This window comes from Micromonospora sonneratiae, from assembly GCF_042679305.1.
Lineage (GTDB): Bacteria > Actinomycetota > Actinomycetes > Mycobacteriales > Micromonosporaceae > Micromonospora_H > Micromonospora_H sonneratiae.
The window spans coordinates 1-57,671 of the sequence record NZ_JBHTMP010000018.1; the positions used below are offsets into that span (position 1 = coordinate 1).

49 protein-coding genes, 1 tRNA gene and 2 pseudogenes (1 of these 52 running past the window's edge) are annotated in these 57,671 nt (G+C 69.0%); 33 read left to right on the forward strand and 19 right to left on the reverse strand.

Annotated elements, in window-relative coordinates:
• From ACFQ4H_RS13800 to ACFQ4H_RS13815, 4 genes and pseudogenes are all read right to left on the reverse strand, one after another.
• A pseudogene (locus ACFQ4H_RS13800) lies at positions 1-228 on the reverse strand (hypothetical protein); the annotation flags it as partial.
• Between the two features lie 454 nt (positions 229-682).
• Positions 683-1,534, reverse strand: a complete 852-nt coding sequence (locus tag ACFQ4H_RS13805; protein ID WP_377570775.1) for a hypothetical protein — start codon at positions 1,532-1,534, stop codon at positions 683-685.
• Positions 1,535-1,693: 159 nt separating this feature from the next.
• Positions 1,694-2,299 carry a GNAT family N-acetyltransferase gene (locus ACFQ4H_RS13810; protein WP_377570778.1) on the reverse strand — a complete coding sequence of 202 codons (606 nt, stop codon included), beginning with the start codon at positions 2,297-2,299 and terminating at the stop codon, positions 1,694-1,696.
• A gap of 71 nt (positions 2,300-2,370) precedes the next feature.
• The gene (locus tag ACFQ4H_RS13815) at positions 2,371-3,873 is read right to left on the reverse strand and encodes an APC family permease (RefSeq protein ID WP_377570781.1); all 1,503 of its coding nucleotides are present in this window, start codon (positions 3,871-3,873) and stop codon (positions 2,371-2,373) included.
• A 235-nt stretch (positions 3,874-4,108) separates the two neighbouring features.
• Here ACFQ4H_RS13815 and ACFQ4H_RS13820 point away from each other — a divergent pair, with 235 nt between their 5' ends.
• Positions 4,109-4,762: a GOLPH3/VPS74 family protein gene (locus ACFQ4H_RS13820; protein ID WP_377570783.1), complete on the forward strand. Its 654-nt coding sequence runs from the start codon at positions 4,109-4,111 to the stop codon at positions 4,760-4,762.
• Positions 4,763-5,114: 352 nt separating this feature from the next.
• On the opposite strand, the gene ACFQ4H_RS13825 is transcribed toward ACFQ4H_RS13820, so the two are convergent.
• On the reverse strand, positions 5,115-5,963 hold the full coding sequence (locus ACFQ4H_RS13825) for a GNAT family N-acetyltransferase (RefSeq protein ID WP_377570786.1): 849 nt from the start codon (positions 5,961-5,963) through the stop codon (positions 5,115-5,117).
• A 144-nt stretch (positions 5,964-6,107) separates the two neighbouring features.
• Here ACFQ4H_RS13825 and gltB point away from each other — a divergent pair, with 144 nt between their 5' ends.
• Positions 6,108-10,835, forward strand: a complete 4,728-nt coding sequence (gene gltB, locus ACFQ4H_RS13830) for a glutamate synthase large subunit (protein ID WP_377570788.1) — start codon at positions 6,108-6,110, stop codon at positions 10,833-10,835.
• Positions 10,828-12,336: a glutamate synthase subunit beta gene (locus ACFQ4H_RS13835; RefSeq protein WP_377570790.1), complete on the forward strand. Its 1,509-nt coding sequence runs from the start codon at positions 10,828-10,830 to the stop codon at positions 12,334-12,336. Before gltB ends, ACFQ4H_RS13835 begins: the two co-directional genes overlap by 8 nt.
• Positions 12,337-12,512: 176 nt before the next feature.
• Here the strand turns inward: ACFQ4H_RS13835 and ACFQ4H_RS13840 are convergent, their stop codons facing one another.
• Positions 12,513-13,409 carry an aminoglycoside phosphotransferase family protein gene (locus ACFQ4H_RS13840; RefSeq protein WP_377570792.1) on the reverse strand — a complete coding sequence of 299 codons (897 nt, stop codon included), beginning with the start codon at positions 13,407-13,409 and terminating at the stop codon, positions 12,513-12,515.
• Positions 13,410-13,411: 2 nt separating this feature from the next.
• On the reverse strand, positions 13,412-13,981 hold the full coding sequence (locus ACFQ4H_RS13845) for a TetR/AcrR family transcriptional regulator (protein WP_377570794.1): 570 nt from the start codon (positions 13,979-13,981) through the stop codon (positions 13,412-13,414).
• Between the two features lie 115 nt (positions 13,982-14,096).
• Here ACFQ4H_RS13845 and ACFQ4H_RS13850 point away from each other — a divergent pair, with 115 nt between their 5' ends.
• The gene (locus ACFQ4H_RS13850) at positions 14,097-15,536 is read left to right on the forward strand and encodes an FAD-dependent monooxygenase (RefSeq protein ID WP_377570797.1); all 1,440 of its coding nucleotides are present in this window, start codon (positions 14,097-14,099) and stop codon (positions 15,534-15,536) included.
• A 69-nt stretch (positions 15,537-15,605) separates the two neighbouring features.
• Here ACFQ4H_RS13850 and ACFQ4H_RS13855 read toward each other — a convergent pair whose 3' ends face one another.
• A complete protein-coding gene (locus ACFQ4H_RS13855) occupies positions 15,606-17,123 on the reverse strand; it encodes a M1 family metallopeptidase (RefSeq protein WP_377570798.1) in 1,518 nt (505 codons plus the stop codon).
• Between the two features lie 88 nt (positions 17,124-17,211).
• Between ACFQ4H_RS13855 and ACFQ4H_RS13860 the strand changes: the two genes are divergently transcribed.
• The 4 genes from ACFQ4H_RS13860 to ACFQ4H_RS13875 all read left to right on the forward strand — a co-directional run bounded on the left by ACFQ4H_RS13860 (position 17,212) and on the right by ACFQ4H_RS13875 (position 20,061).
• Complete coding sequence (locus ACFQ4H_RS13860) at positions 17,212-17,742, forward strand: GNAT family N-acetyltransferase (protein ID WP_377570800.1); 531 nt, start codon at positions 17,212-17,214, stop codon at positions 17,740-17,742.
• Positions 17,743-18,269: 527 nt separating this feature from the next.
• A complete protein-coding gene (locus ACFQ4H_RS13865) occupies positions 18,270-18,812 on the forward strand; it encodes a polymorphic toxin-type HINT domain-containing protein (RefSeq protein ID WP_377570801.1) in 543 nt (180 codons plus the stop codon).
• Entirely contained in the window at positions 18,813-19,397 is a 585-nt protein-coding gene (locus tag ACFQ4H_RS13870; RefSeq protein WP_377570803.1) for a hypothetical protein, read from the forward strand.
• A gap of 217 nt (positions 19,398-19,614) precedes the next feature.
• Positions 19,615-20,061 (forward strand): Imm1 family immunity protein, encoded by a 447-nt coding sequence (locus ACFQ4H_RS13875; protein WP_377570997.1) that lies wholly within the window; start codon positions 19,615-19,617, stop codon positions 20,059-20,061.
• Positions 20,062-20,365: 304 nt separating this feature from the next.
• Here ACFQ4H_RS13875 and ACFQ4H_RS13880 read toward each other — a convergent pair.
• Positions 20,366-20,524: pseudogene (locus ACFQ4H_RS13880) on the reverse strand (IS1380 family transposase); the annotation flags it as partial.
• A 156-nt stretch (positions 20,525-20,680) separates the two neighbouring features.
• Between ACFQ4H_RS13880 and ACFQ4H_RS13885 the strand changes: the two are divergent.
• The 3 genes from ACFQ4H_RS13885 (at position 20,681) to ACFQ4H_RS13895 (ending at position 24,743) form a co-directional block, all read left to right on the forward strand.
• Positions 20,681-23,296, forward strand: coding sequence for an FtsK/SpoIIIE domain-containing protein (locus tag ACFQ4H_RS13885; protein WP_377570805.1), 2,616 nt, complete (start codon positions 20,681-20,683; stop codon positions 23,294-23,296).
• Position 23,297: 1 nt separating this feature from the next.
• Positions 23,298-24,176 carry a hypothetical protein gene (locus ACFQ4H_RS13890; protein ID WP_377570807.1) on the forward strand — a complete coding sequence of 293 codons (879 nt, stop codon included), beginning with the start codon at positions 23,298-23,300 and terminating at the stop codon, positions 24,174-24,176.
• A gap of 84 nt (positions 24,177-24,260) precedes the next feature.
• On the forward strand, positions 24,261-24,743 hold the full coding sequence (locus tag ACFQ4H_RS13895; protein ID WP_377570810.1) for a GNAT family N-acetyltransferase: 483 nt from the start codon (positions 24,261-24,263) through the stop codon (positions 24,741-24,743).
• A 41-nt stretch (positions 24,744-24,784) separates the two neighbouring features.
• Here ACFQ4H_RS13895 and ACFQ4H_RS13900 read toward each other — a convergent pair whose 3' ends face one another.
• Positions 24,785-25,549, reverse strand: a complete 765-nt coding sequence (locus ACFQ4H_RS13900) for an NIPSNAP family protein (RefSeq protein ID WP_377570812.1) — start codon at positions 25,547-25,549, stop codon at positions 24,785-24,787.
• Positions 25,546-26,052, reverse strand: coding sequence for a hypothetical protein (locus ACFQ4H_RS13905; RefSeq protein WP_377570814.1), 507 nt, complete (start codon positions 26,050-26,052; stop codon positions 25,546-25,548). Before ACFQ4H_RS13905 ends, ACFQ4H_RS13900 begins: the two co-directional genes overlap by 4 nt.
• Before the next feature lie 113 nt (positions 26,053-26,165).
• Between ACFQ4H_RS13905 and ACFQ4H_RS13910 the strand changes: the two genes are divergently transcribed.
• Positions 26,166-27,140, forward strand: a complete 975-nt coding sequence (locus tag ACFQ4H_RS13910; RefSeq protein WP_377570816.1) for a helix-turn-helix transcriptional regulator — start codon at positions 26,166-26,168, stop codon at positions 27,138-27,140.
• 74 nt (positions 27,141-27,214) lie between these two features.
• Here ACFQ4H_RS13910 and ACFQ4H_RS13915 read toward each other — a convergent pair whose 3' ends face one another.
• Complete coding sequence (locus tag ACFQ4H_RS13915) at positions 27,215-27,712, reverse strand: hypothetical protein (RefSeq protein WP_377570819.1); 498 nt, start codon at positions 27,710-27,712, stop codon at positions 27,215-27,217.
• Positions 27,713-28,263: 551 nt separating this feature from the next.
• Here ACFQ4H_RS13915 and pyk point away from each other — a divergent pair.
• The 4 genes from pyk (at position 28,264) to ACFQ4H_RS13935 (ending at position 32,305) form a co-directional block, all read left to right on the forward strand.
• Positions 28,264-29,715: a pyruvate kinase gene (pyk, locus tag ACFQ4H_RS13920; RefSeq protein WP_377570820.1), complete on the forward strand. Its 1,452-nt coding sequence runs from the start codon at positions 28,264-28,266 to the stop codon at positions 29,713-29,715.
• The gene (locus ACFQ4H_RS13925) at positions 29,712-30,599 is read left to right on the forward strand and encodes an acyl-CoA thioesterase (RefSeq protein ID WP_377570823.1); all 888 of its coding nucleotides are present in this window, start codon (positions 29,712-29,714) and stop codon (positions 30,597-30,599) included. The genes pyk and ACFQ4H_RS13925 overlap by 4 nt, the downstream gene beginning before the upstream one ends.
• Positions 30,600-30,622: 23 nt before the next feature.
• Positions 30,623-31,108: an RrF2 family transcriptional regulator gene (locus tag ACFQ4H_RS13930; protein ID WP_377570826.1), complete on the forward strand. Its 486-nt coding sequence runs from the start codon at positions 30,623-30,625 to the stop codon at positions 31,106-31,108.
• 132 nt (positions 31,109-31,240) lie between these two features.
• Complete coding sequence (locus ACFQ4H_RS13935; protein WP_377570828.1) at positions 31,241-32,305, forward strand: sulfite exporter TauE/SafE family protein; 1,065 nt, start codon at positions 31,241-31,243, stop codon at positions 32,303-32,305.
• On the opposite strand, the gene ACFQ4H_RS13940 is transcribed toward ACFQ4H_RS13935, so the two are convergent.
• Positions 32,204-33,655, reverse strand: a complete 1,452-nt coding sequence (locus ACFQ4H_RS13940) for an aminotransferase class V-fold PLP-dependent enzyme (RefSeq protein WP_377570831.1) — start codon at positions 33,653-33,655, stop codon at positions 32,204-32,206. The genes ACFQ4H_RS13935 and ACFQ4H_RS13940 overlap by 102 nt on opposite strands.
• 157 nt (positions 33,656-33,812) lie before the next feature.
• On the opposite strand from ACFQ4H_RS13940, the gene ACFQ4H_RS13945 reads away from it, so the two are divergent.
• Positions 33,813-35,615 (forward strand): protein-arginine deiminase family protein, encoded by a 1,803-nt coding sequence (locus ACFQ4H_RS13945; protein WP_377570833.1) that lies wholly within the window; start codon positions 33,813-33,815, stop codon positions 35,613-35,615.
• Between the two features lie 124 nt (positions 35,616-35,739).
• Here ACFQ4H_RS13945 and ACFQ4H_RS13950 read toward each other — a convergent pair.
• Positions 35,740-35,823 (reverse strand) — tRNA-Leu (locus ACFQ4H_RS13950).
• A 97-nt stretch (positions 35,824-35,920) separates the two neighbouring features.
• Here ACFQ4H_RS13950 and ACFQ4H_RS13955 point away from each other — a divergent pair.
• The 14 genes from ACFQ4H_RS13955 (at position 35,921) to polA (ending at position 51,268) form a co-directional block, all read left to right on the forward strand.
• On the forward strand, positions 35,921-36,550 hold the full coding sequence (locus tag ACFQ4H_RS13955; protein ID WP_377570835.1) for an ANTAR domain-containing response regulator: 630 nt from the start codon (positions 35,921-35,923) through the stop codon (positions 36,548-36,550).
• Positions 36,551-36,601: 51 nt separating this feature from the next.
• Positions 36,602-37,762: a WD40/YVTN/BNR-like repeat-containing protein gene (locus ACFQ4H_RS13960; protein WP_377570837.1), complete on the forward strand. Its 1,161-nt coding sequence runs from the start codon at positions 36,602-36,604 to the stop codon at positions 37,760-37,762.
• Positions 37,763-38,120: 358 nt separating this feature from the next.
• Positions 38,121-39,275: a branched-chain amino acid ABC transporter substrate-binding protein gene (locus tag ACFQ4H_RS13965; protein WP_377570839.1), complete on the forward strand. Its 1,155-nt coding sequence runs from the start codon at positions 38,121-38,123 to the stop codon at positions 39,273-39,275.
• A gap of 132 nt (positions 39,276-39,407) precedes the next feature.
• Positions 39,408-40,358, forward strand: a complete 951-nt coding sequence (locus ACFQ4H_RS13970; RefSeq protein ID WP_377570841.1) for a branched-chain amino acid ABC transporter permease — start codon at positions 39,408-39,410, stop codon at positions 40,356-40,358.
• Positions 40,355-41,464: a branched-chain amino acid ABC transporter permease gene (locus ACFQ4H_RS13975; protein ID WP_377570844.1), complete on the forward strand. Its 1,110-nt coding sequence runs from the start codon at positions 40,355-40,357 to the stop codon at positions 41,462-41,464. The genes ACFQ4H_RS13970 and ACFQ4H_RS13975 overlap by 4 nt, the downstream gene beginning before the upstream one ends.
• A gap of 55 nt (positions 41,465-41,519) precedes the next feature.
• Positions 41,520-42,305 (forward strand): ABC transporter ATP-binding protein, encoded by a 786-nt coding sequence (locus ACFQ4H_RS13980; protein WP_377570999.1) that lies wholly within the window; start codon positions 41,520-41,522, stop codon positions 42,303-42,305.
• Positions 42,295-43,005: an ABC transporter ATP-binding protein gene (locus tag ACFQ4H_RS13985; RefSeq protein WP_377570847.1), complete on the forward strand. Its 711-nt coding sequence runs from the start codon at positions 42,295-42,297 to the stop codon at positions 43,003-43,005. The genes ACFQ4H_RS13980 and ACFQ4H_RS13985 overlap by 11 nt, the downstream gene beginning before the upstream one ends.
• A gap of 39 nt (positions 43,006-43,044) precedes the next feature.
• Entirely contained in the window at positions 43,045-43,947 is a 903-nt protein-coding gene (locus ACFQ4H_RS13990; protein WP_377571002.1) for an ABC transporter substrate-binding protein, read from the forward strand.
• A 10-nt stretch (positions 43,948-43,957) separates the two neighbouring features.
• Positions 43,958-44,980: an amino acid ABC transporter permease gene (locus ACFQ4H_RS13995; RefSeq protein ID WP_377570850.1), complete on the forward strand. Its 1,023-nt coding sequence runs from the start codon at positions 43,958-43,960 to the stop codon at positions 44,978-44,980.
• Positions 44,977-45,786, forward strand: coding sequence for an amino acid ABC transporter ATP-binding protein (locus ACFQ4H_RS14000; RefSeq protein WP_449289020.1), 810 nt, complete (start codon positions 44,977-44,979; stop codon positions 45,784-45,786). Before ACFQ4H_RS13995 ends, ACFQ4H_RS14000 begins: the two co-directional genes overlap by 4 nt.
• A gap of 156 nt (positions 45,787-45,942) precedes the next feature.
• Entirely contained in the window at positions 45,943-46,971 is a 1,029-nt protein-coding gene (locus ACFQ4H_RS14005) for an AraC-like ligand-binding domain-containing protein (protein WP_377570852.1), read from the forward strand.
• Between the two features lie 58 nt (positions 46,972-47,029).
• Positions 47,030-47,533: a peptidase inhibitor family I36 protein gene (locus tag ACFQ4H_RS14010; protein WP_377570854.1), complete on the forward strand. Its 504-nt coding sequence runs from the start codon at positions 47,030-47,032 to the stop codon at positions 47,531-47,533.
• The gene (locus tag ACFQ4H_RS14015) at positions 47,533-48,471 is read left to right on the forward strand and encodes a hypothetical protein (protein WP_377570856.1); all 939 of its coding nucleotides are present in this window, start codon (positions 47,533-47,535) and stop codon (positions 48,469-48,471) included. The genes ACFQ4H_RS14010 and ACFQ4H_RS14015 overlap by 1 nt, the downstream gene beginning before the upstream one ends.
• Before the next feature lie 64 nt (positions 48,472-48,535).
• On the forward strand, positions 48,536-51,268 hold the full coding sequence (gene polA, locus ACFQ4H_RS14020) for a DNA polymerase I (protein ID WP_377570859.1): 2,733 nt from the start codon (positions 48,536-48,538) through the stop codon (positions 51,266-51,268).
• Positions 51,269-51,377: 109 nt separating this feature from the next.
• On the opposite strand, the gene ACFQ4H_RS14025 is transcribed toward polA, so the two are convergent.
• From ACFQ4H_RS14025 to ACFQ4H_RS14040, 4 genes are all read right to left on the reverse strand, one after another.
• Positions 51,378-52,001 carry a GNAT family N-acetyltransferase gene (locus ACFQ4H_RS14025; RefSeq protein ID WP_377570862.1) on the reverse strand — a complete coding sequence of 208 codons (624 nt, stop codon included), beginning with the start codon at positions 51,999-52,001 and terminating at the stop codon, positions 51,378-51,380.
• Positions 52,002-52,580: 579 nt separating this feature from the next.
• Complete coding sequence (locus tag ACFQ4H_RS14030; protein WP_377570865.1) at positions 52,581-52,919, reverse strand: DUF3140 domain-containing protein; 339 nt, start codon at positions 52,917-52,919, stop codon at positions 52,581-52,583.
• Positions 52,906-53,124: a hypervirulence associated TUDOR domain-containing protein gene (locus tag ACFQ4H_RS14035; RefSeq protein ID WP_377570867.1), complete on the reverse strand. Its 219-nt coding sequence runs from the start codon at positions 53,122-53,124 to the stop codon at positions 52,906-52,908. Before ACFQ4H_RS14035 ends, ACFQ4H_RS14030 begins: the two co-directional genes overlap by 14 nt.
• Positions 53,125-53,234: 110 nt before the next feature.
• The gene (locus tag ACFQ4H_RS14040; protein ID WP_377570870.1) at positions 53,235-54,047 is read right to left on the reverse strand and encodes a class I SAM-dependent methyltransferase; all 813 of its coding nucleotides are present in this window, start codon (positions 54,045-54,047) and stop codon (positions 53,235-53,237) included.
• Positions 54,048-54,296: 249 nt separating this feature from the next.
• On the opposite strand from ACFQ4H_RS14040, the gene rpsA reads away from it, so the two are divergent.
• Both rpsA and coaE read left to right on the forward strand, forming a co-directional pair.
• Positions 54,297-55,895 (forward strand): 30S ribosomal protein S1, encoded by a 1,599-nt coding sequence (gene rpsA, locus ACFQ4H_RS14045; protein WP_377570872.1) that lies wholly within the window; start codon positions 54,297-54,299, stop codon positions 55,893-55,895.
• 227 nt (positions 55,896-56,122) lie between these two features.
• Entirely contained in the window at positions 56,123-57,121 is a 999-nt protein-coding gene (gene coaE, locus ACFQ4H_RS14050) for a dephospho-CoA kinase (RefSeq protein WP_377571007.1), read from the forward strand.
• 128 nt (positions 57,122-57,249) lie between these two features.
• On the opposite strand, the gene ACFQ4H_RS14055 is transcribed toward coaE, so the two are convergent.
• A protein-coding gene (locus tag ACFQ4H_RS14055) for a hypothetical protein (protein ID WP_377570874.1) crosses the window boundary here: on the reverse strand, positions 57,250-57,671 show its 3' end. 1,240 nt of this gene lie beyond the right edge of the window; only the last 422 of its 1,662 coding nucleotides appear in the window; its start codon lies off the right edge, out of view — the gene reads right to left on this strand; the stop codon is at positions 57,250-57,252.

Genomic DNA, 57,671 nt, shown 5'->3' on the forward strand with positions numbered 1-57,671 from the left:
GGCCCCGGCCCGGGGATCGTCACCCTGGGCCGGGTCCGAGCCCCGGCTGGCCAGCCAGATCGCCCCCGCGCCGAGCAGCAGAGTGTCCACCAGCGCCACCGGCACCAGCCGGCCTGTGGTCAGCCGCGAGGTGAGCGGCCCGGAGCCGTCGCCCGGCTTCTTCGGTGGTGCCGGTGCCGGTGCGGGCGCGGGTGCGGGTGTCGGCACCGGGTCCGGAGCCGGGGTCACCGCCGCTGGGGCTGGGGCTGGGGTATTGGCAGTGGACCGCACTGTCTTCCTGGTTGGCTCTGACGGAGGCGGGGGATCGTCCGGCGCCGGTGGGGTGACACTCTCGGTACCGGTCTGCGCACGGCGTCGGCCGCTGCTCTTCCTGCTGTGTTCCGCCCTGCCTGCGCTCCCGCTTGGGTTCCCGCTCGGGCTTGCGCTCCCACTCGGGTTCCCGCCTGCGCGCGTGTTCCCGCTCGCGGTCGCGGCTGGTGGGACCGCCAGCAGTGCCCCACAGAGCGGGTTCAGGCAATAGGCACCGCCGCCGTCATCCGGCTGGCCACACTCGACACACGTGACCGACATTCTGCTCTCCCCCGATAGCATTCCGGCTTTCGCCGCATTCTATTGCCGTACTTCGAGCATTGCCGATTCCGATCAACGCCGCACCTGACCGCCGTCCGGCGTACGGGTCGACTCAGCAGGGATTCGTGGCCGTGCCGGAGGCAGTCAGGGTCCGCCCGTCGGAGAGGGTCGCCCTAATGGACCAGGCAACCGACTCGCCGGAAAGTTCGTCCCGGTACGACGGTGGGATGATTCCGTCGATGGTGTTGCCGCTGACCGGGAGGCTGTATGAGGCGGGCCTGCTGCCGCCGTGCCACCCGGTCGCGCCCACGAGCGTGCCGTTGCTGACCTTTCCGTGCAGGTCCAGCACCCAGCTGCGATCGTCCGGCCAGACGCAGATGGCTATGGCTTCGGGGGACAGGCTGGCGGTTGCTGGTCGGCCGCCCGTCGTTGTCGGTGGCAGTCGGGTCGGAGACGGCGTCGCCGGTGTGCGGGGCGGGCTCGGGGTCGCTGACGGCGGAGTCGACCTGGTCGGCGAGGTGGGCGGGGCCCCGGTCGGGGTGACCACCTCGGTCGGGGGGACAGTGGGGGTGACGACGTCCGGACCGGGCAGGATGGAGACCGCAGCCTGTGGCGCGGCGTGATCCAGCCCCGGTGGCGGGACTGGATCACGCGTGATCAGCCAGACCGTGCCGGCGCCGAGCAGCAGGCCAGCCACGGTGGCTGCCGACACCAGTCGGATGGTGGCCCGCCGTGGCCTACCCGGTCCTGAAGCGCCGCCGGCGGCCTCCTGCCCGGTCGGGGCATCGCCTGCTCTTTCCGTACGGTGCCGACCACCCAGGGGGGCCGGATCCGGGTCGGCCAGGGTGGTCCGTGCTGGCGAACGCAGCAGCGCGCAGCAGAACGGGTTCATGCAATAGGCGCTTTCGGCCTTGTTCTGCTGTCCACACTCGTCACAGACGACCGACATACTGCCCACTTCCAACGGATCTCCGGCTCGGCTGCATCCTATTGGCGCGAACAGGTGTGTCGATACGGTGCGGATTCGCCTTTCGTCCTTCTCGGTACCTTGTGGACGACTATCGGGTAGGCGACGGGACCGAATCAGCCAGGGTCGCGCCGCATCAGCCGGGGTCGCGCCGCATCAGCTAGGGTCGCGCCACATCGGGTAGAGGCTGGGGCCGTCAGGTAGATCGAGGGTGAACGGCAGCCGGGAGAAGCCGAGGCGTTGGTAGAGTGCGGCGCTGCGCAGGCTGCTGGCCTCGAGATAGGCCGGAACGCCGGCCTCGTCGAGTCGTGCGAACCGGTGCCGCAGCAGCGCCGCGCCGATCCCGCCACCCTGCCGGTCCGGGTGTACCGCGATGAAGGGCAGATACTGGTGGTTGGCGTGGTGCGGGTGGTGCATCGTCATCAGCCCATCCAGGACCATGAACCGTTTGGTCGCCGCTCCGCCGATCAGGGTCTCGAGTCGTTGGGTGAGCTGGTCGTCCGGCTCCGTTGCCGCATCTGTCCGGACGTCGAGCCACAGCGCGACACCGGTGTGGTCGTCGGTGGTGTCGATCAGGCCGTCGGCCATCGCGAACTCGACGAACGGACGGAAGAAGGCCGGGTGCAGGCGGGCCCGCTCATCAGCCTCCGGAAAGATCCATTCGCTGACCGGGTCGGTCAGGAAGGCGGTGGCCAGTACGGCCGTCAGCTCGTCGAGGTCGGCTTCGGTGGCCTGGCGTACGGGAATCTGTTCGGTCGTCATCTGTTTCTCCAGTCATCGGGTCTGCGACGGTCGTTCCAGGGGCCGTCCGGACCCCTGGAACGACCGGTTCCTCAGTTGTGCCGGGCGCCGACGAGCTCGGATTCCGGCAGCAGCGTGGCCTGTGTCGCGTCGACCGTGGACCGGCCGATGGCGGCATAGACCTGCGGGCGGACCGCTTTGAGTACGACGCCCCAGACCAACCCGACGGCGGTGGCGAACCCGATCACGCTCGGCAGTAGCCAGGCCAGGTAGGCGGGATTGCTGGGAGCCAGTAGGGCATCGAAGTTGACGACCAGCACGACGAGGATGGACAGCAGCGCGGCCGTGGCGAGGGCGGGTGCGACGATCCGCTGCCAACTGCTCTCGCCCGTGTGCGGGTGGCGGTTGAAGTAGCCGACGACCGAGGCGGAGGTGAGGGTCATCAGCAGCACGACGCCCACGGCGGAGACGCCACTGAACCAGGTGAAGAGGTCGATGACCGGGTCGCGGCCGGTGCTGACGAAAGCGACGACGACGACCAGGGCCAGTACGGTCTGCATCAGTGAGCCGGCGACCGGTGCGCCGGTGCGTACGCCGACGCGACTGAGGAACTGGGGCAGCACGCGTTCCCGCCCGAGGGCGAACAGGTAACGGGCCACCCCGTTGTGGAAGGACAGCAACGCAGCGAGTACCGAGGTGATGAACAGGACGTTGGCGATGTCAGCGACCAACACCCCCGAGTATCGGGACAGGGTGTCGAAGATTGCGCCCGGTCCGGCCGCTGCCGAGGTGGCAGACACGTTCTCCGGGCCGGTGACGACGGTCAGCGCCCAGGCGGAGATGGCGTAGAACAGGCCGGTGAAGGCGACGGCGATGTAGGTGGCGCGGGCGACCGTACGTCGCGGGTCCCTGACCTCCTCGCTGTAGATGGCGCCGGACTCGAAGCCGGTGAAGGAGGCGATTCCCAGGGCCAGCACGGCACCGAGACCGGTGGTGAAGAGGTTGGCCGGATTGAGCCCGTCGAGGGTGATGGCACCACCGGCCGGATGTCCGAGGGCCGCGACGTCGAAGATGGCCACCGCCAGGCACTCGAGGATCAGCAGCACGGCCAGGACGGTGGCGTTGAGGTCCACCCGCAGCAGGCCGAGGAGTCCGACCGCCGCCCAGGCCAGCAGTGCCCAGAGCCACCAGTCGAGGCTGATGCCGAACTTGGCGGTCATGAAGTCCGCGACGATCGAGCCGTAGAGCCCGTACAGCCCGATCTGGATGGCGTTGTACGAGGCCAGGGCGATGAATGAGCCGACCACGCCGCCGCCTCGCCCGAGTCCGTTGGCGATGTACGAGTAGAAGGCACCCGCGTTGGACACGTGCCGGCTCATCGCCGCGTAGCCGACCGCGAAGATGCCGAGTACGGCCGCCAGGAGCAGGTAGGACACCGCGCCGCCGATGTTGCCACTGACCGCGTACATCGTGGTCACGCCGCCACCGAGAACGGTGAGCGGGGCCGATGCCGCGACGGTGAAGAAGACGAGATGGCCCGTTCCCAGTCGGCCTCTACGTAGACCGCCATCGAATGAGGAGAAGCCTGTAGACATAGAAGTTCCTCGGTTGTGGGGGGAGGTATACCGATCGAGGTGACTCGCACAGTAGGGCCGCGATGTTAATGCAGCAAATCCAAACTTATGGATGTCATCAGGGTGCGTTCGGATGTTGCTGATCTGAGATGTTGGTATCCCGTATTCGGGGTTGAATGTGTACTTGGTATCGCGTACGGTCCGGCTTCGATATGGCGGTTAATCAACGTGTCATGATGCCTCGTCGAGGATGGATATGGCTGACTACTCGCTCATTGGTGATCAACGGCTTGCTGATCAGCTCTTTCTCATCGCTCACGACAACCACACCGGTAAGCCGGTGGCTGGTCCGGACGCGCTCGACGCCGCGTTGGCCGGCGCGGTACTCGTCGAACTGACGCTCGATGGCCGCATCAGGTTCGTCGACGGAAAGGTCCAGGTGGCGGACCATCGACTGTGGCGGGAAGCGGTGACCGACGAGGTGCTGGGGGAGATCGTCCGTCGCGGCGACGGCCACCACCGGCAGGCCTGGCTGTCGCACCTCAAACCCTGGGTCCGGGAGCGGGTCGGGCGTCGCCTGGTGGACGCCGGCCTGGTCAGCCGACGGGAGACGCGGGGATTGAGCCTACGGGTGACCGTACGCTGGCCGGGCATGGACCCGGATGCCGTCGCCCGGCCGAGGGTACGGCTGGGTGCCGTATTGGCCCAGCACGACCGGCTCGACGTCAAGACCGCGGCGTTGGCGGCTCTGGTCCACGCCGGCGGAATGACCCGCGTGTTGAATCTCTTCGACCGCTCGGTGACGGATCGACTCGGGGTCGCCCAGCGGCTGCTTCCACCGGTCCTGGGTGACCTCGTCAAGGCGGTCGAGGAGGTGGTGGCAGCGGCGGCGTTAACAATTCGGCGGTGATTGTTACGACGCTGTCGTTGGTCGGCCCGTTGGGTACGGCCCCGGCATTCGTGACGGATGCGTCGGTTGCTGAATTGCCTTTATAAAATACATTGTCGAACGTCACCCGGCCGTCCACAGTCGTCCACAGTCGACACGAGCGATACCGTCCGAGGAGTACGTCGGCCGCTGGGTACATCGGCCGTCGCCTACATCGGCCGTGGCGTACGTCGGCCGCCGAAACCCGCCCGTCCATCCAGTGTGTAGGGACGCCCGGGCGGTCCACGTCGGAGAACCCCCGATACCGGCCGGGCGGTCCGGGCCACGGAAGTGGTCGACCGTGCCCCGGCCGGCAGGGAAGGGAACGGGCGACTCAGGGAGCCGGAACGGCGGCTGGCTCGGCGATGCAGGCGGTACCCACCCGGCGGAAGCCGGCCCGTAGATAGACCCGCGCGATGTCCTCGCTGCCGGCGGAGAGGAACACCAGGCTGACCCCGTCGGCCAGCAGCCGACGGGCGAGTGCGCAGGTGACCGCCGCACCGAGCCCCCGCCGACGGGCGGCCGGCAGGGTGGCCACTCCGGCGATCTCGGCGACGTCGTCCACCCGCATCGCTATACCGCCGGCCACCGCGCCGTGTGGTGCCAGCTCGGCCAGTGCGGTCAGCCGCTGACCCGCCTCCGCGCGGGACCGCTCCTCGGCGAGTGACTCCGGTGGCAGTTCGGCCAGCATCGTGTCCCGCTCGGCCGAGCCGACGTCGCCCCTGGCCGTACCCGGCATGCTGAAGCCGACCGACGCGACCGCCCGCTGGGTCGCGATGTCCATGGCGAAGCTCTCGGCGGCGGGGTCCGCAATCCGTACCGACACGCCGGGCAGGGCGGTGGCTGGTGGCAGCGCCTCGCGGTCCAGCACCATCAGCGGTGCCTCGAGTACCGACAGACCGGCCGACCGGGCGATCGCCAACAGGTCCCGGCTGTACTCGTGTACCCACTCGAAGGCCTCCGGCACACCGAGGTCACGCTGCCGCTGCCGTACGGCGAGGATGTCGGCGGCTGACGGTGGGCTGGACGCGTCGAGGCGGGGGCGAGCGTAGAACGGCCAACCATCACCGTTGCGGACGAAAAGGGTCAGCCCGCCGAACTCCTCTGATCGCGCCGCATCGCGCGGCACGGCGTCGTAAAAGTGCTCCAACCGAGTAAACAGCTCATCGTTTATGGTGGTCACCGCGCGAGATTACCGTTCCCAGATGGTGGACGTGTGATCAATCCGTACTGGTGGAACCCGGTGTTCCCTAACGTAGACTCAGTAAACGCGCAGGGCCGACGTCGTCCCGACCATGATCGAAATCTCGTGACGACAGGAGGCCCGGTGGCCCTTCCGTACCCTCAGGGACCGCACCTCTTCCCGCACCGTGACCGCCCGGACACGCAGGCCGCAGGCCTGTACGACCCGGCCCAGGAGCGTGATGCCTGCGGTGTGGCGTTCGTGGCGGATCTGCACGGCCGCCGGTCCCACGACGTTGTTGCCAAGGGGCTGTCCGCGTTGCGTCGGCTCGACCATCGGGGCGCCCGGGGTGCCGAGGAGAACACCGGCGATGGTGCCGGAATCATGATCCAGGTGCCGGACGGCTTCCTGCGGGAGGTCGTCGACTTTCCGCTGCCGCCGGTCGGGCAGTACGTCACCGGTCTGGTCTTCCTCCCCGCCGACCCGACCGATCAGACCCGCGCCCGGACCGTGCTGGAGAAGTACGCCCTGGTGGAGGGGGTGGAGATCCTCGGCTGGCGGGAGGTGCCGGTGGAGCCCGGGGACCTCGGGGCCACCGCACTGGCCGCCCGGCCCGCCATCCGGCAGATCTTCCTCGCCGCGCGTCGGCTCACCGACGGTCCGACGGGTCGGGCCGGCGAGGCGCTGACCGGCCTCGACCTTGACCGGGTCGCCTTCGCCGTACGGAAGCAGACCGAGCGGGAGACCGCCGAGCGGGGGATCGCCACGTACTTCCCGTCGCTGTCCTCCCGGACGATGGTCTACAAGGGAATGCTGACGCCCGACCAGCTGCCGGTGTTCTTCCCGGACCTGGCCGACGAGCGGATCAGCAGCGCGATCGCGCTGGTGCACTCCCGGTTCTCCACCAACACGTTCCCGTCCTGGCCGCTGGCGCACCCGTACCGGTTCATCGCGCACAACGGCGAGATCAACACCATCCGGGGCAACAAGAACTGGATGAACGCCCGGGAGGCGTTGCTGGCCAGCCCCGAAATCCCCGGGAACCTTCGCCGGCTCTTCCCGATCTGTACCCCGGACGCCTCCGACTCGGCCAACTTCGACGAGGTCCTGGAGCTGCTGCACCTGGCCGGCCGGAGCCTGCCGCACGCCGTACTGATGATGATCCCGGAGGCCTGGGAGAACGACCCGGACATGGATCCGGCCGAGCGGTCGTTCTACCGCTTCCACGCCAGCCTGATGGAACCGTGGGACGGTCCGGCCTCGGTCGCCTTCACCGACGGGTCGGTGGTCGGTGCGGTGCTGGACCGCAACGGACTGCGTCCCGGCCGCTGGTGGCAGACCTCGGACGGGCTGGTCGTGCTGGGCAGCGAGGCCGGTGTGCTCGACCTCGATCCGGCGACGGTGGTGGCCAAGGGGCGGTTGCAGCCGGGCCGGATGTTCCTGGTCGACACGGTGGCCGGTCGGATCGTGCACGACGACGAGATCAAGGCGGAACTGGCCGCCGCCGCGCCGTACGCCGACTGGCTGCACGCCGGACTGATCGAGCTGGGCGACCTGCCGCCCCGCGAGCACATCGTCTACACCCACGACTCGGTACGCCGCCGCCAGCAGACCTTCGGTTACACCGAGGAGGAGCTGAAGATCCTGCTCGGTCCGATGGCGCGTACCGGGGCGGAGCCGTTGGGTTCGATGGGCACGGACACCCCGATCGCACCGCTGTCCACCCGCCCCCGGCTGCTCTACGACTACTTCCACCAGCTCTTCGCCCAGGTGACGAACCCGCCGTTGGACGCGATCCGGGAGGAACTGGTCACCAGCCTCCAGTCCACCATCGGCCCCGAGGGCAACCTGCTCGACCCCGGTCCGGCGAGCTGTCGGCAGATCGTGCTGCCGTACCCAGTGATCGACAACGACGAGCTGGCCAAGATCCTCTCCATCGACGAGGACGGCGACCTGCCCGGCTTCAAGGCGGTACGGGTCTCCGGGCTGTACCGCATCCGGGACGGCGCGGCCGGCATCAAGGGACGGCTGACCGAGATCTGCCGGCACGTCTCCGAGGCGATCGAGGACGGGGTACGCATCCTGGTCCTCTCCGACCGGGACTCCAACGCCGACCTGGCCCCCATCCCCTCGCTGCTGCTCACCGCCGCCGTACACCAGCACCTGATCCGCGAGCAGACCCGGACCCGGGTGGCGCTGGTCGTCGAGTCCGGCGACTGTCGGGAGGTGCACCACGCCGCGGTCCTGATCGGCTACGGCGCGGCGGCGGTCAACCCGTACCTGGCCTTCGAGTCGGTCGAGGACCTCATCGCCACCGGGGCACTCGTCGGCGTCGAGCCCGCCGCAGCGATCCGTAACTACGTCAAGGCGCTTGGCAAGGGCGTCCTGAAGATCATGTCGAAGATGGGCATCTCGACGGTGTCGTCGTACTGCGGTGCCCAGGTCTTCGAGGCGGTCGGACTGGACAACCGGCTGGTGCAGCGGTACTTCGCCGGCACCCCGGGGCGGATCGGCGGGATCGGCCTGGCCGAGATCCACGCCGAGGTCGCCGCCCGGCACACGCTGGCCTGGCCGGCCGGAGCCACCGACCGCAGCACCTCGGGAGAGGCCGACGGCCGGGAGCCACGCCGCCGACTGTCGCCCGGTGGCGAATACCAGTGGCGGCGGGACGGCGAACTGCACCTGTTCAACCCGGAAACGGTCTTCCTGCTGCAACACGCCACCCGCAGCCGCCAGTACGAGGTCTTCCAGCAGTACACCGCGAAGGTCGACGAACTGGCCGCCCGAGCCGGCTCGCTGCGGGGACTCTTCACCCTGCGCACCGGGGTACGCCCACCCGTACCACTGGCCGAGGTCGAGCCGGCCAGCGAGATCGTCAAACGGTTCGCCACCGGCGCCATGTCGTACGGCTCGATCTCGGCCGAGGCGCACGAGACCCTGGCCGTGGCGATGAACCGCCTCGGCGGCAAGTCCAACACCGGCGAGGGTGGCGAGGACGTCGAGCGGCTGTACGACCCGCAACGGCGCTCGGCGGTCAAGCAGATCGCCAGCGGCCGGTTCGGGGTGACCAGCGAATACCTGGTCAACGCCGACGACCTCCAGATCAAGATGGCGCAGGGCGCGAAGCCGGGCGAGGGCGGTCAGCTGCCCGGCAACAAGGTGTGGCCGTGGATCGCCCGTACCCGGCACGCGACGCCGGGCGTCGGACTGATCTCCCCGCCGCCGCACCACGACATCTACTCGATCGAGGACCTGGCCCAGCTCGTCCACGACCTCAAGTGCGTCAACCCGGCGGCCCGGGTGCACGTCAAACTGGTCAGCGAGATCGGTGTCGGCACCGTCGCCGCCGGGGTGGCCAAGCTCAAGGCGGACGTCATCCTGATCTCCGGTCACGACGGTGGCACCGGGGCGTCCCCGCTCAACTCGCTCAAGCACGCCGGTACGCCATGGGAGCTGGGGCTGGCCGAGGCGCAGCAGACCCTGCTGCTCAACCGGCTGCGCGACCGGGTCACCGTGCAGGTCGACGGCCAGCTCAAGACCGGCCGGGACGTGGTGGTCGCGGCGCTGCTCGGGGCCGAGGAGTACGGCTTTGCCACCGCCCCGCTGATCGTCGAGGGCTGCGTGATGATGCGGGTCTGCCACCTGGACACCTGCCCGGTCGGCATCGCCACCCAGAACCCGGTGCTACGTGAGCGGTTCACCGGCAAGCCCGAGTTCGTGGAGAACTTCTTCCTCTTCCTCGCCGAGGAGGTTCGTGGCTACCTGGCCGAACTGGGCTTCCGCACCATCGAGGAGGCGATCGGCCAGAGCGAGCTGCTGGACTTCGCCCCGGCGGTGGCGCACTGGAAGGCCAGCGGGCTGGACCTGCGGCCCGTACTCCAACTGCCGGAGCTGCCGGAGGGCGCGGCGCGGCGGGGCATCCGGGCCCAGGACCACGGCCTGGCCCAGGCCCTGGACAACGAGCTGCTGGCGCTGGCCGAGCCGGCGCTGCGCGACGGCACGCCGGTCCGGGCCGACGTTTCGGTACGCAACGAGCACCGCAGCGTCGGCGCGATGCTCGGCGGCGAGGTGACCCGCCGCTACGGCGGGACCGGTCTGCCGGCGGACACCATCGAGTTCGCCCTGCACGGCACCGCCGGGCAGTCGCTGGGCGCGTTCCTGCCGAGCGGGGTGACCCTGCGGTTGTACGGCGACGCCAACGACTACGTCGGCAAGGGACTCTCCGGCGGTCGGATCGTGGTACGCCCCGATCCGGCGGCCCCGTTCGCCGGCGGTGACGCCGCTGCGGGGGCCCGGGCCGAGGACCAGATCATCGCCGGTAACACCATTTTGTACGGCGCGACCAGCGGCGAGGTGTTCCTGCGCGGCCGGGTCGGGGAGCGGTTCGCCGTACGCAACTCCGGCGCGGTGACCGTGGTCGAGGGCGTCGGTGACCACGGCTGCGAGTACATGACCGGTGGCACGGTGGTGGTGCTCGGGCCGACCGGGCGTAACTTCGCCGCCGGCATGTCCGGTGGTACGGCGTTCGTGTGGCGGCTGGACCGGCGTCGGGTCAACACCGAACTGGTCGACCTCGCGCCGTTGACCGACGACGAGCGGGTGGCCCTGCACAACCTGGTGCAGCGGCACTTCGCCGAGACCGACTCCGCACTGGCCGAGCAGTTGCTCAAGCGCTGGCCGGAGGCGGTCGAGGAGTTCACCGCAGTGGTCCCCCGGGACTACAAGCGGGTGAAGGAGATCATGCGGGCCGCCGAAGCCGCCGGCCACGACGTCGATGACGCGGTGATGACCGCGCTGGCCGCCCCAGCGGCCGGTGGTCCCGCGCCGGTCGCCCCCGTGCAGCGGGCGTCCCAGGAGGTGGCTCGTGCCTGACCCGAACGGTTTCCTGCGCTACCCACGGCAGTTGCCGGCCCGCCGGCCGGTGCCGGTACGCATCTCGGACTGGCGGGAGGTCTATCCGCCGGCCGACGAGCAGCTGATCCGGCAACAGGCGACCCGGTGCATGGACTGTGGCATCCCGTTCTGCCACGACGGTTGTCCGCTCGGCAACCGCATCCCGGACTGGAACGACCTGGTCCGTACCGGTGGCTGGGCGGCGGCGATCGAGGCGTTGCACGCCACCAACAACTTCCCGGAGTTCACCGGGCGGCTCTGCCCGGCGCCCTGTGAGGCGGCCTGCGTCCTGGGCCTCGGGGCGGATCCGGTGGCCATCAAGCAGGTCGAGGTCGAGATCGTCAACCGTGCCTTCGACCTGGACCTGGTCACCCCGGAGGCGGTGCCGGCCCCGACCGGCAAGCGGGTCGCGGTGGTCGGCTCCGGACCGGCCGGCCTGGCCGCCGCCCAGCAGCTCGCCCGGGCCGGACACGCGGTGACCGTGTACGAGCGGGACGACGCGATCGGTGGTCTGCTGCGCTACGGCATCCCCGACTTCAAGCTGGAGAAGCAGCACATCGACCGGCGGCTGGAACAGCTCACCGCCGAGGGGGTGCACTTCGAGACCGGGGTCGACGTCGGCGTGGACGTCACCGCCGAGCAGTTGCGGGCTGAGTACGACGCGGTGCTGCTGGCCTGCGGGGCGTTGGCCGGCCGGGACACCCCGGAGACGCCGGGACGCGCCCTGCGCGGAATCCACCAGGCGATGGAGCATCTGGTCGCGGCCAACCGGGTGGTGAGCGGGCGGGCTGAGCCGGCCGATTCCTCGCGCTCGGGCGAGGAGTCGACTCCGATCGACGCCGCCGGCAGGCACGTGGTGATCATCGGCGGTGGCGACACCGGGGCGGACTGCCTGGGCGTGGCCCACCGGCAGGGCGCGGCCGGCGTACACCAGCTCGACCAGTACCCGCAGCCGCCGCATACCCGGGACGGCGACCGCGACCCGTGGCCGACCTGGCCGTGGATCCTGCGGGACTACCCGGCCCATGAGGAGGGCGGCGAACGGGTGTTCGCGGTGGCGGTGCAGGAGTTCGTCGACGACGGCACCGGTGCGGTACGGGCGGTCCGGATCGCCGAGGTGACCGTGGAGAAGCGTGACGGTCGGCGGATCGTCACCGCGGTGCCCGGTACGGAACGGGAACTGCCGGCCGACCTGGTGCTGCTGGCGATCGGCTTCGAGGGGACCGAGGAGCAGCCGCTGCTCGACCAGTTCGGGCTGGCCCGCAACGGACGCGGTGCCATCGACGCCCGGCCGGACTGGCAGACCTCGACCGACGGGGTGTTCGTCGCCGGGGACATGCACCGGGGCGCATCGTTGATCGTCTGGGCGATCGCCGAGGGACGGGCCGCCGCCGCCGCGATCCACGCCTATCTGGGCGGGGTAGGGGACCTGCCGGCCCCGGTCAGCCCGTCGGCGCAGCCGCTCGCGGTCCGTCGGTAACCAGTTGCCGTAGCCCTCTGCTCTGCTGCCCCGGAGGCAGCAGCCGATCGTCCGACCACCGGACGACAGGCATTGCCGGACCGGTATCGTCCGACAGACGTTGTCCGACCGGTATCGTCCGACAGACGTTGCCCGAGGGGCAAGCAGAGCAGAGGGCCGCCCGGGGCAGGTGCCGGTCAGGAGGGCCGGAGCTGCGCCGCCACCGCGCCGAGCCAGGGGCTGTCTAGGGACTCCTGGACGCTCCGGGCGAACAGCCAAAGCTGGAGACGACCGGGGTCGAGGTCGAGCAGTTGGGCCATCCGTCGGGCGAACGTGACCGGGTCGCGCTCCAACCGGGGTCGGTTGTTCAACATGTGCTGAAGTACGTCGTAGGTCGGGTCCCCGACGTACGGCTTGGGGTCGATGACCAGCCACGGCTGGCGTCGGGCGGCCAGTATGTTGCCCGCATGCAGATCGGTGCAGAGCAGCACGTGGCGCTCGGCGGTGGTGGGTAACTCCCGGAACAGCTGAATTCCCGCTCGGATGAGCCCGGGATCGAGACCGGAATCGAGCACGGGTGGTCCGGTAGCGGCAGTTCTTTCGTCGAACTCGTCAGCCCAGTCGTCGCACATCTGCTTCAACGGACGAAACGGTCCACCGGCCGGTGCCTGCCACAGCCGGGGCAGCAGGTCGGCGACCACGAGATCCCGCGCCGAGTCGTCGAGCACGTTGCCCAACGTCGTACCGGGCCGGCACGGCTCCAACAGCAGGGCGCTGGTGTCGACGAAGGCGTACGCGTCGTGCAGCAGCACCGCGCCGTCGCCGTTCCACAGCCGTAACGCGTCGACCTCGTGGGTGGATTCCTCGTGCGCCCAACCGACCTTGAGCACCAGTTCACGTCCGGCGCTGTCCCGGGCCGGGGCGACCCAGGAACACTGTCCACCCGGCTGGAAGGGAGCCCCGAGCCGTAACTCCCACCGGTCGACCAGCATCCGTACGGTGTTCGGCAGGTCGGCGATCCAGGCGCGGCGCTGCGGGAAGAGATCCTGCTCGGCGGCGCCGGCCAGGTTCTCCGGCAGGGGCAACTGCTGCATGGTCAGGATGATGCCGCATCCGAGGTCAGGTATCGCTGGATCGTCGGGGCCAGCCAGGCGATCACCTCGTCGTGGGTGAGGGAGACGACGGGTGGCAGGCGGAGCACGTAGCGGCAGAGGGCGAACCCCAGCATCTGGGTCGCCATGATGCCGGCCCGTTTGGTCGCTTCCTGCGGATCGGGCACGATCGCGGCCACCATCGGGCCGAGTTGTCTACCGAAGATCTCCCGCATCCGCTCGGCGGCGCTGTCGTTGGTGGCCCCGGCCCGGATCAGTGCCTGGAAGGTCCCGTTCCCCTCCCACACCTTCAGGAAGTGTGTGACGACCGTGCCGCCGATCTGGTCGGGTGGCAGTTTGCCGAGGTCGGGCAGGCGCAGGTCGAAGTCGGCGGCGGCAGCGAAGAGCTGGTCCTTGCTGCCGTAGTAGCGCATCACCATCGACGGGTCGATGCCCGCGTCGGCGGCGATGGCGCGGATGGTGGCCCGCTCGAAGCCGTCCGCGGCGAACCGCTCGCGGGCCGCGGCGAGGATCGTCGCCCGGGTGCCGTCCGATCGGCGGGGTGTCGAAGACATGCCCCGACTCTAGATCAACACTTGTTTGCCTACAAGCGTTTGCCAACAAGCGTTGACGGCTAATTCCAGTGAGGCCTATCGTTGTCAACAGGTGTTGGCGAACAGGCGTTCCCCAATGGAGGTCGACATGGCTGCCATCCCCACCCGCACCACCGTCGCGATCGTCGGAGCCGGCCCGACCGGGCTGCTGCTGGCCGGTGACCTGGCCGCCGCCGGAATGGACGTCACCGTCCTCGAACGACGGAGCCACGAGTCGAACCTGACCAGGGCGTTCGTCGTACACGCCCGGACCCTGGAACTGCTCGACGCCCGGGGCCTCGCCGACGAACTCGTCGCCACGGGCACGGCGCTCCACAGGTTCCGGCTCTTCGGCGGGATCCGGTTGGACATGTCCCGGCTGCCGAGCCGATTCCCGTTCGTACTGGTCACCCCGCAGTACAACGTGGAGCGGGTCCTGGAGACCCGGGCGGTCAAGGCCGGCGCCCGGATCGTCAGGGGGGCCGAACTGGTCACCCTCCGGCAGGACGCCGACCAGGTCGAACTCGACGTGGGCAGCGGCGACGGGACCAGCACCCTCCGGGCGGACCATGTCGTCGGCGCCGACGGCGTACACAGCACGGTCCGCGACGCGGTCGGCCTGCCGTTCCCCGGAAGGTCGGTGATTCGCTCGATCATGCTGGCCGACGTACGGCTGACCGATGCCCCACCCGACGTACTGACGGCCAACGGCGTCGGCGACCATTTCGCGTTCATCGCCCCCTTCGGCGATGGCTGGCACCGGATCTTCGCCTGGAACCGGCACCGCCAACTGCCCGACAGCGCCCCGGTCGACCTCGAAGAGGTCCGCGAGGTTGTCCAGCACGTGTTCGGCACCGACTTCGGCCTCCAGGAGGCCCGTTGGCTGTCCCGCTTCCACAGCGACGAGCGCCAGGCCCCGCACTACCGGGTCGGTCGGGTCTTCCTGGCCGGTGACGCCGCGCACGTACACACCCCGGCCGGCGGTCAGGGCATGAACACCGGTCTCCAGGATGCCGCCAACCTGAGCTGGAAGCTGGCGGCGTCGATCCGGGGCTGGGCGCCGGCCGGACTGCTCGACAGCTACCAGGCAGAACGGCACCCGGTCGGCAAACTCGTGCTACGCAGCAGCGGGGCCATCATCCGGGCCGCACTGGTCGGACCACGGGTCGGTCGGATGGCCCGCAACGTGCTCGGCGCGCTGCTCCTCCGCGTGCCGCCGGTCGTCCGGGCCCTGGCCGGCACCGTCTCCGGCATCGGCATCGACTATCCGGACGCACCCCGGGCCCGTGACGTTGCGCTGCGCGACGGGCAACGGCTCTATCCGGCGCTCGGGGAGGGGAAGTTCGTCCTGCTGGCCCCTGCTTCGCTGGCCGCTTCGGTTCGCGGCTGGGCCGACCGGCTCCGGCTGGTCACGGCCGTCGACCAGGGGCCGACCCCCACCCTGGTACGCCCCGACGGCTACGTCGCCTGGTCCGGCACCGGGGCCGACCTGCCCACCGCCCTTACCCGGCATCTCGGTACGCCGGTACCGGTGTGAACGAACCCCGGTGTGGGCGTCCTGCCCGATCCGGCTCCGATCGGACAGGACGCCATGGCACCGAACGGGTCAGCGGGCCAGGAACTGCTGCGACTCCCGCAGCTTCGTCCACGACTTCGGTTGCGTCGCGGCGGCGATCCGGGCCTGCGCGTCCGCCCCGCCGGTCAGGTCCGGCCGACCCGCCGTGAACAGCCAGGTCGTGAGCACCGCCGAGAGGTCCTGACCGGAGATCTGCTCGGCCAGCGCCTGGAACTGCTCGATCGTGCCGTTGCCGTACTGCCGGCTCGACGTCCAGGCCTTCAGGATCTGGAAGAACGCGTCGTCACCGACGGCCAGGCGCAACTGGTGTACGGCCATCGCGCCCCGGTCGTAGACCGCGCCGTGGAAGATCAGGTCCGGTCCGGGTGCACCGGGCAGCACCTGCCAGAACGACGACGACTCCGGATAGGACGCGTAGGTGAAGTCGAACACCTCCTGCGCGGTGCCCTCGCCCTGCGCCTCCGACCACAGCCACTCCGCGTACGAGGCGAACCCCTCGTTAAGCCAGATGTTGCGCCACTCGGCGACCGAGACCGAGTCACCGAACCACTGGTGGGCAATCTCGTGCACGATCACGTACGGGTTCGACCCGCGCCGCCAGAAGCCCGGCCCGTACACCGGGCGGGTCTGTGTCTCCAGGGCGAAGCCGATCCCGTCCAGCGGCCCGGCCACCCCACCCTGTGCCTCGAACGGCCACGGCCCGAACAGGCCGCTGGACCACTCGACCACCTCGGCGGTCCGCTCGATGCTGGCCCGTGCCGCATTGCCCAGCTCACCCAGACCGACGTGGTACGCGTTGATCACCTGCTGCCCGTTGGGTGCGGTGTCGGTGACGATGTCGTACTGCCCGATCGTCAGGAAGGTCAGGTAGGTGGCGGTCGGCTTGGTGGTCCGCCAGATCCAGCGCGTCCAGCCGAGCAGCTCGCCGATCGGCGGTCGGGGCTGCACACCGTTGCTGATCACCTCGACGCCGTCCGGCACCGACACCGAGACGTCGAAGGTCGCCTTGTCGAGCGGGTGGTCGTTGCTGGGGTACCACCACCAGGCCGACTCCGGCTCGTTGACGGCCATCGCGCCGTCGGCCGTGCGTCGCCAGGCGGTGTACCCGTCGTACAGCACCTGTGACGGAACGCCGGAGTACTGCACGACCACCGTCAACGACTGGCCGGCACGGATCGTCCGGGCCGGCGTGACGACCAGTTCGTGGGCACCGGCGCGGGCATGGGTGGCGCTCCAGCCGTTCACCCGTACGGACGACACGTTGAGCAGGAAGTCCAGGTTGAACCGGGAGAGGTCCTGGGTGGCCCGCGCCAGGATCGTAGTGGTGCCGGTGAGTTGGTCGTTCGCCGGGTTGTAGCGCAGGCGGATGTCGTAGTGGTCGACGTCGTAGCCACCGTTGCCGTATTCGGGGTAGTAGCTGTCACCGATGCCGGGGCTGCCCGGTTGGGCGGTGACCCGGGGCTTGGCCTGGGCGGGTGTGCCGGCCAGGGTGGTGCCGGTGATGGTCATGGACACGGCGGCGAGGACCGCCACGAACGTTCGTCGCACGGGGGACTCCCTCCATCGGGTACGCGCAACCTGGCCAACCTAATCGACGATTGTGAACATTTGAATGGTGGGTTGTAATGTGGCGATCATGAATGTCGAGGTGTCGCTGCGCCCGGCCCGGGAAGAAGACCTGACGTTTCTGAACAGCCTTTCCAACGACCCCGCCGCAAGCGGTGAACATCAGTGGTACGGCTGGCACAGCCCACACACGTACCGCCAGCGCTGGGCCGAGAACGGCCTGCTGAGCGACGACGGGGGCCTGCTGATCGTAGATGCCGGTACGGCCAGGTCCGGCCTGGTCTCCTGGCGCCGGATCCAGGCCACCCGGTCCAGTCACTACTGGAACATCGGCGCACTCCTCGCGCCCGAGGCAAGGGGCAAGGGCTACGGGAGCAGGGCGCAACGGCTGCTGGCCGAGTACCTGTTCGCACACACGACGGTGAACCGCGTCGAGGCCGGTACGGAGATCGGCAACGTGGCCGAACAGCGTGCACTGGAGAAGGCCGGATTCACCCGGGAGGGCGTGGTGCGTGGCGCCGGTTTCCGCGACGGTCGGTGGCACGACGGGGTGCTGTACAGCCTGGTGCGGTCGGATCTGGTATCGACCACGTCGCCATGAGCCGTTCCCTGGCGTGGGTGCACTCAGTGGCTACGGAGGCCATCGGTCGACGAGTGTCTCCTGGCAGGGGGTCGGGGCGTTGTGTGCGACTGGCGTGGGTTGTTTCATCGTCGCCGGGGCGGTCGCTGGGGCGATGTCGGCCGGAGTCGGATACATGGTCGACGTTTCCCGTGTGACGAGAAATTCTCGTGGAGTGGCCTGGTCGGCACCGATGATCGAGGGCGGCCTCCCGATGGTGCCCTGTCCGCTGGTCTCAGCCGGGTTACCGGCGGCCTTGGTGGCAAGGTTCTTGGCGGGGCGGCCAAGCTCGGAGGGGCAGCCGCGAAGCGGATTCCGGGTGCGACGAACCGACCGTCCGGCGGTGGCAGTTCGGCGTCTGGGGCTGGTTCAGGGGCTGGGTCCAGTGCGGCGGCCAAGGGGGTCAGCAGCGGGGGGCGCGGTTCCTCATCAACGCCGGCACGTCCACGTACGGATGATGGGTCGGGCCCGACGGGTTGCCATAGTTTCGATCCGGCAACCCGGGTTTGATGGCGGACGGATCCACCAAGCCCATCGAGGATGTCGAGTTGGGTGACGAGGTCACCGCTACCGACCCCGCTACTGGGCAGACGAAGCGAGAGAAGATTACTCGTCTGCATCTCAACCAGGACAAGGACCTCGCTGTTGTCACCGTCCGGGATAGCAAGACCGGCAAGACAACGGTTCTGAAGACAACCCTGAACCACCCGTTCTGGGATTCCACGGATCAGCAGTGGGTTGACGCTGCGCAGCTGAAGGCGGGCCAATGTCCCCTCGTCCACGACGAGAAGCGCCTGGAAGGCGACAGCACCGGTGCTGGCATGGGGGGCGGCGGTCCTGGACGCGAGGTCACCGTCGTCAAGGTCCACAACTTCGACGGCAACAAGAACATGCGCGACCTCACCGTCGCCAATACCCACACGTACTATGTGATCGCCGGTGACACGCCGGTCCTTGTACACAACTGCAATGGACCAATTGCACCTGCGGTCCGTCGGCCACCGAGCTGCGGAACTCGCCTGGCGTCGCAGCCGGCAATGGTAGGGCTGTGAATGGCAGCAACTGGATCCGCGGATCGGAGGGAATGCCGGGGTGTTCCCGAGCCAAGTCGCCGATCGAATGCGCGGTCGCACGTTCGACTCGTTAAGGACTTCCGTGAGGTGTTCTGGAAGGAGGTGGCGAACGGCTCCGACCTTACGGCGGGCTTCAGTCCGCAGAGCATCGGCCGCATGCGGAGCGGCGACTCGCTATTCGTGGTAAAGGAGCAACGGCACGGCGGTGGCAAGAACCTGGTGTTGCATCATGTCCAGCCAATTCAGCACGGCGGCGGTGTGTACGATATGGACAATCTGTTGTTGTCACACCCCTCTATCACTCCCAGATCCTCGATTCGGGCTATCATTACGGGAATGGCTAAAAGATACCTGGACGAGGCCGGACGCGAGCGAGCGCTTCAGCTCATTCGCCAGTTGCGTGATCCACGGCTTCCGGACGAGGCGTCCGGTCCGCTGTTTGATGAACTGGAAAGGTTGCTCGTCCACCCGCGAGTTGTCAATCTGATCTTCTTCGAAGACCCTGAACTCTCCGATGAAGAAGTGGTCGAGAGAGCGCTTGAGTACAAGCCGTTTGAGCTCTAGCGCTTGCTGGTGGCGGCCGGTTAACCGGCCGCCACCAACAAGGCCCCGGCAAAGTTGTGGGACCGGCATCAAGCGCGGGGCGCGCGATTCTTCCTCTTGATTCTGTAATGAGGGTGTGGGAAATGGGAGCTAGTGAGCCAAGCTCACTTTGGAGGGCGGCTTGATCCTTAACCTCCGTATCGGTGCGACGTATCATTATGCTGAGACGTGGCCGGAAATGATCAAGCTTATTGAAGGGGTTGTTCGAGGGCAGGGATTGTCGATCCCAGGGGTTGGCGTCGGTGATCCTGTGTCGTTCAGCTTTGCTGACCGGCGTCACACCCCGGAGACCCGGGGTTGGTGGCCGGACAACTATCTTCGAGTTGGTGTCAACTCGTCGACTGGCTACGGTGGGCTCGTTTGGTACGTAAGCCCCGGGCGCGCTGCGACGGATGGAGATGAGAAGTCTCAATGGTGCTGGGTTTCCGACAATCCGGTCCCGCCCGACTTTGATCCCAAGGTTTTATCTGATCCAGGCTGCCCGCTGTGTTATGACTCGCGCAGTACCCTTCCTGTGATTCGAGTCCGCGCGGCCCTTGAAGAGTTCTGTCGCACGGGTACCGGGGAACGGCCGGAATGCATCCAATGGGTTCGCGGCGAGATTAACGGGGAGCGCCTAGAGTGAAAGGGTAAGTTGATGGCTGCTGCTGAGGGCTAAAGCGTGTGGGTGGCTTTAGATGTGGCCATCCCTGCCAAGGGTATTTCAACGCGACGATGCGTGTCAGCTTGAAATGCCGGCTGGGCATGTGCCGCGGGCCTGGTTGGTGCTGTTGGCGGCTGAGGGCTGCCCAATACGGAGGTCGCTCGCCGGGTGGCGGGCCCTGTCAGACGTGATTGCGTGGCGGGCCCGTTGCACCGCTGGGGGTGAGGCCTGGCACCACATTGACCCACGGCACCACGCTGTCGTGGACCTCGGCGCGCTGAGCCTAGGCGATTTCACGGCCCTGCGCCCGCATGCTGCGCAGGGCTGCCACCAGCGGCTCGTCCAACTGTGATCACAGACGCCACGCGGTCGGATTGGAGGTTACCGACCCGAACAGCGCCGGCTGGTTTCGCAGCACAGTCAGGTGAGAGATGGCCGCACCTCCGCCAACGCGACGCTGAACGCACTGCGCGGTGCTTGTCCACCTGTCCAGTGGACGCACGGTGAGGATTGTGCCGCGCCCACCTGGGACTGTCGTGCCGATCTGTGCTTCGGATAGTGTTCCCCTGACTACACAGGACGCCGACACGGTGGGGGTGCGGTGGGCAGGCTGACAGCCACCTTCAATCGTGCGGTCACGGCCCATCGGGATGCCCAGACGCATCTGGCCGCCGCCCGCGCCGCCCTGACCGACACCACCGAGCAGGCAGCCGCCGGGCACGCCGCCGGTCGGGTGACCGCTGATACCGTGCACCGTCTCCGGGCCATCGGCGAGGTGCTGGCCACCGGCTGGCTTGGCGGCGACGGCAGGTCCAACAACGACCCGACGGCAGAACCCCCGTTCGGTACGGAGAACCTGCGTGGCCGGATCGCCGTACGTCTCGGCACGGCCACGACCGCGTACGGGTCGTTTCCGGCCCTGGTGCCGTTGGCCGGCGGCGCGCATCTGGCGATCGACGCCGACGCCCGGGATCCGCAGGTCGCGGCGCTGCTGCGGCGGCTGGTCGTACGGCTGCTGGCCGCCGCCCAGCCCGGCCGGTTACGGGTGCTCACCGCTGACACCGCCGCCCTGGGCGGGACCTTCGTGCCACTTCGGCCACTGATTGAGGCGGGCCTGTTGGCCGAGCCGGTCACCTCCGAACAGGACGTCGCCGACCTGCTGGACATCGTGGAGGAGCACGCCCGGGTCGAACAGCATGATGCCCGTGACGTCGACGAACTGCTCCTGCTGGTGCTGACCTCGGCACCCGAGGGGCGGGACCTGACCCGGCTGGCCGCGCTCACCCACGCGGGTGCCCCGGCCGGCGTGTGTGTGATCGTCGCCGGCTACCCGCCACCATCCTCCGGCGGGATCGCACCGCCGCAGTTGGGCAGCACCACGCGGGTCCGGATGTCCGGGAAGTACGCGCAGGTCGGTGACCCGGCCGGGGAGACGTACAGCGACGACGGGAGCGGACTGGCCGCCCCGGTACGCCTCGACGGCGACCCGCCGGCCGCCCTGGTGGACCGGTTGGCCGCCGAGTTGGGGGACACCGTACGGCGGGCCACCGCCCTGAGCTTCGCCGATCTGCTGCCCGAGCAGCGCTGGACCGGCTCCTCGGCCGACGGCGTCCGTACGATGATCGGCCGCGACGGCCGTACGTCGATCGAGCTGGCCTTCGACGACGTGACCCCGCACTGGCTGGTGGGTGGACGGACCGGTGCCGGCAAGACAGTCTTCCTGCTGGACGTCCTCTATGGCCTGGCGGCCCGCTACTCGCCGGACGAGTTGGCCCTCTACCTGCTCGACTTCAAGGAGGGCGTCAGCTTCGCCGAGTTCGTGCCGACCGGGCGCGACCCGTCGTGGATCCCGCACGCCCGCTCGGTCGGTATCGAGTCCGACCGGGAGTACGGCGTGGCGGTGCTGCGCGAGCTGCGTCGGGAGATGAACCGGCGGGCCGCCGCGCTCAAGCGGCACGGCGTGACCAAACTGGCCGACCTGCGCCGCGACACCGACACTCCCACCCCCCGGATCGTCGCCGTCATCGACGAGTTCCACGTTCTGCTGGCCGGTAACGACGCGGTCGCCCGGGAGGCGGTGACCCTGCTGGAGGAACTGGCTCGCAAGGGCCGGTCGTACGGCATCCACCTGGTGCTGGCCAGTCAGAGCATGTCCGGCATCGAGGCGCTCTACGGCAAGACGGATTCGATCTTCGGACAGTTCCCGCTGCGGGTGGCGCTGCCCGGCGGTTCCGGGGTGCTCGATCCGCTCAACGACGCCGCAGGAAGTTTGCCAATCGGGTCGGCGGTCATCAACCCGTCGGCCGGTCAGCCGCGCGCCAACACCGTCGTCCGGTTCCCCAACGCGCACGCCGACGCCGCACAGGTCGCCGCGCTGCGGCACGAGCTGTGGCAGCGGCGGGAAGCCGCCGCCCGACCCCCGGCGATCTTCAAGGGGTACGAGTCGACGCACGTCGAGGACGATCCCACGTACCGTGGTTTGCTGCCCGGCGGTCGGCGGCCATTGTCGCTGGTTGGCCGGGTGGTCGACGTAGACCTTTCCAGCGCCTACTTCCCGCTCGACGCGACCCCGGGCCGGCACCTGGCGGTCGTCGGCACCGCACCGACCGGTGCCGACGTGCTGCACGCCGCCACCCTCAGCGTGGCCCGGCAGCATGAGCCGGGTAGCGCCCGGTTCCTGCTGGCTCCGCTGGTCGCCACCGCCGACGCGGTGGCCGACGAGACCGCATCGGCCCTGTCGGCAGCCGGTCACGAGGTGACCCAGCTCGACGCGGCGGCACTGCGGGAACGGGTGGGGGAGTACGCCGCACCCCCGGCCGGTCCGTCAGCCGGCGGCCGGACGTACCTGGTGGTCTTCGGGATGGATGCCGCCGGTGCGGCCCTCGGGCTCAGCGATCCGGTCACGTTCAGGTCCGGACTGGACGACCTGCGGGCCATGCTGCGTCAGGGGCCGGGCTACGGCGTGCACCTGTTGGGTTGGTGGCGTGGCCTGCGTCGGCTGTCCGACGACATCGGCGGCGCGCACAACCGGGACGACATCGCCTGCCTGGTGGCGCTCAACGTGCCCGGCTCCGAGCTGGGGATGTACCTGGGCGTGCACGATCTGGCCTACACACCCCGCGCCAACCGGGCGCTGCTGGTCGACCGGCACGACCAACGTACCCGGCTGATCGTGCCGTACGTCCGCCCCGGGCGAGAGCTGGATGAGGTGTTCTGACGTGGCGAGCTTCGACGAGTACGCGGCGCTGGCCCGCCAGTTGCACGAACTGCAACGCTCCGAGGAACGTACGGCGGCGCTGGCCGCCCAGCAGCGCGACGCGGTGGTGACGGGAGCCGACCGGCTCGGCCAGCGGTTGGTGCTGCAACGGCAGCGTCTGGAACAGATCGCCCAGGCGATCGGGGAGCAGCTCTCCCCACCACCGGACACCGGTCCGCAGGCAGCCGGGCCGGGATATCCGGTGATGCCGGGTCAGCCAGCCCTGCCGGTGCCCGGCCCGCCCGGCCAGCTCGTCCCCGGCCAGCCCGCTCTGCCCGTCGCGGGGCAGCATCCGGTACTGCCCGCCGGCCCGACCCGGTTGGCGCTGTCCGCCGACCCGGCCCGGCCACCCCATTCACAACAACCAGCCGCCGCCGGTCCGGTACCCGCGCCGCGACCCGCTCCGGTCGATCCGGTACGGGCCCTCGACCTGGCCCGGCAGGCGGCGGACACCGCCGACGCGGTCGCCTCACGGGTCGAGACGTTGGCCCAACGGCCACCCCTGTTGCCGGGCTGGTCACCGGTCGCCCGTGCGATCACCGTCTACGGCGGCTTCGCGTTGATTGCCGTGATCATGGGTGTGATCCTGTTCCAGCAGATCGACAAGCGGGACCTGGGCAGCTGGTTCACGGCGATCGCCTGGTCCGGTGCCGGGCTCCCGGCCGTGGCGTTCTTCAGCGGTTATCTGGTGCTCAACGCCTGGGGCAAGCCTCGCATCGTGGTCGGCCAGCAGCCGTCCGGCTACCTGCGGCTCGGTTTCCTGATCTGCTTTCTCGTCGTACCCGCCGCTGCCTGCGTCTTCGGTGCGTTCCCGGTGCTCGCCGAGGGCCCCGGCGGCTGACCCGTCGGTCCGCCACCGGGCGACCTCCCGGCCGAGAAGGCAAAATCACTGGTCGCGACCTCGGCGTTTGACCAGGATGGCCGGGTGCCTGACAACTCTGCTGCCATCCAGCTCGTCCCCGTGACCGCCGACAACTGGCGGCAGTGCGCCGCTCTCCGCGTACGACCGGACCAGTCCGACTTCGTGATGCCGGTGACCTACTACCTGTGCCTGTGTGCGTACGGGACGACCTGGCAACCGCTGGCGATCACCAGGAACGGCGTGGTGGTCGGGTTCGTCATGTGGGGTGTCGACGACGACGGGAGTCGCTGGATCGGCGGCCTCGTCGTCGACGTCGACGCGCAGCGTGCCGGGGTGGCCCGTGCCGCCCTACGGCAACTCGTCGACCGGTTCGCCGCCGATCCGGACTGCCCGAACGTGGCGCTCAGTTACCCGGCGGAGAACACCGCTGCCCGCGCCCTCTATGCCTCACTGGGCTTCGAGGAGACCGGCGAGACCGAGGACGACGGTGCCGAACTGGTGGCCCGCTGGACCCGACCGGGTGTCGGCGAACCCCTTGCGCCCTGACCGTCGGCCTGCGCCCCCGGGGCCGGCTGGTCGCCAGCGGATCAGCGGATCAGCGAACGGCCGGTGGGCCGCAACCGGATGCTCTGTGGCGCCCTCGACTGGATCCGGGTGAGCTTCGGTAGGAGATCGTGACGCGCGGTCGGGTGCGCGTGTACCTCGGCGGCGTGGTGGCGGTGGGCGTTCGCGTCAGGGTAGGAGGTGACGACCACCGCGACGTTCTCACCGGTGCGGACCGGTAGTCGGGGGAACGTGTTCGTGGCGGTCTCGGTGACGAGCATGGCCAGTGGCGCCGGCCCGGTCTCTCCCATGACGGTGACCAACCCGTCCCGAATCAGGTCGATGCCTTCCTGCGGAGCGGACGGAAGGAACCACATGGTCACGACGACCAGCCGATCCGGGTCGGGGGAATCGACCGGTGGCCGGGCCGCCGAAGGCACCGGGAAACCCTCGTCGGCCGGATACGGCCGGAGCAGCCGTACGTCCGAGGAGTCGACCATGGTGGAGTTGGCCTGTTCCCGGTTCGCTGCCCAGACGGGCCCGTCGTAGAAGGCGGTGAGCGCCCGCTGGCGTACGGCCATGTCCGGGAAGCCGCGCAACCAGACGAAACGATCCGGATCGTCGTGGTCCCGGAACTGTCCGAGTACGGCCATGCCGACCTCCTCCTGCGTCTCCACGAACGCCCGGTCGAACAGTTCGAGGAGTTCGTCCCGTCGACCCGCACGCAACGTGTACTGCCGGAGTTCGACCACGTTCAGCCGCTCGGCGGTACCTCGACCGGCTCCGGTGACCTGTGCTGATGTGGTCATGCCGCTGCACCCGCCCGGTCCGACCGGGTCATGGTCATTACCCAGTTGGTCTCCCAGCTCTGCTCACCGTCGGTCGAGAATGCCTGTTCCCAGCGAGCTGAGGTCGAGGTGATCCGCGACCAGACGAAGCGGCAGCGGATCGGTGTGCCGTCGTAGGTGTCGTCACCGTGGAACCTTCCGGTTCCGTCGTCACCGAACCTGCCGACCACCGGTGGCTCCAGTCGACCCGTACGACTGTTTGCCCAGTTCAGAGACCATTCCTGCCGCTGCGGATCGAACAGTCGCAGGGTCAGCCCACGGAACCCCTTGGTGGGGAAGATGATCTCGTCGAGGTTGGCCGCCCCGTCGAACAGGGGAGCGTGGCACACCGCGGTGCCCGGGAACTCGTCCCACTCTGTGCTCCCGGTCAGGGGCCGCAGCAGCCGACGGTTGGCCACCTCCCAGGTCCCGACCAGGAAGTCGAAGTCGCCAACACCGGGCCGACGGGTGGACAGGATGGTCATGTACCGGTCCTTTGCCATGAGTCGTCTGGCCTGCTCGGACGAGCGACCAGACCGGCAGGTTATTCCGGGTCCCCTGACAACCCGTGTCAGTGGAGCGCGGCAAACTTGCCACCATGCGTGCCAGCAGACTGCTGTCCATCCTGTTGCTGCTCCAGGCACGGGGGCGGTTGACCGCCCAGCAGTTGGCCGACGAACTGGAGGTTTCGGTTCGTACCGTCTATCGCGACATGGAGTCGTTGGCCGCGGCCGGCGTCCCGTTGTACGGGGAGGCCGGCCACGACGGCGGCTACCGGCTGGTCGACGGCTACCGCACCCGGCTCACCGGCCTGACCGCCGGCGAGGCCGAGGCGTTGTTCCTGGCCGGGCTGCCCGGTCCGGCCGCCGATCTGGGGCTGGGCACCGTCCTGGCCACTGCCCAGCTCAAACTGATGGCGGCGCTACCGGACGAGTTGCGGGACCGGGCCAACGTGTTGCAACAGCGCTTCCATCTGGACCCGGCCGGTTGGTACTCGGCACCGGACCCCACCCCGCATCTGGCCGCCGTGGTGGACGCGGTGTGGCATCAACGCCGGATCCGGGTGCGCTACCACCGCTGGACGGCACCACAGGACGTGATCCGCACGCTGGAGCCGTACGGCGTGGTGTTCAAGGCCGGTCGTTGGTACCTGGTGGCGCGGGGAACGGACCGCATCCGTACGTACCGGGTCTCCCAGATCCGCCGGGTGTGGACCCTCGACACGCGGTTCGACCGGCCGGACGGATTCGACCTGGCCGGGCACTGGCGGGCCTACCTGGACGACTTCGACGTACGGCGACAGCGCGGCGTGGCGGTCGTACGGCTGTCGGCAGACCTGCTGGCGCACCTTCCAGACCTGGTGGAGCCTGGGGTGGCACGGGCGGCCCGGGAGAGTGCGGAACCCACGGATCGCGATGGCTGGCTGCGGGTCGTGATTCCGATCGAGTCTGTCGAGCACGCCACCGGCATGCTGCTGCGGCTCGGGGCGAACGCCGAGGTGTTGGCCCCCATCGAACTGCGGGAGCGGATCGCGGAAACCGTCACCGCGATGGCGGCGACCTACGCGGTCTGATCCCGCGTCCCGCCGTTGGTTGCGGAGCAGCCACCGGCGGGACGCGGGACCGACTCGGGTCGGGCCGGATCGGGTCAGGAGAACTTGACGGAACTCGCCCGGTTGTTCCAGCCACTGCCGATCTTTCCGAGGTTCGACGATCCGTCGATCCACACCGAGGACGCACCCTTGAAGTTGAAACCGTCGTAGAGCTTGACGTCGCATCGGTTGTAGGTGCGTACCGAGCTGAGCCGGTTGTTCCAGCCGATCTCGGCGAGGTTGTCCCACTGCCACTCGGCGTCGTATCCCGGGGTGCATCTGCGGGACTGGACCCAGGTGTGTGTCGCGCCGGTGTAGCCGGTGCCGGCGTAGAAGATCGCGATGGTCAGCGCCGTGGGTCCCACGTCGCTGAGTTGCCGGGCCTGCTGCGGGTCGGCTGCGCAGGCGACCTTCTGGCTGTCGAGGTTGACGACGCAGTGCTGCGCCGATGGGTCGGCACCTGCGGTGGCGGTGGCTGGTGCGGCGGCCAGTGCGGTTGCGCCAACCAGGCAGGACAGTGCGGCGAGAGTGGCGAAGGCGGTCCGGATAGCCATCTTCTCTCCTCCTTGTTGGGTGATGTCATGACCCGAGGGAAAGAGTCAACTTGGGCGATTAGCCCTGAACCTCACCGTAGTCACCGCTTTTGTGAGACCCATGTAGTCAGTCGGATTTCTGTCAGTTGTGCCGCTTGTGGGATCCCTGGTCATCCAGTAGCTACTTCCGCGCCCGTCAGGCGCTCGTAGAGCCAGCCGAACCGGTCGATCCGCCACTGTCGCCCGAACACGATCCGCCAAGAGCTTCGTGCGCCGGTGAAGCGGCTGTCAGAGCGTTCAATAGATTGAACAGGTGTTCAGTCGTCGCTGTCCCGTCGGGCGCCGGGCCCGGTGCGGCACGCAACGCCCTGCGCGTGCCGTTCCGTCGAGGAGTAGGATCTCCGGCGCTGCGGTCGATGAAGCCCGCCCAGAGCGCCTCCGGTGTGACGACCCACGTGACCCCGTGGAAGCCACCCGGCGGCCAGTTGCGCGCACCGCGCGACGCTGAGAACAACTGATCCGAATTCCGACAGGGTCGGCTGGTGGGTCGATCCGGGAGAGAGACTAGCCTGATGGGCGTGACACGCCGCGCGAAGATCGTCTGCACCCTTGGCCCTGCCACCTCGTCGCCGGAGCGGATCCGGGGGCTGGTAGAGGCTGGCATGGACGTGGCCCGGCTCAACTTCAGCCACGGCAGCCACGCCGATCACGAGCAGGTCTACCAGTTGGTCCGCCAGACGGCCAAGCGAGCGGGACGGGCGGTCGCCGTGCTGGCCGACCTCCAGGGGCCGAAGATCCGACTGGGCCGGTTCGCGGACGGTCCGCACGAGTGGCGTACCGGTGACTCCGTGGTGATCACCGGCGACGACATCCTCGGTAGCAAGGACCGCGTCTCCTGCACCTACCGCAAGCTGCCGCAGGAGGTACGCCCCGGCGACCGGCTCCTGATCGACGACGGCCGGGTGGCGGTCGAGGTCAGCGCGGTCGACGGCAACGACATCCGGTGCCTGGTGACCGAGGGTGGTCCGGTCTCCAACAACAAGGGTGTCTCCCTGCCCAACGTCGCGGTGAGCGTGCCGGCGCTGTCGGAGAAGGACGCCGAGGACCTGCGCTTCGCGCTCGGCCTCGGGGTCGACCTGGTGGCGCTGTCGTTCGTGCGGTCGCCCGAGGACATCAAGCTGGTGCAGGCCATCATGCAGGAGGTCGGCGTACACCGGCCGGTGCTGGCCAAGGTCGAGAAGCCCGAGGCGGTGACCCACCTGGAGGCGATCGTCGCCGCCTTCGACGGGATCATGGTCGCCCGCGGTGACCTCGGCGTGGAGTTGCCGCTGGAGCAGGTCCCGCTGGTGCAGAAGCGGGCCGTGCAGATGTGCCGGGAGAACGCCAAGCCGGTCATCGTCGCCACCCAGATGCTCGACTCGATGATCGAGAGCTCCCGGCCGACCCGCGCCGAGGCGTCGGACGTCGCCAATGCGGTGCTGGACGGTGCGGACGCGGTGATGCTCTCCGGCGAGACCAGCGTCGGACGCTACCCGATCCTCACTGTGGACACCATGTCCAAGATCATCAGCACCACCGAGGCCGGCTCGCTCGGTGTGCCCCGGTTGCAGCACGATCCCCGTACCCACGGTGGGGCGTTGACCATTGCCGCCTCCCAGATCGCCCGGGCGATCGGCGCCAAGGCGATGGTCGCCTTCTCCCAGACCGGTGACACCGTACGGCGACTGTCCCGGCTGCACTGCGACCTGCCACTGCTGGCCTTCACCCCGGTGCCGGAGGTACGCAGCCAGCTCGCCCTCTCCTGGGGCGTGCAGACCTTCCTCATGCCGTTCGTTCAACACACCGACGACATGTTCCGGCAGGTCGACCAGGCGCTGCTCGACCTCGAGTGGGCCAAGCCCGGCGACCATGTGGTGATCGTGGCGGGCAGCCCGCCCGGCACGCCCGGCTCCACCAACACCCTGCGGGTGCACCAACTCGGTTCGCTCAACCACGCGGCAGCGGTGGCACGGGTGATCCGGTGACCCAGGAGGAAGGCGTCCTCGTCGGTCAGGCCGCGGTCGACGAGCTGCTCAAGGTGCTCGACCTGGACCGGACCGGCGAGATGTCCTTCCAGGGAATGAGCCCGTCGGTCGGACCGCAGCGGGTGTTCGGGGGCCAGGTCGCCGGACAGGCCCTGGTGGCCGCCGGGCGGACCGTCGACCCGGCCCGGTTGGTGCATTCGCTGCACGGCTACTTCGTCCGTCCCGGTGATCCGGCCGAACCGATCGCCTACGAGGTGGAGAACATCCGCGACGGGCGTTCGTTCTCCGTACGCCGGGCGGTGGCGCTGCAACACGAGAAGCCAATCTTCTTCATGTCGGCGTCGTTCCAGGTGTCGGAGGAGGGGCTGGACCATCACGCGCCGGCCCCGCCCGACGTGCCCGGTCCGGACGAGGTGCCCACCATGGTCGACCGGTTGGGTCGCTATCCAGAGCGGCTGGGCGTCTGGTCGATCATCCCCCGCCCGATCGACGTGCGGTACGTCGGCGAGCCCGGCTGGGTACGCCCTGGTGACCGCCCGGCCGATCCGCACCAGCGGGTCTGGATGCGTATCGACGGCAAGCTGCCCGATGATCCGCTGCTGCACGCCTGCGCGTTGACGTACGCCTCGGACCTGACACTGCTGGACTCGGTGCTGTCGGTGCACGGCGAGGTGTGGGGCCCCGGCGGGGTGGTGGGCGCGAGCCTGGACCACGCGCTGTGGTTCCACCGTCCGTTCCGGGCCGACGAGTGGTTCCTCTACGACTGCTGGAGCCCGTCGGCGTCCGGTTCGCGTGGGCTGGCCACCGGTCGGATGTTCTCCGCCGACGGTCGGCAGATCGCCAGCGTCGTACAGGAGGGACTGCTGCGCCGGGTGGGTGCCTGAGCCGGTCGGTTAGTCTCTCCGACATGCGTCTTTCCGCCCGGGTCGACTACGCGTTACGTGCCATCGTCGAGCTTGCCGTGGTCGTCGGACGGGACACCGAGGGCGGTGAGCCGGGGCGCCGACCGAGCCCCGTCACCGCCGAGCAGATCGCCCGAGCCCAGGACATCCCGCCGAAGTTCCTGGAGAGCATCCTGCTGCAACTGCGCCGGGGTGGCGTCGTGCACGCCCAGCGTGGTCCCGAAGGCGGCTACTGGCTGACCCGCCCGGCGACGGAGATCTCGCTGGCCGAGGTGATCAGGGTGGTGGACGGTCCGCTGTCGCACGTGCGGGGCCAGCGCCCGGAGGACCTCGGCTACCAGGGAGCGGCCCGCGCGCTGCAGGAGGTCTGGATCGCGCTGCGGGCCAGCGAGCGCGAGATTCTGGAGATGGTCACCATCGCCGACGTGGCCAGCGGCAAACTGCCCGATCGGGTACGCAAGCTGGCCGCTGACCCGGCCGCCTGGAGCTGACGATCCCCGGTCGGCCCCCGACCGCCACCCGGACGTATCCGTCCCAGCCCTCGGTAAGGGATTGACCCTGGCTGCCCACTACCCGCATTCTCGACTAAGTCAGTAGGTTATGTCGAAAACTCGGGAGCGCGCATGCGGAAGCTGTTGATCCTCGCGCTGGTCGGCCTGGTCGCGCAGTTGGTCGACGGGGCGCTGGGCATGGCGTACGGACTCACCTCCTCGACGTTGCTGCTGATCAGCGGAGTCGCACCCGCCACGGCATCGGCCTCCGTACACCTGGCCGAGATCGGCACCACCCTTGCCGCCGGTGTGTCCCACTGGCGGTTCGGCAACGTGGACTGGCGCGTTGTCGGCCGCATCGCGCTGCCCGGCGCGATCGGTGCGTTCGCCGGCGCCACCTTCCTCAGTTCCATCTCCACCGAGGTGGCGGCCCCGTGGATGGCCGGAATCCTGTTCCTGCTCGGCGGCTACCTGCTGCTGAGGTTCGCCCGACCACTGCCGACGGTGACCCCGAACAGCCGCCCGCTGCGTAGCCGGTTCCTCGCCCCGCTCGGCCTGGTCGCCGGCTTCGTGGACGCCACCGGCGGGGGCGGCTGGGGACCGGTGGCCACCCCGTCCCTGATGGTGTCCGGGCGGCTGGAACCGCGAAAGGTGATCGGGTCGGTGGACACCAGCGAGTTCCTCGTCGCCGCGGCAGCCAGCATCGGCTTCCTGCTCGGCCTGGGCACCGACGGCTTCCTCTGGGCGACCGTGGTGGCGCTGCTGGTCGGTGGCCTGATCGCCGCTCCGATAGCGGCCTGGCTGGTACGCGTCGTACCGGCACAACTGCTCGGGGCGGCGATCGGCGGAGTGATCGTGCTGACCAACGCGCGAACCCTGATGCGGGGCTTCGAGCTGGCCGGTCCGGTCCAGACGGTCGGATACCTCGTCCTCGCCGCCGGGTGGTCGACCGCTCTCGTGCTGGCGATCCGGGCCCTGCGGCGCCCCACCACCTCCGGCGGGAGCCTGGCGCCGGGTGGGCCGTCGAGCCTGGCGCCGGGTGGGCCGTCGAGCCTGGCGCCGGGTGGATCGTCGGACGCTGCGCCCGACGGGTCGTCAGACCGCGTCCCGGTCGACGTGCCCAGGCCCGTCCTGGCCGGCCAGCTCCGCGATGAGTTGCCAGGCCAGCGCGACATCCCGGTGCGTGGTCAGCGGTGACCCGACCGCCAGCCGCAGGGTGTACCGGCCAGCCACCCGGGTGTGCGTCAGATACACCCTGCCGGTGGCGTTCACCCGGGTCAGGAGTTCGGAGCTGGCCTCGTCGCCGGCCCGCAGCCGGAAGCAGACCAGGGAGAACGGGTGTGGGGCAGCCACCTCGAAGCGTTCGTCGGCCGTTACCCGGTCGGCGAACCAGGCAGCCAGCTGCACACCCGACCGGATGTGCGCCCGTAGCCCCTCGACGCCGTACCAGCGCAGCACGAACCACAGTTTCAGGGCGCGGAACCGGCGGCCGAGCGGCACCTGCCAGTCCCGGTAGTCGATCACGGCACCGGACTCGGTGGCCGCGTTTCGGAGGTACTCCGGCAGCACGCTGAGCGCCTCGATCAGTTCCGCCCGGTCGGCGACCCAGAACGCGTCACAGTCGAAGCCGGTGAGCAGCCACTTGTGCGGGTCGAAGCAGTACGAGTCGGCGTACTCCAGGCCGGAGTGCGTGTAGCGGAACTCCGGACAGACCGCAGCCGCACCGGCGTACGCGGCGTCGACGTGCAGCCAGACGCCGTACTCCCGGCAGATCTCACCGATCTCGGGTATCGGGTCGATCGCCGTGGTCGACGTGGTTCCGATCGTCGCCACCACCAGGGCCGGTACGACCCCCGCAGCCCGGTCCGCCTCAAGCGCCGTACGCAGGGCCTTCGGGCTCAACGCCAGTGTCTCGTCGACCTCGACCGCGCGTACCCCGTCGTCGCCGAGCCCGGCCAGCCGGGCCGCCTTCTCGATCGAGGAGTGCCCCTGGGTCGAGGTGTACACCCGGTAGCGTCGCGTCACGCCGCTCATCCGCCACTCCCCACCGCTGGCCCGGTGCAGCGCGGCGAGGGTCGCCACCAGGGTGGCCGAGGAGGCGGAATCCTGGATGACCCCACCACCGGGCCCGGTGGACCGGAACCGGGGCGGCAGGTCCAGCAGGTGTGCCAGCCAGTCCAGCATCACCGTCTCGACCTCGGTGCAGGCCGGCCCGGTGGCCCACAGCATTCCCTGTACGCCCAGCCCGGCGGCGACCAGGTCGCCGAGCACGCTCGGGGCGCTGGTGTTCGCCGGGAAGTAGCCGAAGAACCCGGGGTGCTGCCAGTGGGTCAGTCCCGGCGCGATCACGGTGTCTAGGTCGGCGAGGATCTGCTCGAAGCCCTCGCCGTATTCCGGTGGTGTCGCTGGCAGCCGGGCGGTGACGGTGCCCGGTGGGTCGTTCGGAGTTACCCGACGATCGTGCAGGCCGGACCAGTAGTCGGCGATCCAGTCCACGACCTCGTGTCCGTGGCGGCGGAACTCGTCGGGATCCATGTGCGTTGCCATTGGCTAAGCCGACCAGGGATTCCGCCATTGGGCAAGCTCTTCCGGGCAGATGACGACCCGGGCGCTGCTCGTGGGGCTGGTAGCAGGGTATGGACGCGCTGAAAAATCTGCGATTGTCTATCTGTCTGGCTTCGTGCGATCAGCTGGGAGGAACGGGATGAAGGGAAGGGCCATCGGCCTGGTCCTGCTGACGGTGGCGACGACCATCCCCGCGATGCCTGCTTTCGCGGCCACCCGGGTCCTGCTCCGGGCGGACGTGAACCGGGACGGGGTCCTGTCCGCCGACGACGACCGGGACCGCCACCTGTGGACCGCCGGACGGGGTGCGATCGTCCTGCCCAACCTCGACGACGACCAACGCCGGTGTCCGCCCGGGGAGAGCTTGAGCGACGATGCCTTGGCAGCCTGCAACGATGCGGCCGACGAGGTGGTCAACGGGACGGCCGACCTGATGGATCTGGCCCCGCTGCGGGTCGAGCCGCTGCTGGCGGACTCGGCCACACTGAGCGTCTCCACCACCCGGATACGCCTCTTCGCCCGCCGTGACGGTGGATACCGCCCACTCGGTCCGACCACGGAACTGACCTCCCGGGAGCTGCGGTACGGCGTCACCCTGGCGGCCGAGGCGCGTGACATCGTGCGGGACCCCGCCGGGTGGGACGGGACCGCCGATGTCACGCTGCGGGCCCGGCGGGGCGATGTGACCCGGTCCGACCAGGTCCGGCTACGGGTGGCGCCGCTGTTGTTCCAGCACAGACTGCTGCCCGTGCGACAGATGATGGTGGCCGACATGACGCCGCTACCGGAGCGTCCGGGGGAGCACCAGTTCCGCCGGGACCTGCGCCGTGAGCTGGTCGAGGCGGGCGTGCGCCGGCCGTTCCTGGAGTACCCGGTCGTCGGTGACGACATCTGGATGCAGGACCTGTTCGAGCCCGCCTATCTGTCGGCACCGGGACCGGGTGGGCGAGAACAGCGGATGACGATCTATCTGAGGGTCGCCAACCCCAACCCGGACGGTTGGTCCGCCGATCGTCCGTTGCGTCCGTCGGCTCGGGGGGCGTTCACCCGACTGCGGGGCCCGGACGTCGGGGCGGTGCAGCAGTACGACCCGCAGCGGGTCGCCGACCCGGCCCAGTACCGCAACGGCACCTTCGACTCGGCTGGCAACTTCGACACCATCCCGCCGTACGGAGTGCACCGCACCGGGCGGATGCTCTACGGTGCCCGCGCCGGCACGGACTTCGGACCCGATCCGACCTTCACCCGGATGCTCGCGGCACAGGGCTACCAGGCTCCGGTCGTGGTCGACACCAGTTGGCTGGCGGTGGGGCACACCGACGAGTTCCTTGCCTTCGTACCGGCCCGGAACTCCCGGGGCTGGGCGCTGCTGGTGGCCGATCCCGGCCTGGGTCTGCGGTTGCTCGAGCGGTTGGTCTCGCAGGGGGCTGGTGGTCAGCGGCTGGTCCAGGGCGTTGCGCCCGAGTTGACCGAGGATCCGGGACTGACCGTCGCCGAGGCCGTCGGCAGGACCGAACTGCGCGAGGGGACACGACTGGCGACGATCGGCGTGAACCGCGCGCTCGGGATTCTCCGCCGGGAGACCGGACTGACCGAGTCGGAGATCGTACGGGTCCCCGCGCTCTTCAGCCACATCTCGATCGACGGCTACCCCCGGGACGGTCTCACCTACCTCTATCTGCCGGGTGCCGCCAACGGGGTCAGTACCGGCACCGGAACCTATCTGGCGCCCAAGCAGCACGGGCCACGGGACCGTACCGGCGTGGACGTGTTCCAGCGGGCGGCCGAGCGGGCGTTGGACCGCGTCGGGGTGCGGACCGGCTGGGTGGAGACGTGGGAGTACTCGCACACGTTCGGCCTCGTCGGCGGGGAGGTCGACTGCGTCACCAACGCGGTACGGGACCTGTCCGGTACGACCCCCTGGTGGACCAGCCCCAGCTGAGCGGCTCTGAGCCCCCGATCTCTCCCGTGACGACGGCGAGGAGCGTCAGGGGGATCCGAGTCAGGGAGATCTGAAGGGGCCAGATGAATCCGCCCACCCGTTGGAGACGGGTGGGCGACTGATGTGCCGGGAGCGGGACTCGAACCCGCACGCCCTTTCAGGCAGATGCTTTTGAGGCATCCGAGTCTGCCGATTCCTCCATCCCGGCACCGCCATCCCGGCGGCTGGGCCTCACTGTACCCGACTAGGCTCATGCGGCAGCATGGGTGGTGGCAGTTCCGGAATGACGGTGGGGGTAGGGGTCCGTGGCCGATACACAGGCGGGTGCCGAGCGCAGGCGGGTGCTGATCGCCGAGGATGAGGCGCTCATCCGGCTGGATCTGGCTGAGATGCTCGTCGAAGAGGGCTACGACGTGGTCGGGGAGGCCGGCGACGGGGAGACCGCCGTACGCCTGGCCGAAGAGCTGAAGCCGGATCTGGTGATCCTCGACATCAAGATGCCGATCATGGACGGATTGGCGGCTGCCGAGCGGATCGCCGGCAACCGGATCGCGCCTGTGATCATCCTCACGGCGTTCAGCCAGCGGGATCTGGTCGAGCGGGCCCGGGCCGCCGGCGCGATGGCCTACCTCGTCAAGCCGTTCCAGAAGAGCGACCTGGTGCCGGCGATCGAGATTGCGCTCTCCCGCTACTCCGAGATCTCCGCGCTCGAGTCCGAGGTGGCTGGGCTGACCGACCGGCTGGAGGTCCGCAAGACCGTCGAGCGGGCCAAGGGCGCGCTCATGACGACGTACGGGATGACCGAACCGCAGGCGTTCAAGTGGATCCAGCGTACCGCCATGGATCATCGGATGACGATGCGTGAGGTCGCTGAGCGGATCATCGCCGAGGGTATCGGCGGGGACGCCGGCGAGAACGCCCCGACCCCGAGCTGACCCGCATCCGGTCCCACCTGGATAGTCGACGGCCTATATAGGATCGTCGGCGTGGCCCGTACGTGGCGTACCGTCGCCGTGGTCCTGGTGATCACGATGCTGGCTGGCGGCTGTCGAGGGTCCACCCCCGGTGAGGTGGAGCCGTTCCGCCCGGGCTGGTCGGCGGTTGCGCTGCCGCCGCCCGCCGGGCCACCGGGCCGACTGGTGTTACGCGACGTGGCCGCCTGCGCCGGGCGGTGGTTTGCGGTGGGTGCGGTGCGGGCCGCCGACGGGGCTACCCGGCCGGCGGCCTGGGCCAGTACGGACGCACGGACGTGGACCGCGCTCGCCGTCACCGGCACGTCCCACTACGGCCGGCAGAACATCCTCTACGCGGCAGCCTGCCGCGACGGCCGGTTGGCCGCGATCGGGTCGAAGGTCGGTGGGGTACACGGCAATCCCCGGGTGAGCACCTGGGCCCAGGCCGACGAGGGGCGGCTGGCGGAGGTGCCGACGCCGTTCGAGCGCTTCGGCGGGCCGGAGGCGGTGAACGTCGCCCGGATGGTCGGCGGACCGCCCGGCTGGCTGATCGTGGGCAACCGGGTACGGGGGGCTGCGGTCTGGCTGTCGGCGGACGCCACGGAATTCGAGCTCGTCGACGGCGCGTCGGAGTTGGCCAGCGACGCGCGGGGCAGGACGTGGGTGTTCGACGCGGTCGCGACGACGCAGGGCTGGTTGGCGGTCGGCGCGGTACGGCACACCGGTCGTACCACTCCCGAACCGGTCGCCTGGGCCTCCGGGGACGGCCGGACCTGGCGACGGCTGGACGTCCCGGTGGCCGGTGGCTCCGGCGAACTACAGCGTGTTGCCACTGTCGACGGTGTGCCGGTCGCGGTCGGGCTGTCCGACGGGAGGTTCGGGGCCTGGCGGGCGGGTGGCGACGGCTGGGCGAGGGTGGGTCGGTTCGGCACCGTCACGGGTCCGGGCCTGCCCTCGGTGCGCGGCGTCGCCGTGGCTGGTGACCGGCTCGTCGTGGCCGTCGTAGACGGGTCGGGACACGAGCTGTGGACCTCGACCGACCACGGTGGATCATGGCGACGGATTGTCGCTCCACTTGGTACGGCGCGGCTGGACGGTGACTCCGGGATCGCGGTGGCGACCGCCGGGGACCGGTTGCTGCTGGCGGTGGACGACGCGGGGGGCGCGACGATGTGGCTGACCGGGATCCACTAGTTGATCGACGAATCTCTTTTGCTGGCCGGGTGTCGTCCGAGAGTCGTATCGGTAAGGGGGAATATGTCGACTGGTCCTTACTTAGTCTTCGCGGTGTTCAGGACCGCTTCCGGGGTCGGGCGTTACCGCAGGGTGCGGCTGAGGTCGGGCGGTCGGCCGGGAGCCTCTTACAGTCACCGGGGTCGGTCGACAACGGCGTGTAACGGTTAGGTCAACGCCGTCTCCGGGGTCTACCGGCGTGGATAGATGGTGGGATAACGTCCGGCCCCAGACCGCGACGACGGTCTGGTTCGTCCGCTCCCGCAAGGGCCAATCCGTGGCGGGTGGTTCGGGCCATTGGACGGAGGAGGATCGGGCCTTGAGGCAGAAGTTCTCGCGCGTGCTCGGCGGCGTGGCAATGCTGGCTCTCGTCGCTGGTGGTACCGCCTGCAGCGGTGGTGAAGAGGGAGGCGAAGGCAGCGCCTGCGGCAACAAGATCGCGTTCTTCGGTGCGCTGACCGGCAGTTCGGCCGCGCTCGGCATCAACGAAAACAACGGTGTCAAGCTGGCGGTCGACCAGTACAACAAGGAAAACGCCGACTGCAAGGTCGAGTTGGTCCAGCTGGACTCGCAGGGCAGCCCGGACCAGGCGCCCGGCCTGGCCCAGAAGGCGATCGACGATGAGAAGATCCTTGGCATCGTCGGCCCGGCCTACTCGGGTGAGTCGGAGGCCGCGAACCCGCTCTTCTCCGAGGCGGGCCTGGTGCACATCACCGCCTCGGCGACCCGGCCGAGCCTCGCCGAGCAGGGCTGGAAGACGTTCTTCCGGGCGGTCGGCAACGACCTGAGCCAGGGCCCGGCGGCCGGTAACTACATCAAGAACGTCATGAAGGCCGAGAAGGTCTTCGTCGTCGACGACCAGTCCGCGTACGGTGCCGGTCTGGCCGACGAGGTCAAGAAGGTGCTCGGTGCCGCCGTCGTCGGTACGGACAAGGTGCAGGGCGAGGGCAAGCAGGTCGACTTCTCGGCCACCGTTGCCAAGATCAAGAGCGCTGGCGTGGGCGCCATCTTCTACGGCGGTTACTACCAGGAGGCCGGGCTGATCCGTAAGCAGCTCAGCGCTGCTGGCGTCACCGCGCCGCTGGTCGCCGGGGACGGTGTCAACGACAACAACTACATCACCTCGGCCGGCCAGGCGGCAGCCGAGGGAACCATCCTCACCTGCCCGTGCGCACCGGCCACCGAGGCCCGGGGCAACTTCGTCGAGGAGTACAAGAAGCTCAACGGCAGCGACCCGGGCACCTACAGCGACACCGCCTACGACGCGGCGAACATCCTGCTGGCCGGCATCAAGGCTGGCAAGACCAGCCGCGCCGACATGCTGGAGTTCGTCAAGGGCTACTCGGGCGAAGGGGTTGCGGCCACCTACAAGTTCACCGCGACCGGTGAGCTGGACCCGGCGCAGGTCAAGGTCTGGGCGTACAAGGTCCAGGGCGGCCAGGTCGTGCCGGTCCAGGAGATCCCGAAGGTCTGAGTGCCGGTCAGCCGGCACAGGGGGACACAGATGTGATCGCGGGTGCGGCCGGGAATTCGCTCCCGGCCGCACCCGATCTGTATCTCCGACCTGATCCATCTGCATCTCCAACCTTGATGGAGCGCTCCTACCTTGAACTTCGACGGACTCTTCTCCAACTTCGGAGAACTCACCGCCACCGGCCTGACCCAGGGGGCCATCTACGCCCTGGTCGCGCTCGGCTACACGCTCGTCTACGGCGTGCTGCGACTCATCAACTTCGCCCACTCCGAGGTCTTCATCGCCGGCGCCTTCGCGGCGCTCTGGACGTGGGGCGCCTTCGGCCTCAACCAGGACTCCGTGGTTACCGGTGTCGGTTCGATCCTGCTCTACCTGCTGGTCGGAATGGTGGTCGCCGCGCTCGCCTCGGCACTCACCGCGACCGTGATCGAGCGGGTCGCGTACCGCCCGCTGCGGCAGCGCAACGCGCCACCGTTGGCCTTCCTGATCACCGCGATCGGTGCCTCGATCGCCATCGCCGAGGCGTTCGGCATCTACACCCGGCGGCTGCCCCAGGGGGCGCCGACGATCGTCAAGAACGACACGCTCTTCACCATCGGCGGTGCGGACATCACGGTCGTGCAGCTGCTGACCGTCGGCGCGGCGTTGGCGATGATGATCGGGCTGGACCAGTTCATCAACCGTAGCCGGATCGGCCGGGGGATCCGGGCGGTGGCCCAGGATCCGAACACGGCCGCGCTGATGGGGGTCAACAAGGACCGGATCATCCTGATGGTGTTCATCGCCGGTGGTGCCATGGCCGGCGTGGCCGGGATGCTCTACAACATCAAGATCGGCTCGCTGACCTACAGCGTCGGTTTCCTGCTGGGGCTCAAGGCGTTCACCGCTGCGGTCCTCGGTGGCATCGGCAACCTGCGCGGCGCGCTGCTCGGTGGGCTGCTGCTCGGCCTGGTGGAGAACTACGCCTCGGGACTGTTCGGTACGGAGTGGAAGGACCTTGTCGCGTTCGTGGTCCTGGTGGTGCTGCTGATGTTCCGGCCGACCGGGTTGCTCGGTGAGTCGTTGGGGAGGGCACGGGCATGACCGGCGTTCGGGAAAAGCTGCACAGTGGCCGGGAGGCGATGGCCCACCGGTGGCACAACGCACCCCGCTGGGTCCGCTGGGCCACGCTGGCCGCAGTGATCGTGTTCTTCTACGCCCTGCCGAACAAGGAGTTCTACCAGTACCTCGGGCCGATCCCGACGACCGGGTCGAACTTCTCCCAGGTGCTGTTCACGGTCTCCATCTACGTGTTGCTGGCCGTCGGTCTCAACATCGTCGTCGGCTTCGCCGGCCTGCTGGACCTGGGCTACTTCGGCTTCTTCGCGGTGGGTGCGTACACGGTTGCGTTGCTGACCTCGCCGGCCAGTGACCTGAAGTCGAACTGGCCGTGGCTGGCGGCGGTACCCCTGGCGATCGGCATCACGATGCTCTCCGGGGTGCTGCTCGGCCTGCCCACCCTGCGGCTGCGTGGGGACTACCTGGCGATCGTCACCCTCGGCTTCGCCGAGATGATCCGGGTCGCCGCGACCAGTTCCGACTTCCTCAAGGGACAGCGGGGCCTCAACAAGATCCCGCACCCCCCGGGGACGTACGCCGACGGCCGTCCGGTCTTCGGGGTGCTCGACGCGCGGCCCTACTACTGGCTGGTGCTGACCCTGATCATCCTCGTGGTGATCGGGGTGCGGAACCTCAACCGCAGCCGGGTCGGCCGGGCCTGGATCTCGATCCGGGAGGACGAGGACGCGGCCCAGCTGATGGGTGTGCCGACGTTCAAGTTCAAGCTGTGGGCGTTCGCCGCCGGTGCGGCGATCGGCGGTCTGGCCGGGGCGCTCTTCGCCGGCAAACAGAACTTCGTCAGCTCGCAGAACCTGGAACTGCTCAACTCGATCATCATCCTGGCAGCGGTGATCTTCGGTGGATCCGGCAACATCGTCGGCGCGATCGTCGGCGGTGGCCTGGTCGCGTACATGATCGAGCGGTTCCGGGGCATCGAGTTGTTCGGTGTGGAGCTGTACGAGTACCGCTTCCTGTTCTTCGGTCTGGTGCTCGTGGTCATGATGATCTTCCGGCCGCAGGGCCTCATCGCAAACCGACGACGCGCGGCGGAGTTCAAGGACCGTCGCAAGGAGGTGACCGTCGGTGGGTGAGACCGCACCGAAGCCAACCGTTCCCACCCAGGGCACGGCCCCCGATGTCGAGCAGGTGCCGCCCGGCCGTGAGCCGCTGCTGGAGGTGGACAACGTCACGCTGCGTTTCGGTGGCGTGGTCGCCCTGGACCAGGTGGACTTCACCCTCTACAAGGGGGAGATTCTCGGCCTGATCGGGCCGAACGGGGCCGGCAAGACCACCTGCTTCAACGCGATGACCGGGATCTACCAGCCGACCGAGGGCGAGATCCGGTTCCGGGGACAGCGGATCGTCGGCAAGAAGCGGCATGTCATCACCCAGATGGGCATGGCGCGGACGTTCCAGAACATCCGCCTCTTCCCCGAGATGACCGCCATGGAGAACGTCCAGGTCGGCGCGGACGCGCACCACAAGACGAGCGTGCTTTCGGCGCTGTTCCGCCTGCCCCGACACTGGCGGGAGGAACGCGACGGCCGGGAGAAGGCCGAGCGGCTGCTGGAATTCGTCGGCATCTCACACCGGATCCACGAGTACGCCCGCAACCTGTCCTACGGCGAGCAGCGGCGGTTGGAGATCGCCCGGGCACTGGCGACCGATCCGGTGCTGCTGTGCCTGGACGAACCGGCGGCCGGATTCAACCCGGCGGAGAAGGAGGAACTCCTCCAACTCATCCGGAAGATTCGCGACCAGGGCATCACCGTGCTGTTGATCGAGCACGACATGCGACTGGTCATGGGGGTCACCGACCGGATCGTGGTGCTGGAGTTCGGAAAGAAGATCGCCGAAGGTCTCCCCGCCGAGGTGCGGGAGGACCACCGGGTGGTCGCGGCGTACCTGGGGGTGCCGGACGATGCTGCTTGAGATCGAGAACATGAGCCTGCTCTACGGGCGGATCCAGGCGCTGCACGGGATCAGCCTGACCGTCGACGAGGGCGAGATCGTCGCCCTGATCGGCGCGAACGGTGCCGGCAAGACCACCACCATGCGGGCCATCTCCGGCATCCGTCCGATCGCCTCGGGCAGCATCCGGTTCGGCGGCGAGGACATCTCCAAGCTCCGGCCCGACCTGCGGGTACGGCGTGGCCTGTGCCAGGCGCCGGAGGGCCGGGGTGTCTTCCCGGGCATGTCCGTGCTGGAGAACCTGGAGATGGGCGCCTTCACCCGCCGGGACAGCGCGGGCGTGGCGGCCGACCTCGACCGGGTGTTCCAACTGTTCCCCCGGCTGCTGGAACGGCGCAAGCAGCCCGGCGGCACACTCTCCGGCGGTGAGCAGCAGATGCTGGCGGTGGGCCGGGCACTGATGAGCAGACCGCGACTTCTGCTGCTCGACGAACCGTCGATGGGCCTGGCACCGATGCTGATCCAACAGATCTTCGCGATTATCAAGGAGATCAACGAGCAGGGCATGACGGTGCTGGTGGTGGAGCAGAACGCGCATCAGGCGCTCTCCCTCGCGCACCGGGCGTACGTCCTGGAGACCGGCCGGATCGTCAAGAGCGGCATCGGCTCGGAACTACTGCACGACGAAGCGGTCAAAGAGGCGTACCTGGGTGTGGCCTAGCCGGTCACCGGCTCAGTTATCAGGAGGGAACTCATGTCCATGTTCAGCAACGGCGGCCGGCGCAGCGCGCTCGGTCTCGCCGGCGCTGCTCTACTCACCTTCTCTCTCGCTGCCTGTGGTGAGAAGGAGAGCGTCGACCAGCCGGGAGCCGGACCCACCGTGACGGCGGGGGCGGACGCGGCGTTGGCAGCGAAGGTGCCGGACTCGATCAAGTCCGATGGAAAGATCATTGTGGGCACCGACTCCACGTACGCCCCGGCCGAGTTCCTCGACACCGACGGCAAGACGGTCATCGGCTTCGACGTGGAGCTGTTCGCCGCGGTCGCGGCCAAGTTGGGCCTCAAGGCCGAGTTCGTCTCGGCGAACTTCGGCGACATCATCACCGGCGTCAACACCAGCAAGTACGAGGTCGGCGTCTCGTCGTTCACCATCAACGACGAGCGCAAGACCCAGGCCAACATGGTCAGCTACTACCAGGTCGGCACCCAGTGGGTGACCAAGAAGGGCAACCCGGCCGGGGTCACGCTCGACAACGCCTGCGGCAAGAAGATCGCCGTCCAGAAGGACACCGTGCAGGTGCCCGACGTCGAGGCCCGGTCGAAGAAGTGCACCGACGCTGGCAAGCCGGCCATCACCATCGAACAGTTCCCCGGACAGGACGCGGCGACCGCCGCGGTCATCTCCGGCAAGGACGACGCGATGCTGGCCGACTACCCGGTCGGGGTGTACGCCGTCACCAAGTCCGAGGGGCAGCTGGAGCTGCTCGACAAGATGTACGAGGCGGCGCCGTACGGATATGTGGTCGCCAAGGACCAGGCGGCGTTCGCCGAGGCGGTCCGGGACGCGACCAAGGCGCTGATCGTCGACGGTTCGTACCAGAAGATCCTCGACAAGTGGAAGGTCGGCGACGGAGCGATCACCGACCCGGCGATCAACCCGTGACGCGTCCACGATGACGACCGAACAACAAGCGACACCCGTACGGGCACGGCCGGCACCGATCAAGGCCGTGCCCGTACGGCATCCCGGGCGCTGGGTGGCGATTGCCGTACTGGCGGTGCTGGCGGCGATGTTCGTGCACGTGTTGCTCACCAACGACGCCTTCAAGTGGGCGTACATGGTCGACAACATGTTCCGGCCGCCGATCATCGAGGGCCTGCTGTACGGCACCGTGCTGATGACGGTCAGCGCGATGCTGATCGGGGTGACGCTCGGCGTGATCTTGGCGGTGATGCGGCTGTCGCCCAACCCGGTCCTGCGGTCCGTCGCCTGGCTGTTCACCTGGTTCTTCCGGGCCGTGCCCCGGCTGGTGTTCCTGGCCGTCTTCGGCAACATCGGCATCCTCTGGAGCCGGCTGGAGTTCGGGGTGCCCTTCGACACCCAGCTCGGTCAGCTCTTCGGCATCGACAACCTGCACCTGCGGCTGTTCGGGTTCTCCTCCCGGGACCTGCTCAGCGGCTTCATGGCCGGGTTGCTCGGGCTGGCGCTGTCCGAGGCCGCGTACATGGCGGAGATCGTGCGGGCCGGTATCCAGTCGGTCGATCCCGGGCAGAGCGAGGCCGCCGCCGCGCTGGGTATGAGCCGGGGACAGGTGCTGCGCCGGGTGGTCCTGCCGCAGGCGATGCGGGTGATCATCCCGCCGACCGGCAACGAGACCATCGCGATGCTCAAGGACACCTCGCTGTTGATGATGGTGCCGTACAGCACGGAGCTGTTCTTCCAGCTCGACAGCGTGGGCAAGCGGGAGTTCCAGATCTTCCCGATGTACGTCGCGGCCTGCCTGTGGTACCTGCTGCTGACCAGCGTCCTGCTGGTGGGGCAGTACTTCCTGGAGCGGCACTTCTCCCGGGGGTACGGCACCAGCCAACGGGCCCGGCTCAGGCTACGCGGCCTCGTCGCGGAGTCTGGCGGCGGTGGGAAGGCCGATGGCGGTGCGGAAGCCGGTGGTGGGGTGGAGAAGGTGAAGGAGAAATGACCGAGTTGGTCGTTCCGGCGCAGGCCGACCCGCCGACGGCGGAGGCCGGGCTGATGGTGTTGGCCGAGGACGTGCACAAGTCCTTCGGCTCGCTGGAGGTGCTGCGCGGGGTCGACCTGGCGGTACGTCCGGGCGAGGTGTGCTGCGTACTCGGTCCCTCCGGGTCGGGCAAGTCGACCTTCCTGCGCTGCATCAACCACCTCGAGAAGATTGACGCTGGTCGGATCTGGGTGGACGGCGAGCTGATCGGCTACCGCCAGCGGGGTGACAAGCTCTACGAGCTGCGGGAGAAGGAGGTGGCCGCCCAGCGCCGGTCGATCGGCATGGTGTTCCAGCGGTTCAACCTGTTCCCGCACATGACCGTCCTGGAGAACGTCGTCGAGGCGCCGGTCCGGGTGCGCCGGGAGAACCGTTCGGTGGCCCGCGAACGGGCGGAGGCCCTGCTGGCGCGGGTCGGCCTGGCCGACAAACTGGCGACCTATCCGGGGCAGCTCTCCGGCGGTCAGCAGCAACGGGTGGCCATCGCCCGCGCGTTGGCGATGGAGCCCAAGCTGATGCTCTTCGACGAGCCGACCAGCGCGTTGGACCCGGAGCTGGTGGGTGAGGTGCTGGACGTGATGAAGGATCTCGCCCGCGACGGGATGACGATGGTCGTCGTCACCCATGAGATCGGCTTCGCCCGGGAGGTCGGCGATTCGTTGATCTTCATGGACGGTGGCGTGGTGGTCGAGTCGGGTGCCCCGCGCGAGGTGATCGCCAACCCGCAGCACGAGCGGACCCGGGCCTTCCTGGCCAAGGTCCTGTAGTCCGGACCTGCCAGGTGTCGTTGGCCGGGACCGATCCCGGTGCCCGGCCAACGCCTGAACCGGCTCGGGCTGACCTTACGGTAGGCCGTTTTGTCGGGGCCAGGACAGAGAGTTGACGCTCCCCAGGAAGGGGTGGAAACTCGCCCAGGGTGATAGATGATGTTCTATTACGAGGGGCGAACGGACGTACTGCCCACCAAGGATCGCCAGGCATGGTGGCAGGAGTGGTCCCGACAGACGATCGTGCCCACCACGATGCAGTTCGACCAGGACGGCGATTACCGGGCCGCGTTCCGGTGCATCGACCTGGGTGGTGTCCGGGTTTCCTGGATGAGTTACCAGTCCATGCGCTACCACCGCAGCGCCAAGCTGGTGCGTCAGTCCGATCCGGAGTTCTTCTACCTGGCCGTCAACCTCGCCGGCCGGCTCGGCGTTGCCCTGGCCGACCGGGAGGCCGTGCTCGACGTACGGGAACTCACCCTGTACGACACCTCGCGGCCGATGCACGGCCGGATATCCGACGAGGGGCGGGCCGCGGTGCAGGTGCTGGTCCAGGTGCCCCGAAGCCTGGTGTCACTGCCCGCCAACTCGGTCGACCGGCTCATCGGGGTACGTCTGCCGGGGCGCGCCGGGATGGGTGGCCTGCTCACCGCGTACCTTGTCGGCCTGATCGAGCAGGCGCGGTGCTACCAGCCGGGGGACGCGGTCCGGCTCTCCACGGCCACCGTGGACCTGGCCACCGCGTTGCTGGCGCACCACCTCGATGTCGGCGGACACGTGTCGTCCGAGGCCCATCAACGGGTCCTGCGGTACCGGATCGACAATTTCATCCAGCGACACCTGGGCCACCCCGGGCTTTCGCCCGCGATGATCGCCACCGCGCACGGGATCTCACAGCGGTACCTGTACAAGCTCTTCCACGCAGAGGATCTGACCGTTGCCGCGTGGATCCGCCACTGCCGGCTGGAGCGGTGCTGTCGCGACCTCGCAGATCCCCGCCTGCGTACCCGTCCGATCCACACCATCGCCGCCCGTTGGGGGTTCAGCAGCAATGCCCACTTCACCCGGCTCTTTCGTGCCGTCTACCAGTTGACACCCGGTGAATTCCGGCAGCGGACACTCTCGTCCGGGGAACCGGTGCACGATCAGTCAACGACGGTGCAGCGATCGTCAATGAATTCCTGACTGCCGTTCCGCATGCTCGTTGTCATCGCTCTTTTCCTCATGTCGAAGGAGTTCCAGCATGACAAGGCATGCCCTACGAAAGAGGGCGCTGGCCCTTACCGCCGGTCTGTTGCTGGTCGGTGCCTCGCTGATCGTCGGCAGCAGCCCTGCGGCGGCGAAGCCGGTCGCCGGCCCGCAGCCGGCGGCCGGGACGGTCCAGGTGGAGGAGGTCGGGGAGGGCGGCGTCGGCGCGCTCGGTCTGGCTGCCTGCCCGAGCACGTACGCCTGTTTCTGGGTGCACGACAACTACGCGGGCACCATGGGAAAGGTGGAGGGTAACAACCCGGACTTCAGGGGCCTCTACAACAGTTCCGGCTGCACCAGGTACGCGGGCACCTGGAACGACTGCATCACCTCGATCGCAAACCGAGGGACCCAGTGCACCGTCTATTTCTACAAGGATGCCGGCTATGCCGGCGGCTCCATTGCCCTCGCCAGAAACGACGAGGTAGCGAACATCGGTCTGCACTGGGGCGCGTCGTGGAACGACAGCATCAGCTCCAACCGTTGGTGTATCCGGTAATGAGAAGTCCGGCGCGGACGGCATGTCTCCTGCTGGCCGTGTTGGCCGGGCCGGCCGGTTGCGCCCCGGCGCAGCCGGCCGACCCGGCTCCACCGCCCATCCGTCCGCAGATCTCCACCGACGCCGTCGACCTGGCCACCCGCTCCGGTACCTGGCCGAAGACCGAGCAGATCCTCGAGACCGCCCTCAACCGGTTGACCCACGAGTGCATGGCGGCGCAGGGCTTCGACCACCCGGCCCGCCCGGGCGCCCTGCTCTCCGTACCCGAGGACGAAGCGGCGGTGATCGACCTGCCGCGTCGGCGACGGTACGGATACGAACTGGCCAGCGCCGAACCGGGGCGGGACGGGGCCACCGGGGGACCGCCCGGGGACCCCGCCTACGAACGCCTGGACCGGGTGGAGCGGCAACGTTACGACCTTGCCTTCTTCGGTCCGCCCGGGGACACCGCGACGGTGGACACGCCGGAGGGCCGGCACTACCGGGTCCCGAGACGGGGCTGCGTGGCGCAGAGCCGTCAGGGACTCGTCGGGGACGTCGTCCTCTGGGCCCGCATCACCTACCTACCGGAGGGGATCAACAATCGACTGGCGGCCCAGGTTCCGACGGCGCCGTCCTACGTCTCGGCGATGGCGGTGTGGCGATCGTGCATGTCGGCACGGGGACACCACCACGACACACCGCAGGCGGCCCGGAGGTCGATCAAGGACGAGCTGGTGGCGACCGGGCCGACCGTCGTACTCCGGAAACGCGAGATCGCCGTCGCGGTCGCCGACGGTGAGTGTGCGGCGCGGGCCCATCTGCCCTCGACCGCACTGCGGGTACGGCGGGAGGCGGTGGCGTCCCTGCCAGAGTCCGATCTCCGGGTCCTCGCCGAGTTGACCATCGAGCGCAACGCCGCGCTCGCCCACGCCGAGCGGATCACGAACGGTCGGTGACGACGGTGCTGGATCACGTGCCGGTTTCCAGGCTTGTCGGTGGGGCGGGCTAGAGTCACGTGCTGTGACAGCTTCGACCCCGCGCCTGCTGCTTGTCGACGGCCATTCCCTGGCATACCGGGCATTCTTCGCCCTGCCGGTGGAAAACTTCTCCACCACCACGGGGCAGCCGACCAACGCGGTCTACGGCTTCACCTCCATGCTGATCAACGTGCTGCGCGACGAGCGGCCGACCCACATCGTCGTCGCCTTCGATGTCTCCCGTCGGTCGTTCCGCACCGAGCTCTACCCGGAATACAAGGCGGGTCGCTCGGAGACCCCGGCTGACTTCGCCGGACAGGTGAGCCTGGTCAAGGAGGTCCTCGACGCGCTGCGGATCCCGGTGGTGGAGAAGGTGGGCTACGAGGCCGACGACGTGCTGGCCACCCTGGCCAGCCAGGGGCGGGCCGAGGGCATGGAGGTGCTGATCAGCACCGGTGACCGGGACGCCTTCCAACTGGTCGGGGACCGGATCACCGTGCTCTATCCACGTAAGGGCGTCTCCGACCTGGCCCGGATGGACCCGGTGGCGGTGACCGAGCGCTACGGGGTCGGTCCCGATCGCTACCGCGACCTGGCCGCCCTGGTGGGGGAGGCCAGCGACAACCTGCCGGGGGTGCCCGGCGTCGGCCCCAAGACGGCCGCCAAGTGGATCAACCTGTACGGCGGCGTCGAGGGTGTGGTGGCCCGTGCCGACGAGATCAAGGGCAAGGCCGGTGAGAGCCTGCGTGAGCGGCTGGCCGACGTGATCCGTAACTACGAGATCAACTGCCTGGTCTCCGATCTTGAGCTGCCGCTGCGGGTCGAGGACGCGCGCTGGGCCGGTTGGGACCGGGAAGCGGTGCACCAGGTCTTCGACACGCTCCAGTTCCGGGTGCTGCGGGACCGGCTCTACCAGTACCTCGAGGCGGTGGAACCCGAGGCCGAGGCCGGCTTCGACCTGGTCGGTGAGGTGCTGCGGCCGGGCCAGGTGGCGAACTGGCTGGCCAGCAACACCGCTGCCGACGCGCCGGTCGGTGTGGCGGTCGCCGGCACCTTCGGCCGTGGCACCGGCTCGTTGACCGGTGTGGCGCTGGCCACCGGGAGCGGGACAGCGGGCTGGTTCGACCCGGCCCAGCTCGACCCTGCCGACGAGGCCGCCGTGGCCGCCTGGCTTGCTTCCGCCGATCGGCCGAAGGTCCTGCACGACAGCAAGCCGGCACTGCTGGCCTTCGCCGCCCACGGTTGGGACCTGGCCGGTGTCGTCCGCGACACCGCGCTGGCCGCCTATCTGGCCCGACCCGACCAGCGGTCCTACGACCTGACCGACCTGGCCCTGCGCTACCTGCACCGGGAACTGCGGGTCGACGCGCCGGAGACCGGCCAACTCACCTTCGACGGGTTGGGCAACGACGGCGAGATCGAGCAGAACCTGATGCTGCGGGCCCGGGCCACGCTCGACCTGGCCGACGCCATCGACGCCGAGTTGGCCCACGACGGGCGGGGTGGCGGCGCGCCGCAGCCCGGCGAAGCCGACACCTCGGCCGAGCTGTCGGCCCGCCTGATGAGCGGTGTGGAACTGCCGCTGGTCCGGGTGCTGGCCGGGATGGAGCGGGTCGGCATCGCCGCCGACACCGACTATCTGTCCGAGTTGGAGGCGGACTTCGCCGCCGAGGTGAAGGCAGCCGCCCAGGCGGCCCACCAGGCGGTGGGTCGGGAGTTCAACCTGGGTTCGCCGAAGCAGTTGCAGGAGATCCTCTTCACCGAGCTGGGACTGCCGAAGACCAAGAAGATCAAGACCGGCTACACCACCGACGCCGACGCGTTGCAGTGGCTGTACGCACAACAGCCGCATCCGGTGCTGGCACACCTGCTACGGCACCGGGACGTCGCCCGGCTCAAGTCCACTGTCGACGGACTGCTCAAGTCCATCTCCGACGACGGGCGCATCCACACCACGTTCCACCAGACGGTGGCGGCCACCGGTCGTCTGTCGTCGACCGATCCCAACCTGCAGAACATCCCGATCCGTACGGAGGAGGGGCGGCGGATCCGGCGGGCGTTCATGGTGGGGCAGGGCTACGAGACGCTGCTGACCGCCGACTACAGCCAGATCGAGATGCGGATCATGGCGCACCTCTCCGCCGACGATGCGCTGATCGAGGCGTTCAACTCGGGCCTCGACTTCCATGCCGCCACCGCATCCTCGGTGTTCGCGGTTCCGGTCGCCGAGGTGGGTGCCGACCAGCGGCGCAAGATCAAGGCGATGAACTACGGCCTGGCGTACGGGTTGAGCGCCTTCGGTCTGTCGCAGCAGCTCGGCATCACCGCCGAGGAGGCCCGTGGCCTGATGGAGGAGTACTTCAGCCGGTTCGGCGGAGTCCGTGACTACCTGCGCGAGGTGGTGAAACGGGCCGTGCAGGACGGCTACACCTCCACCATCCTGGGCCGGCGTCGCTATCTGCCCGACCTGGTCAGCGACAACCGGCAACGGCGGGAGATGGCCGAGCGGATGGCCCTCAACGCACCGATCCAGGGCTCGGCCGCGGACATCATCAAGGTGGCCATGCTGCACGTCGACACCGCGTTGCGGGAGTCCGGTCTCCGTTCGCGCATGCTGCTCCAGGTCCACGACGAACTGGTCTTCGAGGTGGCCGAGGGTGAGCGTGAGGTGCTGGAGGCCCTGGTGCGCCAGCAGATGGGTGAGGCGTACCCGCTCTCGGTGCCCCTGGAGGTGTCGGTCGGCGTGGGCCGGGACTGGAACAGCGCCGGCCACTAGCGGCAACCACCGACCGCCCTGGCCACCGCTTCCTGCGGCGCCTCCGATGGGCGGGTGGCCCCGGTAGGGTTTGTGGTGCCCGGGGCATGAGCCCCGGGCACCACCAGTGTCAGACGCCGAACGCGGCGGCGTACCGGATGGTGCCGGCCGGGACCGGACGGGTGCCGTCGAGGGCCACGGCCATCATGTTCTCGTCGGGTACCTCGAAGGGCGCCCGGATGCCGTAGCGGGAGGCGGGGATGAAGCCGAACCGCGGGTAGTAGGCGGCGTGACCCAGGACGACGACGAGGTTCTCTCCCATGGCTCGGGCGGCGTCCAGGGCGGCGCGGATGGCGGCGGAGCCGGCGCCGGTGCGCTGAACCCGGGGCAGTACCGCGCACGGACCGAGGGCGAGGGCGGGAACGCCGTCTACGTGGCAGCGGGTGAGCAGTGCGTGCCCGACCGGAGTGCCGTCATCGGCTGCGGTGACCATGGACAGGCCGTCGATCCACGCCTTCGGGTCGGCGCGCAGGCCGTCGACGATGTCGGCTTCGACAGCGGCGGGAAAGGCGGCGAGGTTGATGTCGCGGATGGCGGCGATGTCGTCGGTGGTCTCGGGGCGGGTGGTCCAGGCGGTCATGGTGGTCCCGTTCTCGGTGGTGGTGTCGGGTGTGTGGTTTCGGGGGCGGAGAGGGTAGGTGGTGTAGTGGTGGTCGGTGCTGGGAACGTGGCCGGACGCGTCTGTGCCGGTCACCGCTGGCGCTCCCGGGGCCGGCCACTGTTCGGATGGACCTCAGCGGACGAAACGGGTAGGCGGCGTGGAGGCTCTCCGTCAGCCGCCGTCGGTAGCTGTCCGGACGGGTGCTGGGGAATCTCGCCGGGCGCGACGTGATGGGGTGCGAAGGCGGGCGGACACGCCTCGTCCCGGCCGTAGTCCGTCAGTGAACACGGCTGGGCATGATGTGAACGGGATTGAGACAACTTAGAGACCCTTGAACAGGGGCCCCGATGAGCATGGAGGGCTGCCTCCCGTGAGCCGTCAAGGCTTCAACGAGGGCAACAGCGTCAGGTCAGACCGGGGCCCGGGACGTGAGGATGGTCCGGCGGGCACTGCCCATGGCAGCGGCCTTTACGGCAGTCATCAACTCACCCCTACTGTTGGTCCCACAGTCGACCCGATCGTCACTGCACCGCCAACCTAGCACGTGCCTCGTCCAACCAGGACACAGCCGCCCGGGCAGAGCAGCGGCGCGCAGTTCCCGGGGCGGGCCGCTTCGCGTAGCCGTACGCGAAACGGGTTGCCGACGGCCGCGATGAAGGACCGGGCACGGGCTCATTTCAGCGGGTCGTGGCCCCAGTTCATCAGTGAGTGACGCCACCTGGTGTGGCTGACGTCACCCCGGGGCCGCTGTGCCATGTGCCGGTGCACGTAGCCGACGACCTTGCGCATGTGTGCGTAGTCGCGGTCGGTCAGCTCGTCCTGTTTCCGGCGGAGCAGACCCACGATCCGTCGGCCCGATTCGTGACCGACCGACTCGCCGCCGCGGGCGGAGTGCTGCCCCGCCGCCTTGGACTCGTCGGTCTCCAGCCATTTCGCCAGCTCACCCGGACTCATGTTGACCGCGTCGCTGAAGTTGTGGCGGATGGTCTGTCGGTCGTCACCCGGTTTCACGTCGCAGCGCCTCCGGTTTGTGTACGGCGTCCCGCCCCTCGTCGGTGCGTACCCGGTACTGCGGTTCGTCCTTCGACGCCGCAACGACCCGCCGAGCGGCCCGGGTCCGCTTCGTGATCTCCTCCTGGACCGTCCCGTGCGCCGTACCGCCGTGACTGCTCCAGCTGACCCGATCCCCTTTGTGCAGCTTCTTCCGCTGGGCCATGCGCTCGTCTACCCCGGGGCGACGGGCGGAAACCGGGCGGCCTGGCCAGCGCAACCTGAGCGGCGTAACCAGCGCAACCTGAGCGGCGTGGCCAGCGGAACCCGGGCCGGTTAGGGCTTGGCGGAGACGAAGATGGCGGTGCCGGGGAAGAGGCGGCCACGCAGTGGGCTCCACTGACCCCAGATCTGCTCATGACCGTCCGGCCACTCCGGCTCCACCACGTCCCGCAGCACGAACCCGGCGCCGACGATCTCCCGTACCCGGTCCCCGAGGGTGCGGTGCTGTTCGACGTACGTGGGCACGCCGCCGGCGTCCTGTTCGACGTACGGTCGGCGGTCGAAGTAGGAGTGCACGGCGGTCAGGCCCGCCTCACCCGGGTCGTCCGGGAAGATCCACCGAATCGGGTGGGTCACCGAGAAGACCCACTGACCGCCCGGTCGCAGCACCCGGAACACCTCCCGCATCACCGCCGCCGAGTCGGCGACGAACGGGATGGCACCGAACGCCGTACACACGGTGTCGAACGCGCCGGTGGCGAACGGCAGCGCCAGGGCGTCGGCCTGGACCAGCGGGACGCGTACCCCCGAGGTCGCCGCCGCCGCGACGGCGTGCCGCAGCATGCCGGCGGACAGGTCCATCGCGACCACCCGGGCATCCTGGGTGGCCAGCCAGCGGGCGGCGGACGCCGCGCCACAACCGAGCTCCAGCACCCGCTGTCCGCTCACGTCGCCGAGCAGCCGGGCCTCGCTCTCCCGGAGCCCCTCCGGGCACCACATGAACTCGACGTCGCCCAGGAACGCGCCGTGTTCGGCCTGGTAGTCGTCGGCGTCCTGGTCCCACCAGCCCCGGGCGGCCCGCCGGCTCTCAGCATCGCCGACCGGTCGCCGGAGGACCTCGGTGGTGGTGTCGCTCTCGTCGGTCACGCGGCAACGCTAGCCGTCGGGAGCGTCGGCGTGTTCACCCGGCGCGCCGGCGGTCACGGGCGGGTCGCGACGGGTCACGGGTGGGTCACGGGGTGGAATTTCCGGTACGAAAAAAGTGTGATGGCTTCAGGTGCGGGGAGGGCTTGCATGCTGTGGTAATGCGCACGGTAAGCTGTTCGATGCGCTCGCGGATCGCGTGCCTCGGCAGGGAGCAGGTCCGCGGTCGCCGGACACACCCAAGATCTTTTTATGGCGATCGTGCGGTGTGCCCGGTGGCGGATCCGCTGGCGCAAACAGGTCACCGCGACACAAACCTGCTGTGACACCCATTCGACCGGAGCAACCGCCCACATGACGAGCAGCATCGAGGCCCCCTCGAGCGCCACCCGAGTCACCGTCGACGACCTCGGCTCTGAGGAAGCTTTCCTCGCCGCAATCGACGAGACCATCAAGTACTTCAACGACGGCGACATTGTCGAAGGCACCGTCGTCAAGGTCGATCGGGACGAGGTCCTACTCGACATCGGCTACAAGACCGAGGGCGTCATTCCCTCGCGCGAGCTGTCGATCAAGCACGATGTGGACCCCGCCGAGGTGGTTTCGGTCGGTGACCACATCGAGGCCCTTGTGCTCCAGAAGGAGGACAAGGAGGGGCGCCTGATCCTCTCGAAGAAGCGCGCACAGTACGAGCGCGCCTGGGGCACCATCGAGAAGATCAAGGACGAGGACGGCGTCGTGCGTGGCTCCGTCATCGAGGTGGTCAAGGGCGGCCTCATCCTCGACATCGGGCTGCGCGGCTTCCTGCCCGCGTCGCTGGTCGAGATGCGTCGTGTCCGGGACCTTCAGCCCTACGTGGGCCGCGAGCTCGAAGCCAAGATCATCGAGCTGGACAAGAACCGCAACAACGTGGTTCTGTCCCGCCGGGCGTGGCTGGAGCAGACGCAGTCCGAGGTCCGCACCGAGTTCCTCAACAAGCTCCAGAAGGGCCAGGTCCGCAAGGGCGTCGTGTCCTCGATCGTCAACTTCGGCGCCTTCGTCGACCTGGGCGGCGTGGACGGTCTGGTGCACGTCTCCGAGCTGTCCTGGAAGCACATCGACCACCCGTCCGAGGTTGTCGAGGTCGGCCAGGAGGTCGAGGTCGAGGTCCTGGACGTCGACCTGGACCGCGAGCGGGTCTCGCTGTCGCTGAAGGCGACCCAGGAGGACCCGTGGCGTCAGTTCGCCCGTACCCACGCGATCCAGCAGATCGTGCCGGGTAAGGTCACCAAGCTGGTCCCGTTCGGTGCGTTCGTCCGCGTGGACGACGGCATCGAGGGCCTGGTGCACATCTCCGAGCTGGCCGAGCGCCACGTGGAGATCCCGGAGCAGGTCGTCCAGGTCGGTTCGGACGTCATGGTCAAGGTCATCGACATCGACCTCGAGCGTCGGCGGATCTCGCTGTCGCTCAAGCAGGCCAACGAGGGCTTCGTCGAGGGCGAGGAGCACTTCGACCCGACCCTCTACGGCATGGCCGCGACCTACGACAACGAGGGCAACTACATTTACCCGGAGGGCTTCGACCCGGAGACCGGGGAGTGGCTCGAGGGCTTCGAGAAGCAGCGGGAGACCTGGGAGCAGCAGTACGCCGAGGCGCGCAACCGCTGGGAGGCCCACACCAAGCAGGTGCAGACCTCTCGGGCCGCCGACGCCGAGGCCGCTGCCAACCCGGCTCCGGCCGCTGGCGCCGCCGGTGGCGGGGCGACCTCGACGACCCCGGCCCCGGCCCGTCAGGCCGAGGAGCCGGCCGGCACCCTGGCCACCGACGAGGCTCTCGCCGCGCTGCGCGAGAAGCTTGCCGGCGGCAAGTAAGTCGATACACGGCTCAGGCCCGTCCCGCGATCCGGTTCGCCGGTCGCGGGGCGGGCCTCCGTCGTTCCGGCACCTTCCGCCCCTTCACGTCGAGGCGTCCCTGAGGGCGTCGGGGGCAGATTCCCAAGATCAGGGAGACTGAGCGCCGACCCGCCGACGACACGCACCACGTACTCCCGATCACCGGGATCTTGGCGGGATGGGGGGTGACCAGGTTGACTGGGCAGGTGCTGATGATCGGACTTACCGGTGGGATCGGATCAGGCAAGAGCGTCGCCGCCCGACGGCTGGCCGAACTCGGGGCGGTGATCGTCGACTCCGATCGGATCGCCCGCGAGGTGGTCGCCCCGGGGACGGACGGACTACGCGAGATCGTCGCCGTCTTCGGAGACCGGGTGCTCGACGCCGACGGGGCCCTGGACCGGCCGGCCCTCGCTGCGGTCGTCTTCGGTGACGATGCGGCCCGCGCTCGGCTGGAGGCGATCACGCACCCCCGCGTACGCGCCCGGTCGGCGCAACTCGTCGCCGAGGCACCCGCCGACGCCATCGTGGTCAACGACGTGCCGCTGCTGGTGGAGGTGGGACTCGCGGCCACGTACCACCTGGTGATCGTGGTGGAGGCGGAGTTGTCGACCCGGGCCGCCCGGCTGGTCCGGGACCGGGCGATGACACCGGAGCAGGCGGATCAGCGGATCCGTGCGCAGACCAGCGACGAGCGGCGGCGGGCAGCTGCCGATGTCGTGTTGCGCAACGACGGGGAACTCTCCGACCTGCATGTCGCGATCGACCTGTTGTGGCGGGACCGCCTGGTGCCGTACGAGCGCAACCTGCGGCAGCGACGGGCGGTACGTACCGATGGACTGCCGTCCGTGCCGGCGGACCCGACCTGGCCGGTGCAGTTCGCCCGGCTGGCGGCCCGGATCCGGCATGTGTTGGCGCCTGCCGAGCCGTTGATCGAGCACATCGGGCCGACTGCCGTACCCGACCGGCCGGCACCGGACGTCATCGACGTCCAGATAGCCGTGGACGGGCTGGTGGACCAGGGGGACCAGCAGGCCAGGGAGCGGGTGGCCGAGAGTCTGGCCAGAGCCGGGTTTCCCCGCGTGACCGACGGCGACCAGTGGCGGCACGGCAGTGCCGACCCGGCCCGGCCGGTCAACCTGTATCTACGGACGACCACCTCGGCCGCCTGGCAGCAGGCGCTGTTGAGCGGTGACCAGGGCTGATCCGAGCCGGCCGGGCCGACCGCCGAACGGGTAGGGCTGGGCCGCCGAACGGGCAGGGCTGGGCCGTGGCCGGCTCGTTCCGACCAGCGGGCGATGGACCGTAGGCTCCCGCCTCGCCCGTGTGGGCTTCAGGCGGTTGGTACGGACGCCAGGTACGGCGGGGAACCGGGCACGAGATCGAGCTGGGCGAACGCTCCGATCCGGGTACGCAGTTCCAGCCGCCGCAGGACACCGGAGCGGTCGACCCAGTAGCGCAGACGGGCCTGTCCCGGGGACGTACCGGCCTCGGCCGACCTCGGAATCTCGAAGACCGTCACCTGTCGACCGGCGAGGTCGTCCGTACGGAGCCAGACCGCCGGGCCCCTCCGATCGGAGCCGGGCCAGCCCTCGTCACCCCGACGGCTGCCGCCCCGACCGGTGTTGCCCCGACCGGTGTTGCCCACCGACAGCACCTCGTTGACCAGCAGGTCCAGGTCGAGACCGCCGTACGCGTCGGCCCGCCGCAACCAGTCCTGCTGAGTCCAGTTGCGTTCGTCGGGCGGAGGCACCG

Bases quoted from the DNA above. Each gene is read 5' to 3' on its own strand.
- ACFQ4H_RS13810 (WP_377570778.1), bottom strand. From the start codon at position 2,299: ATGACGACCGAACAGATTCCCGTACGCCAGGCCACCGAAGCCGACCTC.
- ACFQ4H_RS13815 (WP_377570781.1), bottom strand. From the start codon at position 3,873: ATGTCTACAGGCTTCTCCTCATTCGATGGCGGTCTACGTAGAGGCCGA.
- ACFQ4H_RS13820 (WP_377570783.1), top strand. From the start codon at position 4,109: ATGGCTGACTACTCGCTCATTGGTGATCAACGGCTTGCTGATCAGCTC.
- ACFQ4H_RS13840 (WP_377570792.1), bottom strand. From the start codon at position 13,409: ATGCAGCAGTTGCCCCTGCCGGAGAACCTGGCCGGCGCCGCCGAGCAG.
- ACFQ4H_RS13845 (WP_377570794.1), bottom strand. From the start codon at position 13,981: ATGTCTTCGACACCCCGCCGATCGGACGGCACCCGGGCGACGATCCTC.
- ACFQ4H_RS13850 (WP_377570797.1), top strand. From the start codon at position 14,097: ATGGAGGTCGACATGGCTGCCATCCCCACCCGCACCACCGTCGCGATC.
- ACFQ4H_RS13860 (WP_377570800.1), top strand. From the start codon at position 17,212: ATGAATGTCGAGGTGTCGCTGCGCCCGGCCCGGGAAGAAGACCTGACG.
- ACFQ4H_RS13865 (WP_377570801.1), top strand. From the start codon at position 18,270: ATGGCGGACGGATCCACCAAGCCCATCGAGGATGTCGAGTTGGGTGAC.
- ACFQ4H_RS13870 (WP_377570803.1), top strand. From the start codon at position 18,813: ATGGCAGCAACTGGATCCGCGGATCGGAGGGAATGCCGGGGTGTTCCC.
- ACFQ4H_RS13875 (WP_377570997.1), top strand. From the start codon at position 19,615: ATGATCAAGCTTATTGAAGGGGTTGTTCGAGGGCAGGGATTGTCGATC.
- ACFQ4H_RS13900 (WP_377570812.1), bottom strand. From the start codon at position 25,549: ATGACCACATCAGCACAGGTCACCGGAGCCGGTCGAGGTACCGCCGAG.
- ACFQ4H_RS13905 (WP_377570814.1), bottom strand. From the start codon at position 26,052: ATGACCATCCTGTCCACCCGTCGGCCCGGTGTTGGCGACTTCGACTTC.
- ACFQ4H_RS13910 (WP_377570816.1), top strand. From the start codon at position 26,166: ATGCGTGCCAGCAGACTGCTGTCCATCCTGTTGCTGCTCCAGGCACGG.
- ACFQ4H_RS13915 (WP_377570819.1), bottom strand. From the start codon at position 27,712: ATGGCTATCCGGACCGCCTTCGCCACTCTCGCCGCACTGTCCTGCCTG.
- pyk (WP_377570820.1), top strand. From the start codon at position 28,264: ATGGGCGTGACACGCCGCGCGAAGATCGTCTGCACCCTTGGCCCTGCC.
- ACFQ4H_RS13930 (WP_377570826.1), top strand. From the start codon at position 30,623: ATGCGTCTTTCCGCCCGGGTCGACTACGCGTTACGTGCCATCGTCGAG.
- ACFQ4H_RS13935 (WP_377570828.1), top strand. From the start codon at position 31,241: ATGCGGAAGCTGTTGATCCTCGCGCTGGTCGGCCTGGTCGCGCAGTTG.
- ACFQ4H_RS13940 (WP_377570831.1), bottom strand. From the start codon at position 33,655: ATGGCAACGCACATGGATCCCGACGAGTTCCGCCGCCACGGACACGAG.
- ACFQ4H_RS13945 (WP_377570833.1), top strand. From the start codon at position 33,813: ATGAAGGGAAGGGCCATCGGCCTGGTCCTGCTGACGGTGGCGACGACC.
- ACFQ4H_RS13975 (WP_377570844.1), top strand. From the start codon at position 40,355: ATGACCGGCGTTCGGGAAAAGCTGCACAGTGGCCGGGAGGCGATGGCC.
- ACFQ4H_RS13985 (WP_377570847.1), top strand. From the start codon at position 42,295: ATGCTGCTTGAGATCGAGAACATGAGCCTGCTCTACGGGCGGATCCAG.
- ACFQ4H_RS13990 (WP_377571002.1), top strand. From the start codon at position 43,045: ATGTTCAGCAACGGCGGCCGGCGCAGCGCGCTCGGTCTCGCCGGCGCT.
- ACFQ4H_RS13995 (WP_377570850.1), top strand. From the start codon at position 43,958: ATGACGACCGAACAACAAGCGACACCCGTACGGGCACGGCCGGCACCG.
- ACFQ4H_RS14000 (WP_449289020.1), top strand. From the start codon at position 44,977: ATGACCGAGTTGGTCGTTCCGGCGCAGGCCGACCCGCCGACGGCGGAG.
- ACFQ4H_RS14005 (WP_377570852.1), top strand. From the start codon at position 45,943: ATGATGTTCTATTACGAGGGGCGAACGGACGTACTGCCCACCAAGGAT.
- ACFQ4H_RS14010 (WP_377570854.1), top strand. From the start codon at position 47,030: ATGACAAGGCATGCCCTACGAAAGAGGGCGCTGGCCCTTACCGCCGGT.
- ACFQ4H_RS14015 (WP_377570856.1), top strand. From the start codon at position 47,533: ATGAGAAGTCCGGCGCGGACGGCATGTCTCCTGCTGGCCGTGTTGGCC.
- ACFQ4H_RS14035 (WP_377570867.1), bottom strand. From the start codon at position 53,124: ATGGCCCAGCGGAAGAAGCTGCACAAAGGGGATCGGGTCAGCTGGAGC.
- rpsA (WP_377570872.1), top strand. From the start codon at position 54,297: ATGGCGATCGTGCGGTGTGCCCGGTGGCGGATCCGCTGGCGCAAACAG.